Annotated in this window: 49 protein-coding genes and 1 tRNA gene (1 of these 50 cut by a window edge); 25 read left to right on the top strand and 25 right to left on the bottom strand. The window is 66.5% G+C overall.

Annotated features, from left to right (window positions below; all coding sequences use genetic code 11):
* Positions 1-1,340 precede the first annotated feature (1,340 nt).
* The 3 genes from VME70_08105 to VME70_08095 are packed head-to-tail and all read left to right on the top strand — an operon-like array spanning position 1,341 to position 4,843.
* The gene (locus VME70_08105) at positions 1,341-2,567 is read left to right on the top strand and encodes a hypothetical protein (protein HTW20156.1); all 1,227 of its coding nucleotides are present in this window, start codon (positions 1,341-1,343) and stop codon (positions 2,565-2,567) included.
* A 15-nt stretch (positions 2,568-2,582) separates the two neighbouring features.
* Positions 2,583-4,118, top strand: coding sequence for a polysaccharide biosynthesis C-terminal domain-containing protein (locus tag VME70_08100; GenBank protein ID HTW20155.1), 1,536 nt, complete (start codon positions 2,583-2,585; stop codon positions 4,116-4,118).
* Positions 4,085-4,843, top strand: a complete 759-nt coding sequence (locus tag VME70_08095; GenBank protein HTW20154.1) for a sulfotransferase family 2 domain-containing protein — start codon at positions 4,085-4,087, stop codon at positions 4,841-4,843. The genes VME70_08100 and VME70_08095 overlap by 34 nt, the downstream gene beginning before the upstream one ends.
* A gap of 102 nt (positions 4,844-4,945) precedes the next feature.
* On the opposite strand, the gene VME70_08090 is transcribed toward VME70_08095, so the two are convergent.
* On the bottom strand, positions 4,946-6,130 hold the full coding sequence (locus VME70_08090) for a cellulase family glycosylhydrolase (GenBank protein HTW20153.1): 1,185 nt from the start codon (positions 6,128-6,130) through the stop codon (positions 4,946-4,948).
* A 451-nt stretch (positions 6,131-6,581) separates the two neighbouring features.
* On the opposite strand from VME70_08090, the gene VME70_08085 reads away from it, so the two are divergent.
* The gene (locus VME70_08085; GenBank protein ID HTW20152.1) at positions 6,582-7,472 is read left to right on the top strand and encodes a glycosyltransferase; all 891 of its coding nucleotides are present in this window, start codon (positions 6,582-6,584) and stop codon (positions 7,470-7,472) included.
* 753 nt (positions 7,473-8,225) lie between these two features.
* Here the strand turns inward: VME70_08085 and rpmE are convergent.
* The 7 genes from rpmE to argS form a co-directional block, all read right to left on the bottom strand.
* Complete coding sequence (gene rpmE, locus VME70_08080; GenBank protein ID HTW20151.1) at positions 8,226-8,438, bottom strand: 50S ribosomal protein L31; 213 nt, start codon at positions 8,436-8,438, stop codon at positions 8,226-8,228.
* Between the two features lie 111 nt (positions 8,439-8,549).
* Entirely contained in the window at positions 8,550-10,301 is a 1,752-nt protein-coding gene (gene rho, locus VME70_08075) for a transcription termination factor Rho (protein HTW20150.1), read from the bottom strand.
* 431 nt (positions 10,302-10,732) lie between these two features.
* Positions 10,733-11,680 carry a homoserine kinase gene (thrB, locus tag VME70_08070; protein ID HTW20149.1) on the bottom strand — a complete coding sequence of 316 codons (948 nt, stop codon included), beginning with the start codon at positions 11,678-11,680 and terminating at the stop codon, positions 10,733-10,735.
* Between the two features lie 9 nt (positions 11,681-11,689).
* Positions 11,690-12,763, bottom strand: coding sequence for a threonine synthase (gene thrC, locus VME70_08065; protein ID HTW20148.1), 1,074 nt, complete (start codon positions 12,761-12,763; stop codon positions 11,690-11,692).
* The gene (locus VME70_08060; protein ID HTW20147.1) at positions 12,760-14,067 is read right to left on the bottom strand and encodes a homoserine dehydrogenase; all 1,308 of its coding nucleotides are present in this window, start codon (positions 14,065-14,067) and stop codon (positions 12,760-12,762) included. Before VME70_08060 ends, thrC begins: the two co-directional genes overlap by 4 nt.
* The gene (gene lysA, locus VME70_08055; protein HTW20146.1) at positions 14,064-15,428 is read right to left on the bottom strand and encodes a diaminopimelate decarboxylase; all 1,365 of its coding nucleotides are present in this window, start codon (positions 15,426-15,428) and stop codon (positions 14,064-14,066) included. Before lysA ends, VME70_08060 begins: the two co-directional genes overlap by 4 nt.
* A gap of 20 nt (positions 15,429-15,448) precedes the next feature.
* The gene (gene argS, locus VME70_08050) at positions 15,449-17,110 is read right to left on the bottom strand and encodes an arginine--tRNA ligase (GenBank protein ID HTW20145.1); all 1,662 of its coding nucleotides are present in this window, start codon (positions 17,108-17,110) and stop codon (positions 15,449-15,451) included.
* Between the two features lie 132 nt (positions 17,111-17,242).
* Between argS and VME70_08045 the strand changes: the two genes are divergently transcribed.
* A tRNA-Arg gene (locus VME70_08045) sits at positions 17,243-17,314 on the top strand.
* Between the two features lie 567 nt (positions 17,315-17,881).
* Here VME70_08045 and VME70_08040 read toward each other — a convergent pair.
* Together VME70_08040 and VME70_08035 are read right to left on the bottom strand one after the other, a co-directional pair.
* Positions 17,882-18,661, bottom strand: coding sequence for a maleylpyruvate isomerase family mycothiol-dependent enzyme (locus tag VME70_08040; protein HTW20144.1), 780 nt, complete (start codon positions 18,659-18,661; stop codon positions 17,882-17,884).
* 29 nt (positions 18,662-18,690) lie between these two features.
* On the bottom strand, positions 18,691-19,284 hold the full coding sequence (locus VME70_08035) for a TetR/AcrR family transcriptional regulator (protein HTW20143.1): 594 nt from the start codon (positions 19,282-19,284) through the stop codon (positions 18,691-18,693).
* A gap of 155 nt (positions 19,285-19,439) precedes the next feature.
* Between VME70_08035 and VME70_08030 the strand changes: the two genes are divergently transcribed.
* Positions 19,440-19,586, top strand: coding sequence for a hypothetical protein (locus VME70_08030; GenBank protein HTW20142.1), 147 nt, complete (start codon positions 19,440-19,442; stop codon positions 19,584-19,586).
* Positions 19,587-19,778: 192 nt separating this feature from the next.
* Here the strand turns inward: VME70_08030 and VME70_08025 are convergent, their stop codons facing one another.
* The 4 genes from VME70_08025 to VME70_08010 form a co-directional block, all read right to left on the bottom strand.
* Positions 19,779-20,276 carry an Hsp20/alpha crystallin family protein gene (locus VME70_08025; GenBank protein HTW20141.1) on the bottom strand — a complete coding sequence of 166 codons (498 nt, stop codon included), beginning with the start codon at positions 20,274-20,276 and terminating at the stop codon, positions 19,779-19,781.
* Positions 20,277-20,314: 38 nt separating this feature from the next.
* Positions 20,315-21,088 (bottom strand): TrkA C-terminal domain-containing protein, encoded by a 774-nt coding sequence (locus tag VME70_08020; protein ID HTW20140.1) that lies wholly within the window; start codon positions 21,086-21,088, stop codon positions 20,315-20,317.
* Between the two features lie 390 nt (positions 21,089-21,478).
* Positions 21,479-22,498 carry a cytochrome d ubiquinol oxidase subunit II gene (locus VME70_08015; protein ID HTW20139.1) on the bottom strand — a complete coding sequence of 340 codons (1,020 nt, stop codon included), beginning with the start codon at positions 22,496-22,498 and terminating at the stop codon, positions 21,479-21,481.
* A complete protein-coding gene (locus tag VME70_08010; protein HTW20138.1) occupies positions 22,495-23,835 on the bottom strand; it encodes a cytochrome ubiquinol oxidase subunit I in 1,341 nt (446 codons plus the stop codon). Before VME70_08010 ends, VME70_08015 begins: the two co-directional genes overlap by 4 nt.
* A 1,144-nt stretch (positions 23,836-24,979) precedes the next feature.
* Here VME70_08010 and VME70_08005 point away from each other — a divergent pair.
* From VME70_08005 to VME70_07995, 3 genes are all read left to right on the top strand, one after another.
* The gene (locus tag VME70_08005; GenBank protein ID HTW20137.1) at positions 24,980-25,678 is read left to right on the top strand and encodes a response regulator transcription factor; all 699 of its coding nucleotides are present in this window, start codon (positions 24,980-24,982) and stop codon (positions 25,676-25,678) included.
* A 136-nt stretch (positions 25,679-25,814) separates the two neighbouring features.
* A complete protein-coding gene (locus VME70_08000; protein ID HTW20136.1) occupies positions 25,815-28,115 on the top strand; it encodes a bifunctional diguanylate cyclase/phosphodiesterase in 2,301 nt (766 codons plus the stop codon).
* Between the two features lie 557 nt (positions 28,116-28,672).
* Positions 28,673-29,026, top strand: coding sequence for an STAS domain-containing protein (locus tag VME70_07995; GenBank protein ID HTW20135.1), 354 nt, complete (start codon positions 28,673-28,675; stop codon positions 29,024-29,026).
* Positions 29,027-29,480: 454 nt separating this feature from the next.
* Here the strand turns inward: VME70_07995 and VME70_07990 are convergent, their stop codons facing one another.
* A complete protein-coding gene (locus VME70_07990; GenBank protein ID HTW20134.1) occupies positions 29,481-30,242 on the bottom strand; it encodes a GAF and ANTAR domain-containing protein in 762 nt (253 codons plus the stop codon).
* Between the two features lie 561 nt (positions 30,243-30,803).
* On the opposite strand from VME70_07990, the gene VME70_07985 reads away from it, so the two are divergent.
* Positions 30,804-32,057 carry a GAF domain-containing protein gene (locus tag VME70_07985; protein ID HTW20133.1) on the top strand — a complete coding sequence of 418 codons (1,254 nt, stop codon included), beginning with the start codon at positions 30,804-30,806 and terminating at the stop codon, positions 32,055-32,057.
* Positions 32,054-32,689, top strand: coding sequence for a response regulator transcription factor (locus tag VME70_07980; protein HTW20132.1), 636 nt, complete (start codon positions 32,054-32,056; stop codon positions 32,687-32,689). The genes VME70_07985 and VME70_07980 overlap by 4 nt, the downstream gene beginning before the upstream one ends.
* 374 nt (positions 32,690-33,063) lie before the next feature.
* Here the strand turns inward: VME70_07980 and VME70_07975 are convergent, their stop codons facing one another.
* A complete protein-coding gene (locus tag VME70_07975) occupies positions 33,064-33,495 on the bottom strand; it encodes an HSP20 family small heat-shock protein (protein ID HTW20131.1) in 432 nt (143 codons plus the stop codon).
* 148 nt (positions 33,496-33,643) lie between these two features.
* Between VME70_07975 and VME70_07970 the strand changes: the two genes are divergently transcribed.
* Entirely contained in the window at positions 33,644-34,018 is a 375-nt protein-coding gene (locus VME70_07970) for a MerR family transcriptional regulator (protein ID HTW20130.1), read from the top strand.
* A 328-nt stretch (positions 34,019-34,346) separates the two neighbouring features.
* Here the strand turns inward: VME70_07970 and VME70_07965 are convergent, their stop codons facing one another.
* The 3 genes from VME70_07965 to VME70_07955 all read right to left on the bottom strand — a co-directional run bounded on the left by VME70_07965 (position 34,347) and on the right by VME70_07955 (position 36,778).
* Positions 34,347-35,336 carry a hypothetical protein gene (locus tag VME70_07965; GenBank protein HTW20129.1) on the bottom strand — a complete coding sequence of 330 codons (990 nt, stop codon included), beginning with the start codon at positions 35,334-35,336 and terminating at the stop codon, positions 34,347-34,349.
* Between the two features lie 133 nt (positions 35,337-35,469).
* On the bottom strand, positions 35,470-36,039 hold the full coding sequence (locus VME70_07960) for a CBS domain-containing protein (protein HTW20128.1): 570 nt from the start codon (positions 36,037-36,039) through the stop codon (positions 35,470-35,472).
* 133 nt (positions 36,040-36,172) lie between these two features.
* Positions 36,173-36,778 (bottom strand): TetR/AcrR family transcriptional regulator, encoded by a 606-nt coding sequence (locus tag VME70_07955; protein ID HTW20127.1) that lies wholly within the window; start codon positions 36,776-36,778, stop codon positions 36,173-36,175.
* A gap of 124 nt (positions 36,779-36,902) precedes the next feature.
* Between VME70_07955 and VME70_07950 the strand changes: the two genes are divergently transcribed.
* The 4 genes from VME70_07950 (at position 36,903) to VME70_07935 (ending at position 40,071) form a co-directional block, all read left to right on the top strand.
* Complete coding sequence (locus tag VME70_07950; GenBank protein HTW20126.1) at positions 36,903-37,223, top strand: DUF1330 domain-containing protein; 321 nt, start codon at positions 36,903-36,905, stop codon at positions 37,221-37,223.
* Entirely contained in the window at positions 37,220-38,140 is a 921-nt protein-coding gene (locus tag VME70_07945) for an SDR family NAD(P)-dependent oxidoreductase (protein ID HTW20125.1), read from the top strand. Before VME70_07950 ends, VME70_07945 begins: the two co-directional genes overlap by 4 nt.
* Before the next feature lie 604 nt (positions 38,141-38,744).
* Positions 38,745-39,356 (top strand): sulfite oxidase-like oxidoreductase, encoded by a 612-nt coding sequence (locus VME70_07940; protein HTW20124.1) that lies wholly within the window; start codon positions 38,745-38,747, stop codon positions 39,354-39,356.
* Positions 39,349-40,071, top strand: coding sequence for an FAD-binding oxidoreductase (locus tag VME70_07935; GenBank protein ID HTW20123.1), 723 nt, complete (start codon positions 39,349-39,351; stop codon positions 40,069-40,071). The genes VME70_07940 and VME70_07935 overlap by 8 nt, the downstream gene beginning before the upstream one ends.
* A 47-nt stretch (positions 40,072-40,118) precedes the next feature.
* Here the strand turns inward: VME70_07935 and VME70_07930 are convergent, their stop codons facing one another.
* A complete protein-coding gene (locus tag VME70_07930) occupies positions 40,119-40,550 on the bottom strand; it encodes an Hsp20 family protein (protein ID HTW20122.1) in 432 nt (143 codons plus the stop codon).
* 156 nt (positions 40,551-40,706) lie between these two features.
* On the opposite strand from VME70_07930, the gene VME70_07925 reads away from it, so the two are divergent.
* Positions 40,707-41,003: a MerR family transcriptional regulator gene (locus tag VME70_07925; GenBank protein ID HTW20121.1), complete on the top strand. Its 297-nt coding sequence runs from the start codon at positions 40,707-40,709 to the stop codon at positions 41,001-41,003.
* A 188-nt stretch (positions 41,004-41,191) separates the two neighbouring features.
* Here VME70_07925 and VME70_07920 read toward each other — a convergent pair whose 3' ends face one another.
* Positions 41,192-44,359, bottom strand: coding sequence for an AAA family ATPase (locus VME70_07920; protein HTW20120.1), 3,168 nt, complete (start codon positions 44,357-44,359; stop codon positions 41,192-41,194).
* A 220-nt stretch (positions 44,360-44,579) separates the two neighbouring features.
* Between VME70_07920 and VME70_07915 the strand changes: the two genes are divergently transcribed.
* The 3 genes from VME70_07915 to VME70_07905 are packed head-to-tail and all read left to right on the top strand — an operon-like array spanning position 44,580 to position 46,439.
* Positions 44,580-44,861, top strand: coding sequence for a hypothetical protein (locus VME70_07915; GenBank protein HTW20119.1), 282 nt, complete (start codon positions 44,580-44,582; stop codon positions 44,859-44,861).
* 10 nt (positions 44,862-44,871) lie between these two features.
* A complete protein-coding gene (locus VME70_07910) occupies positions 44,872-45,765 on the top strand; it encodes a histidine kinase (GenBank protein HTW20118.1) in 894 nt (297 codons plus the stop codon).
* Positions 45,766-45,782: 17 nt separating this feature from the next.
* Complete coding sequence (locus VME70_07905; GenBank protein ID HTW20117.1) at positions 45,783-46,439, top strand: response regulator transcription factor; 657 nt, start codon at positions 45,783-45,785, stop codon at positions 46,437-46,439.
* Between the two features lie 73 nt (positions 46,440-46,512).
* On the opposite strand, the gene VME70_07900 is transcribed toward VME70_07905, so the two are convergent.
* Complete coding sequence (locus VME70_07900) at positions 46,513-46,977, bottom strand: hypothetical protein (protein HTW20116.1); 465 nt, start codon at positions 46,975-46,977, stop codon at positions 46,513-46,515.
* Between the two features lie 195 nt (positions 46,978-47,172).
* Positions 47,173-47,409, bottom strand: a complete 237-nt coding sequence (locus tag VME70_07895; GenBank protein HTW20115.1) for a hypothetical protein — start codon at positions 47,407-47,409, stop codon at positions 47,173-47,175.
* 197 nt (positions 47,410-47,606) lie between these two features.
* On the opposite strand from VME70_07895, the gene VME70_07890 reads away from it, so the two are divergent.
* The 3 genes from VME70_07890 to VME70_07880 all read left to right on the top strand — a co-directional run bounded on the left by VME70_07890 (position 47,607) and on the right by VME70_07880 (position 51,796).
* Positions 47,607-47,843, top strand: a complete 237-nt coding sequence (locus VME70_07890) for a hypothetical protein (protein HTW20114.1) — start codon at positions 47,607-47,609, stop codon at positions 47,841-47,843.
* Positions 47,844-48,462: 619 nt separating this feature from the next.
* On the top strand, positions 48,463-48,900 hold the full coding sequence (locus tag VME70_07885; GenBank protein HTW20113.1) for a CBS domain-containing protein: 438 nt from the start codon (positions 48,463-48,465) through the stop codon (positions 48,898-48,900).
* A 568-nt stretch (positions 48,901-49,468) separates the two neighbouring features.
* A complete protein-coding gene (locus tag VME70_07880) occupies positions 49,469-51,796 on the top strand; it encodes an EAL domain-containing protein (GenBank protein ID HTW20112.1) in 2,328 nt (775 codons plus the stop codon).
* Between the two features lie 67 nt (positions 51,797-51,863).
* Here the strand turns inward: VME70_07880 and VME70_07875 are convergent, their stop codons facing one another.
* A complete protein-coding gene (locus VME70_07875) occupies positions 51,864-53,006 on the bottom strand; it encodes a glutathione-independent formaldehyde dehydrogenase (protein ID HTW20111.1) in 1,143 nt (380 codons plus the stop codon).
* A gap of 278 nt (positions 53,007-53,284) precedes the next feature.
* On the opposite strand from VME70_07875, the gene VME70_07870 reads away from it, so the two are divergent.
* On the top strand, positions 53,285-55,387 hold the full coding sequence (locus tag VME70_07870; protein ID HTW20110.1) for a catalase: 2,103 nt from the start codon (positions 53,285-53,287) through the stop codon (positions 55,385-55,387).
* 43 nt (positions 55,388-55,430) lie between these two features.
* Positions 55,431-55,976 (top strand): hemerythrin domain-containing protein, encoded by a 546-nt coding sequence (locus VME70_07865; protein ID HTW20109.1) that lies wholly within the window; start codon positions 55,431-55,433, stop codon positions 55,974-55,976.
* 84 nt (positions 55,977-56,060) lie between these two features.
* Here the strand turns inward: VME70_07865 and VME70_07860 are convergent, their stop codons facing one another.
* Positions 56,061-56,595 carry the 3' portion of a winged helix-turn-helix domain-containing protein gene (locus VME70_07860; GenBank protein HTW20108.1) on the bottom strand. Its footprint extends 521 nt past the window's final position, so 535 of the gene's 1,056 nt are visible here — the last part of the coding sequence; its start codon lies off the right edge, out of view — the gene reads right to left on this strand; the stop codon is at positions 56,061-56,063.

The raw sequence follows: 56,595 nt of genomic DNA, 5'->3' as shown, positions 1-56,595 counted from the left end.
CAGAGCGAGTCTCCTGGCGCTACTTTCGCTCCAGATGCTTCCACGTGAACCGACGCAAAGTTGAGACCTTTGAGTCGCTTGGCGATGCCGCCAGCCTAGAGGCGGAGCTCACATTCGTAGCGCGCCACCTCACCAAGGCATTGGTTAGGGAGGTACGGGCAGCGGTGCTCGGCGATGGCACCGCAGCCCTGAGGGCTGTAGCAATCGTCGCCGGCACGACGCTCGCTGGCTTAGGGAATCTGATTGGGCGCCTCGATGTCGCCCTCCAGTCGCGACGCAGCGTTCGTTCGGCTCAGGTGTAAGAGACGAGCGCGATGAGGGTAGACACAACGGACGCGACGAGTAACTCCGATGCGCTGGTAGGTCGGGCGGAGTTGGATGGCTCCCAGCATCGCGAACGACTACACCGCACAGGCGCTCACGCCGCCCCGCGCGCAAGCAGGTGGATCGGGCTCCACGCAGACCAACCTTCGTCAGCAACTGGGGACTCGCTTGGAAACGCAACATCTTTGGTCCTGCTTGTGTCGGCGGCGGTGGGAGAAATCGTCCGCTCCAGCGCCGCCACCCATACGAGCCTTCTGCTATACGCCATCTTCGGTGTCGGGTCCGCGGCGTCGTCTCTAACCTCTAGTCGACGCTCGTCGCTGACGATTGCCGCGCCGCTCGGAGTTGCGGCCTGTGCCCTCGTCGGCTTCGCCCTAGTTACCTTGCGCCTCTGGCGCTTTGGCACGCCGCTGTTTGCCTCATTGGTAGCGCTCACGGCCTGTCAGCACATCTACTTGTTAACAAGTCACCTAGCGCGGCGTGGCCAACCCGCCACGCGCTCGCCACGAATGCTCAGGTGGTCGCCCGCTGGCCTCAGAAGTGCGGTGTCCGCTCACGTCGGCGCGCTTGCGATTGGCATCGGCTCGGCAATCGGCCTATCCACTGTGGCCCTGTCAGCGTCGGCGCTCTACGACTTTGCCCCCGAGCGAGCCTCGGGGTTCTTTGGAGCAGTCTCTCCGGCCTGGTACGTGGGAGCCGCACTTCTAGTCTGCTGCGCGGTCTGGGCGATCAGAATGCGGACCATCCCCGGGGTGCCCGTCACTGCCGTCGCTCTAGTTATACCTCTCTCAACGGCCCTCGCTTACTCCGAGCCGCATACATCGTGGGCGGTTAAACATGTCGGCGTAACCCTCTACGTCATGCGGCACGGTTCAGTAGATCGCCACATAGACCTTTACCAGGCTTGGCCCGGCCTCTTCGCGGGCGTGGGCTGGGCGTGCCATGCAATCGGCGTCTCAAACATCATGGGGGTCGCGCGTTGGTGGCCGCCTGTCGCAGACGTAGGCACACTCTTTGTGCTCTACGAACTTGCGCGGCGAGTGCTGGGGAATAGGCAGCGGGCATGGGCGGCCGCTCTCTTATTTGTGGTCGGTAACACCATCGGGCAGGACTACTTCTCGCCTCAGTCTGCCGGCTATATCCTTGCGCTTGGAATCTTCGCGCTAAGTTATGGCGACCTAGAGGACCAACCGCGCCCTGGCGACTGGGTGCTAATCCTGGGATTGTCCCTTGGCGTCGCCGTCACACACCCGTTGAGCCCCTATTTGATCACGGCGGCGCTGGTTGCCCTCGCAGTCTTCGGGCTCATCCGCTCAAGGTTGATTCCATTGGCCACATTTGCCCCTGCTGCTGCGTGGGCTGCGGTGAACTGGAATGACATACGCCCGTACCTGAATGTCGCGCAGCTCGGTCGGATCTTCAGCAATGTGCTGCCGCAGGGCTATGCTTCGCCGGGTTTCCATAAGGACGAACTCATTCGGGTTAATTCGGCTGCCATGGGCGGCGATGCATTACTTCTCGGGCTACTCGCCTTAGTGTCGCTGATCCAGAATCGCGATCGAAAGACCCTTGCGATCGCCGTTTGTGCCGCAAGTGGTGTAGGCCTGCTTTTCGCGAATGGGTACGGGAATGAAGGAATATTCAGAGTCGTTCTCTTTGCATTACCGTGGCTTTGCATACTGGCGGCGGGTGCGACCCTCCGTCGGAGATGGTTCAGGGGAGCTCCAGCAGCAGCGCTTGCAGCCGCACTGTTCGCGCCATATGCGTTCGCTGAGCTAGGCCTGGACTACATGCGCACCGTTCGGCCGGGAGACGTGCAGGCCGTGCGCGCGTTTGATGCGACCGCCACATCTGGCTCCACGCTCTACGTCATCGGGTACAGCTTCGCGCCACTCATGGCCGGCGCAAACTACTCCGAGTTCACGTACAAATACTACGCAAGCGTCGCGGACGGTAGTCGCCCCAATCAGTTCAACGCAGCCGCTAGTTACCGCCGATTCTGGCCCCACTCCATGTCGCACCAAGCGACGAGCAAAGGCGATGCGGGCGTCTACGTGCTGGTCGCGACCGAGCCAGCGATTGCGATGGACCAAGTCGGACTGGCCACACTTGCGGAGTACTGGCGTTTCGCAGGCCAGATCGGCGCATCTGGGCAGTGGCGCCTAGTCAGCAAGACCAACAGTGCAGAACTCTTTCGTCTTTGCGGCGGGGCCTCATGCGGCGCGTCTACGCCACATGACTAGCGCGGGCCGACGCGGATGATGGTCAACGAAGTACCGTCTAGCGCAGCAGACGTCGAGATCAGCGAAACAGTTAGTGCACTGTTCGGCCGCGGGTCTCTCTATGTTGCTGTCTGGGCGTTTCAGCCGGCTGCGGCTGTCTTGAGCACGCCTGTCGTTACTCGACTTCTGGGCGCACGGAGTTTCGGAACGGCGGCGGCCTCGATCGTGCTGATGCCGGTCCTGGCAGCGGTTGTCACATTCGGGTTGGACTTCGCGACTCAACGTTTCTACGTTGAGGATGGAGGCCCGGACGCGGCGCGCGAACTCCTTGCGGTCGCCTTATTGCTCGTGACTTCCGCCGCGTTGATATTGATTGCTACGGCCAGCGCGTGGTCAGGTCTCCTTGGCTTCAGCGCGGGAATGCTGAGGCTGACCATAGCTTGGGCGGGCCTAGCGGCATTCAACCGCGTGCAATTGGCACTCCTACGGGCGCAGGACAGGCTCGGTCCCTTCGCAGCAACCAGCTGCATCCAGGCTCTCGGTACGCAACTGTGCGGTGTTGCGATGGTCCTCGCCCAAGGGGCCACGGCGCGTTCGTACGTATTAGGCCTCGCGATCGGGCAAGCAGCAGCTGTCTGCGTGGGACTAGCGTTCGTCACCCCTCGACTGCGCGGAGTTCGACGCCTGCGCAGGTCGACCGCAGCCCTTCGGTACGGGGTGCCCCTCGTTCCGCACACGCTCGCCGCATTCTTATTGAACGCGAGCGGGCGGCTCATAATCTTCAACGACCTAGGGCAGAGCGCCATGGCCCGTTACCAGGTTACGTACAACGCCGCCTGCATGTTGGTTATGTTGCTTGGCGCAGTGGACCTCTCATGGGAGCCGCGACTGTTCGCGATCCGCGACGACCAGGTCCGCTGGCGCGTTCTAGCGCATCTGCGAGATGGGGTCTTCCGTCTACTTCTCCCGTTGTGCCTCGCGATGACGCTTGCAGCTCCGGTGGTTCTTCGCTTCTACGTTCCCGTCAGCTATCGCGCGTACAAGCTGACCGACGTTGTGGCGATCATCGCGCTTGCGGCAGTTCCGTTCGCCGGATACTGCGCGAACATGCGAGTTCTCTTGTGGTTCAAGCAAACGTCAGCCCTAGCGGCCGCCTCCGCATCGGCCGCGCTGGCGTGTCTCCTTCTGAACCTCGTACTGGTGCCATCAATCGGCATCACGGGTTCCGCCCTGGCGACGCTGGTGGCTTACGGAGTGTTGTGGTGGGGCTCCGCCCGCGTGGCGCGCAAGCGGACACAACTGCCGGGCCCCGACAGCGCAACGGCAATCACGATTCTGTTCACGGCGTTAGGTGCTGCCGGCGCAGTAGCCGTGCCCACATTCGGACTGTGGCTCGCGCTGAGAGCAGCCCTTGGCGCAGGCTTCGGCGTCTGGGGGGCGGTGCGGCTCTTGCGCCTTCGGCGAGGCGGTGTTCTGTCCGCCGAGTCAGCGACGCCAACCGAGAACACGAGAATGCCGGGTGACGAGGCACCCATCCGATGGTCGAGCGGGCTCGCCCGGAGGACATCATGATCGTTTCACACGAAAACCGCTTCATCTTTGTGCACGTGCCGAAAACGGCCGGCGACGCGATCGTGCGCGCGATCGCGCCCTTCGTCGGAGTGAAGGACGTGTTGGTAGAGAACGACTTCCAGGGATGGCGGCGCATGCTCATAACGTCTGGCGACAGACAACTCTACCAACTGGGCAAGCACGCTACGGCGTCTGAGATCAAAGCCGCCATGACCGCAGCTCGCTGGTCTACATATGCCAAGGTTGGATTCGTTCGACACCCCTACAGTCGTGCGTATTCGGTCTACTCATATATCGCACGCATGTCGAGGGAGCGCCAACACCCTGGGATACGAGCCGTCTGGTACTGGAGCCCGATTGGGCGTCGAGGCGGCGATCCCAGACTTTGGCCCGCCATGCGCGCCTACCAGCAGGCCCAAGCGTTCTCTGACTTCATCCGTCATCCCCTCGCCCTTGAAGACATGGCGATGTGGCCTCAGGCCAAGTATCTCGCTGATGAGTCAGGCCGTCTCGAAGTCGACTACGTCGGTCGCTTCGAGCAACTGAACACCGATGTAGAGGCACTGCTCAAGACCCTCCACATCACTGGCGCTACGCTCGCAATGCGAAACGCCTCCAAAGGGTCGACCGACTCGCCAGAGATCGCGCTGAGTGATCGTGTGTATCTTGCGAAGGTCTACGAATGCGACTTCGAGTTGTTCGGGTACGCACTGAACGGCGCGTAGGACGATCGGCTCGCGCCTAAGCGGTCTCGGCCGCGCGTGTGCTGGTCCACGGAGCGGGTTAGGCCGACTGGGCGCACGCAGGCTCTTGCCCGGTGCGCGAGGCTAGTGCCTGGCATGTCGAGCTAGTTCCAGAAGATGCCGCCGAATAGCAGCCCCCGCGGACGGCGTCCTGTTGGGCGATCCGTCCCAATTCGAGAGCAAGGCGAGATTGTTGTCGCTGCAACGCGCCGATCGCGAGAGTGGCTGCCAGGACCATGCAAGGTAGGAGATCTCATGCGCATCGGCCCATGTCATGAACTTGGCATCAAAAGTGCTACCGCAGTTTCGCTCGCCGAACTCGCTCGTGACGACTGGCACTCGCCGGGCCGCTGGCAGCACGCTCGCCCTCCAACATGATGGTGTCGTGCACGCCCCCCAGTTGTAGGTGTGCAGACTGACAGCAAGCTGGCTGAGCGGATCGGTCGGCGCGTATCGAAGCCACATACAGCGCCCGCCATTGCCATCGTTGTCTTTGATACCGCACGGATCCTGGGCCCAGTTCAAACCGCCCACGAGCACAGGCTGCCGCGCGCCAACGGCTCGCACCGCCAGTAGGAGCTGCTGCATTCCGGCCGCCCGGTACCGAACCGCCCTGCACTTCGGGATTCCGGGGGTTGTCGTGCACACGTCGAAGCGTTTCGTGCAGCCGTCCCTCCAACACTGCCAGTCGCGAGTTGTGGGCCGGCTCTTGCCTACATAGGGTTCGTTGAAGAGATCGAACAGCACTCCGGGGGTTGAGGCGAACATGGTCGCCACGCTCGTCCAAAAGCGAATCGAGTGGCCGAAATCTGGCATGGGCCACTGCTGGGTGGCCCTGAACCTGCCCGGCGCCGACCAATGAAGATCGAGAATCGCGAGGAGGCCGGCAGCATTGAGGTTGTGTACCCAACGCTTCACCGATGCTCTGTAGTAGGCGGCCGTGTAGTCGTCGGGGGCGCGGTTGATCCCGAGCCAGCAGTCCTCGTTGAGCGGCACGCGGACTGCGTTCGCTCCCCAAGAAGCGATATGGCCTGCCTCCGCGCTGTTGTCGCGCCCCCACGACACAGTACGGCTATTCAGCACACACGCATCTTCGGTGCCCGTCGCATCAACGCCCAGGAGTCGAACGGGACGCCCAGCTGAATCCACGAGCTCATTTCCGCGCACGCGCACGGCAATCGCGCTGGTGTTCGATCGCCCATGTGTGGCAGGCGAGCCCGCAGCGCCAGGAAGAATCCCAGAAATAGCGCCCAAAAGCGCTACGAACATCAGCGAGTACAGACGCGGCGATGGCCTATAGCGCGCGATGCCGCTTCGTGACGCAAACAGGGCGCCTGCTGCCGATCCTCGTGCACCGCCCCTCGATACCCGGTTCAGGTCTCCCTGTGCGCGATTGGTTACGCCCATACGTAGGCCCTCGGCCCACGACGGCCGCGATCACTAGGCCATTCGAGTGACGTGGTTGTGCCCGCGGACGAGCGAGGTGACGTAGGACCCGCCGCGGTGGTCGGCCTCACCGCCTCACAGGAACGGCGCAATCTAGTTGAGGCCTCGCTTTCCGGGGCAATCTGGCGAAACGCCCACCAAGGCATGCATCGGTGATGGATACTTTCATTCGCACACGGGGAGTGACGATCCGCCGGGCGAGATGGTCGCCTAGGTTCGGCGGGGAGCAGAGGCGAAACCGGCCCCTCCGCGCTACCGCACCAGAGAGGGCCTTATGGGGACTCCCCCCGACCGAACGCTGGCTTGCCTCGAAGAGAGCTACCTGACACCCACAGTGAGCGTCGTCGTTCCAGCATTGAACGAGGGCAGAAACCTCCAGCAAGTCTTCGGCGCAATCCCAGCGTGGGTTCTCGAGGTCATCCTCGTCGATGGCCATTCGGTGGACGACACCGTCGAGGTCGCCCGACGCTGCAGACCAGACGTCCGAGTGATACTGCAGAATCGGCGGGGCAAGGGAAACGCCCTCGCATGCGGCTTCGCGGCGGCCCGCGGTGACATCGTGGTAATGCTCGATTGCGATGGGTCGACTGACCCTGCCGAAATCCCAGACTTCGTATCCGCGCTGAGGAACGGCGCGGATTTCGCCAAGGGCAGTCGATTCGTCGCTGGGGGCTACTCGCACGACATTACGAGAGTCCGCAGGATGGGGAACAGCTTCCTGAACGCGCTGGTGAAGACGCTCTTTGCGATCCGCTTCACCGACTTGTGCTACGGATACAACGCCTTCTGGCGCGATCTCGTACCAGCCATCGGCGTGCCCGTCGGCGAGGCTGGTGAGCCTGTGTGGGGCGATGGGTTTGAAATCGAAACCCTCATGAACATTCGCGTCGCGCGAACGGGTGCGCGGATAGTCGAGGTGCCAAGCATCGAATACAAGCGCCTGTCCGGAGCCAGCAATCTCAGGGCCTGGCGCGACGGGCTACGGGTGCTCCGCACAATCGTGCGGGAGCGCCGTCGTTCGGCCGTCGACTTCATCTACGTCCGCGAGGCCGCAATTCCGAGACAGGGATCGCGCCCAGTCGTGCTGCCCGACGTCGGCTCGGGTCACGATCCCCGCTCTCTTGGCCGGGCCGAGAGCGTCGTTGCCAACGCAGACGGGGCGTGAACTCCTCAGACGGTTGCAGGCCTCGCACAACATTGGCCGCAACTCGGCCATCTCAGGCCACGATCCGCTGTCGCTTGCAATGACTAGCGCTGTGCAAAGGCTGATAAAAGTAGCCAGTCGTGGTTGAAGCGTGTCCGATCGGCCCCTCGACCGCGCGGCAACGCGGGCCTCGATGGAGACGGATTGCCGGCGGGCTGACTGCCACGATGCCTTGACATCCCGACACACGTCGTTAGGACAAGACCTACTAGCGCCTCCCTCCATAGGCCGCGTGAAGACTCTCGCTGAAGCCGGCCGTGAAACCGGTCGATGGAACTTGGAAATGGTGAGCGACCGAACACCAGCCTGGAGGGCTTATCTAGATCGGGCGCGGCGGCGCCGAACATTGCCAGCACCACGCTGCACCTCTCGTCTCTTGGAGCAACTCCCGCTAGGTAGCCCATCGCGGCCAGGCCTATCAGCCCGTCAACTACCGCGTAGCGGAGGAATTTACCGGAGTCGGCGTCGACGCCCCAATGTGGCACGGCATCTAGCACGTAGTGGCTGACCACGCCAAGCCCGAATGTCGCGAATGGGTGTTGGGGCGCGGCCGCTCCCACAATCGCGCCAAGCAACACATGGTTGGTGACGAACACCACCCCAACCTAGCCCCCGGCGCGCTCGCCCGGAATCAACCGCTTCGCAAAGCGGATCCACGCGCAGTACGGCGTAATTCGCCACCTTCGTTTGCAGCCGCGTTGGTCGAGCGAAGCGCTACTTGGACTTCTTCGCGTACCTCTGCTCGAAGCGGGCGACGCGGCCGCCGGTGTCGAGGATCTTCTGCTTGCCGGTGTAGAAGGGGTGGCAGGCCGAGCACACGTCGGCGTGGATCACGCCGTTCTTCGCGGTGCTGCGGGTGGTAAAGGTGTTGCCGCAGGTGCACGTCACGGTGGTCTCGACGTACTGCGGGTGGATATCGGGTTTCACTTCTGCTCCTGTCGCCTTTGGCCGCCGGGTCGCCCGCTTGTCGCGGACGGGAACCGGAACCGGCAGTTCAGTGTGCCAGACGCGTCAACGCGGCCTGGCCTCGGTGCATTCCTAGTCGCTGGTCGTCTTCTGGACCTGCAGGAGGAACTCGTAGTTGCTCGAGGTCTCCTTGATCTTCGACAGCAGCAACTCCATCGCCTGCTGCGACTCGAGCGCGTGCAGCACCCGGCGCAGCTTCCAGACGATCTGCAGCTCCTCCGGCGCGAGGAGGATCTCCTCCTTGCGGGTGCCGGACGGGTCGATGTCGACCGCCGGGAAGATCCGCTTGTCCGCGAGCTTGCGGTCGAGCTTGAGCTCCATGTTGCCGGTGCCCTTGAACTCCTCGAAGATCACCGTGTCCATCGTGGACCCGGTCTCGACCAGCGCGGTCGCGAGGATGGTCAGCGAGCCGCCGTCCTCGATGTTGCGGGCCGCGCCGAGGAAGCGCTTCGGCGGATAGAGCGCGGTCGAGTCGACACCACCGGACAGGATCCGGCCGCTGGCGGGAGCCGCCAGGTTGTAGGCGCGGCCGAGCCGGGTGATCGAGTCGAGCAGTACGACGACGTCGTGGCCGAGCTCGACCAGGCGCTTCGCGCGTTCGATCGACAGCTCGGCGACCGTCGTGTGGTCCGTCGGCGGCCGGTCGAAGGTCGAGGCGATGACCTCACCCTTCACCGAACGCTGCATGTCGGTGACCTCCTCAGGCCGCTCGTCGACGAGCACGACCATGAGGTGGACCTCAGGGTTGTTGGTGGTGATCGCGTTCGCGATCGCCTGCAGCACCATCGTCTTGCCGGCCTTCGGCGGCGAGACGATCAGGCCACGCTGGCCCTTGCCGATTGGCGCGACCAGATCGATGACCCGGGTCGTGACAACGTTCGGCTCGGTCTCGAGGCGCAGCCGCTCCTGCGGGTACAACGGCACCAGCTTCGAGAACTCGGGGCGCTTCTTCGCCTCCTCGGGGTCGACGCCGTTGACGGTGTCGAGCCGGACGAGCGCGTTGAACTTCTCCCGCCGCTCGCCCTCGCGAGGCTGGCGGACCGCGCCGGTGACCGCGTCACCCTTGCGCAGGCCGTTGCGGCGTACCTGGGACAGCGACACGTAGACGTCGTCGGGCCCGGAGAGATAACCACCGGTACGGACGAACGCGTAGTTGTCGAGGATGTCGATGATGCCGGCGACCGGGACGAGTACGTCGTCCTCGGCAATGACCGGCTCGGCGTCACTCTGGCCGAAGCGGTCACGGCCGCCACGACCGCGGTTGCGCTCGCGGAATCGGCCACGCCGGCCGCGGCCGCCGCCGTAGTCCTCGTCGTCGCGATGGTCGCGCGGGCCGTTGCCTTGGTTCTGGTTGCGGTTGCCCTGGTTGCCCTGGTTGCCCTGCGACTGGCCGCTGCGCTGGCGGTCGCCGCGGTCGCGCTGGGAGTTGTCGCGGCCCTGGTTGTCGCGACCTGAGTTGTCGCGGCTCTGGTTGTCACGGCCGTCGCGGCCCTGGTTGTCACGGCCGGAGCTCTCGCGACCGGAGTTGTCCCGGCTGCGGTCCTCGCGGCCCTGACGCTCGCCGCGCCCGCCGTCCTCGGCGGCCTCGCCACCGGAGTCGCCGGCGCCATCGGCGGCCGGCCGGTTGTTGTGCGTCCGGCTCTTCTCGGGAGCGCGCGTGCCCGCGTGACCGTTGGCCGAGGCGGCGCCGGTCGACGGCGCACCGGCGCCGGACTGGGCGGCCTGGATGGCCTCGATCAGCTGGTTCTTGCGCAGCTTCGCCGTACCGGAGATTCCGAGGTCACCCGCGAGCTGCTGCAGCTCGGGCAGCAGCTTGGCGGACAGGCCGGCGGACCGGCGGCGGGCGCCGCTCGAGCCGTTGGCCGACTCGGAAGTGCTGGGGGTCGAGCCCTCGGCAGCGGTCAAAGTGCCCGCGCCGGACTCGTCGTGAGATTCGCTCACCAATGATCCTTCCTTACGGTGCGGTGCGGCCGTCCGATCTCGGCCCGGCGGCACCGGGGTCCGCCTGTGCGGCGGACGTATGTGGAGCCACTTCCCGGGAGGGGTTCACTCGCAGGGCACCCGCGGATCCAGCCTGCGGGGTCGCAACACGATCAGATAACAACTGCCTCACGTGAGGACGTCATCTGGATCGGTGCGCTGATCGCGAGGACCGCGCCCCCGTTGGGGCGGCTTGTCGCTGTACATAGCGTAGTAGGAAGCGGCTGTTCGTGCCAACAAATCGCTGAACTGGTTTGTTCCCGCGTGTCGGCGGTCTACACCCGCGGTGACGACCCTCCCGCCTGGGTTGCGGCCTGAGCGCCCTCGAGGCTGACGTCGAGGGCGAGCGCGCTCCAGCCCCGCCGGGCGAACTCCATTGCCCCCGCACGGGTTTCGGCGGTTGTCAGCGCAAGAACGGTGGGCCCGGCACCGGACACCACGGCCGGGATTCCCGCGGCCCGAAGCTCGCCGACCAGCGCGGCGGTGCGCGGCATGACCGGCGCCCGGTAGCGCTGGTGCAGGGCGTCCTCGGTGGCCGCCATCAGCAGCTCGGGCCGCGACCGCATCGCCTCGACCAGCAGCGCCGCGCGACCGGCGTTGCTGGCGGCGTCGGCGTGCGGTACGGCGTCCGGGAGCATCCGCCGGGCCGCCTTCGTCGGCGAGCTCGACCCGGGCACGAACGCAACCGGCGCGATCGAGCGGTCGACCGGCACCGACACCGCCTCTGCACGGTCGCCCTCGGTCCAGGCGATCGTCAGGCCGCCGCACAGGCAGGCCGCGACGTTGTCGGGATGTCCTTCGAGTGACGCGGCCAGCGCCAGTGCTTCGTCGTCGTCGAGCCGGTCCTTGCCGCCGACCACGAGGGAGCGGGCCGCGACCACGCCGGCGACGATCGCCGCAGCCGAGGAACCCAGGCCGCGCCCGTGCGGGATGCGGTTGGCGCACACCACTTCCAGTCCGGGCGGAGCACCGCCGAGCCGCTTGAAGGTCGCTCGCATGGACCATACGACGAGATGCCGCGCGTTGCGGGGCACGCTGGCCGCACCCATGCCGGCGACGTCGACCGACAGTCCCGGCTCGTCCGTGACGTGCACGACGACGTCGTCGTACAACGCGAGGGCGAGGCCGAGCGCGTCGAAGCCCGGGCCGAGGTTCGCGGCAGTGGCGGGGACGCGGACGCGGATCGGAGCCGCGCGGAACGCCGGACCGCTGCGACGGGCCAACGACCGGCCCTACAGCTCGAGCGCGGCGGCGGCCGCGGCGACGTCGGCGGGGATCGTGACCGGCACCGGCGCGCCGGCGATCGCCCACTCGGGGTCCTTCAAGCCGTTGCCGGTCACCGTGCAGACGATGCAGAGACCGGCCGCGAGCGAGCCGTTGTCGCGCGACTGCAGCAACCCGGCGACGCTCGCCGCGCTCGCCGGCTCGACGAAGACACCTTCTTCCTTGGCGAGCAGGCGGTAGGCGGCGAGGATCTGCCGGTCGGTCACCGACTCGATCGCCCCACCGGACTCGTCGCGCGCGGCGAGCGCCTGCTGCCATGACGCGGGGTTGCCGATCCGGATCGCGGTCGCGATCGTCGACGGGCTTGCCACCGGCGCACCGCGGACGATCGGCGCCGAGCCGGCCGCCTGGAAGCCGCGCATCACCGGCCGCCGCGAGCTGCTGCCGTCGGCGGCGTACTCCTGGTAGCCCTTCCAGTACGCCGTGATGTTGCCCGCGTTGCCGACCGGGAGGCAGTGCACGTCCGGCGCGTCGCCGAGGGTGTCGCAGATCTCGAACGCCGCGGTCTTCTGCCCCTCGATCCGGTAGGCGTTGACGGAGTTGACCAGCGAGACCGGGTGGTGGTCGGCGAGGTCGCGGGCGAGGTTGAGGCAGTCGTCGAAGTTGCCGTCGACCTGCAGCAGCCGCGCACCGTGCACGAGGGCCTGCGCGAGCTTGCCCATCGCGATCTTGCCGCTCGGCACGAGCACGGCGCAGAGCATGCCGGCGCGGACCGCATAGGCGGCGGCGCTCGCGGAGGTGTTGCCGGTCGATGCGCAGATGACCGCCTTCGAGCCCTCCTCGGCGGCCTTGCTGATCGCGACCGTCATGCCGCGGTCCTTGAACGAGCCGGTGGGGTTCAGGCCCTCGACCTTCAGCCACACGTCGCAGCCGGTCATCGCGGACAGCCGCGGCGCGGGCAGCAGCGGCGTACCGCCTTCGAGCAGGGTGACGACCGGTGTCGCGTCGCTCACCGGCAGGCGGTCGCGGAACTCCTCGATCACCCCGCGCCAGGGCGAGGTGCGCGACATGGTCGCGGTCATCCGACCCCTCCTTCGACCCGCATGACGCTCGCGACGGCGCGGACCGCGTCGAGCCGGCGTACCTCGTCGACGGTCGCGGTCAACGCAGCATCGGTCGCGGTGTGCGTCACGATGACGAGCGTCGCGTCGTCGCCGTGGCCCTCCTGGTGCACGGTCTGGATCGACACGTCGTGCACGGCGAACGCCTGCGCGACGGCGGCGAGCACACCGGCCTTGTCGGCGACGTCGAGGCTGACGTGGTAGCGGGTGACGGTCTCCCCCATCGGGCGGATCCGCAGCTGCGCGTACGACGAGTCGCCCGCGCCGCGCGCGTCGGTGAGCCGGTTGCGGCAGACCGCGACCAGGTCGCCGAGCACGGCGCTCGCGGTCGGCGCGCCACCGGCGCCGCGGCCGTAGAACATCAGCTGGCCGGCGGCGTCGGCCTCGACGAAGACCGCGTTGTAGGCGTCTCGTACGCCGGCGAGCGGGTGCCCGCGGTCCAGGATCGCCGGGTGCACGCGGACGCCGATCGAGTCGCGGCCGGAGTGGTCCGGGCCGCGCTCGGCGATCGCGAGCAGCTTGACCACACCGTTCATGTTGCGCGCGGACTCGACGTCGCCGGCGGTGACGTCGGCGATGCCCTCGCGGTAGACGTCGGCGGAGGTCACGCGGGTGTGGAACGCCAGGCTGGCGAGGATCGCGGCCTTGGCGGCGGCGTCGAAGCCGTCGATGTCGGCGGTCGGGTCGGCTTCGGCGTACCCGAGGGCCTGCGCCTCCTCGAGCGCCTCCGCGAACCCGGCTCCGGTCGAGTCCATCCGCGTGAGCACGTAGTTGGTGGTGCCGTTGACGATCCCCATGACGCGGGTCACGCGGTCGCCGGCGAGCGACTCGCGCAACGGCCGCAGCAACGGGATCGCGCCGGCGACGCTCGCCTCGCAGTAGAGATCGGCGTTGCCGCGCCGGGCCGCTTCGTAGAGGGTCGCGCCGTCCTCCGCGAGCAGCGCCTTGTTGGCGGTGACGACCGACGCGCCGCGCTCGAGCGCAGTGACGAGCAGCGACCGGGCCGGCTCGATCCCGCCGATGACCTCGACGACGACGTCGACGTCATCGCGCGCGACGAGTGACTCGGCGTCGGCGGTGAACAGCGCCGGGTCGATGGCAAGCTCGCGCTGGCGCTGCGGTCGTCGTACCGCGATGCCGGCCAGCTCGAGCGGCGCACCGATCCGCTGCGCGAGGTCGTCGTGCTGCAGCTCGAGCAGGCGGATGACCTCGCTGCCGACCACCCCGCAGCCGAGCAACGCGACTCGCATCGGCTTGACGGTCATCCCTGGTCCAGCCCGAGCAGGTCAGCGACGGTCTCGCGGCGTACCAGCACGCTGCTGTTCCCGTCGCGTACGGCGATCACCGGCGGGCGGGGTACGGCGTTGTAGTTGCTGGCCATCGAGCGGCAGTACGCGCCGGTCGCGGCCACCGCGAGCAGGTCGCCGGGCGCGAGGTCGGAGGGCAGCCAGACGTCGCGGACCACGATGTCGCCCGCCTCGCAGTGTTTTCCGACCACACGGGCAAGCATCGGCTCGGCGTCGCTGCGGCGTGAGGCGAGCACGCAGGTGTAATCCGCGTCATACAACGCAGTGCGGATGTTGTCGCTCATCCCGCCGTCGACGCTGACGTAGGTGCGGATGCCGTCGACGTCCTTGATCGTGCCGACCTCGTAGAGGGTCACGCCGGCCGGGCCGATGATCGCGCGGCCGGGCTCGAAGGCCAGCCGCGGCACGGGCAGCGCCAGCGTGGCGCACTCGCGCTCGACGATCGCGCGCAACTGCTTGGCGATCTCGACGATGTCGGCCGGGTCGTCGGCGGCCGTGTAGGCGATGCCGAACCCGCCACCGAGGTCGAGCTCGGGAAGCGTGATGCCGAGCGCGTCGCGCACCACAGCCGCGAAGCCGATGACGCGGTGCGCGGCGACCTCGAACCCCGCAGTGTCGAAGATCTGCGAGCCGATGTGGCTGTGCAGGCCGACCAGCTCGAGGGACGGCAGCATGTGGACCCGGCGCACCGCTTCCAGCGCGGCGCCGCTGGCGAGCGAGAAGCCGAACTTCTGGTCCTCGTGCGCGGTCGCGATGAACTCGTGCGTGTGCGCCTCGACGCCGACCGTGACGCGGACCAGGACCCGCTGCCGCACGCCCGCCTTGTCGGCAATGTGCGCGAGCCGGGCGATCTCCAGGTCGCTGTCGAGCACGATCCTGCTCACGCCGGCAGCGACCGCGGCCTCGAGCTCGGCGCTCGACTTGTTGTTGCCGTGCAACAGGATTCGGTCCGCCGGAACGCCGGCAGCGAGCGCCAGCTCGAGCTCGCCGCCGGTGGCGACGTCGAACGAGAGGTCCTCGCTGAGGATCCAGCGGGCGACCTCCTTCGACAGGAACGCCTTCGCGGCGTAATAGATATCGGTGTCCTCGCCAAACGCGTCGCGGTAGGCGCGGCATCGGGCGCGGACGTCCTGCTCGACGACGACGTACATCGGGCTGCCGTGCTCGGTGGCCAGGTCGCGGACGTCGCAGCCGGCGAGGGTCAGGACGCCGCCGTCGGCTCGGCCGGTGCCGATCGGCCAGACCGCAGGGTCGAGCACGGCAAGGTCGTCGGGGGGTGGGCCGAGCGGGTGCGGCGGTGCCGCGGTGTCACCGTGCAGCGCGCCGGCCGGGTGGGCTCTCACATCCGCTCCGGAGCGCTCACGCCGAGCAGGCCGAGGCCGTTCGACAGCACGATCCGGGTGGCTTCGACCAGCCAGAGCCGCGCGCGGGTGAGGTCGGTGGCGGGGTCGTCACCCATCGGCAGGACGCGGCAGGCGTCGTAGAAGCGGTGGTAGGTCGCGGCCAGCTCCTCGAGGTAGCGCGCGATCCGGTGCGGCTCGCGCAGCTCGGCCGCGCCGGCGACGATGCGCGGGAACTCCCCCAGCGCGCCGAGCAACGCAGCCTCGTGCGGGTCGGCGAGCAGGCCGGGCTGGAACTTGGCCGCATCCCCGCGATCGATGCCGAGGCTCGTCGCGTTGCGCAGCAGCGAGGCGATCCGGGCGTGCGCGTACTGCACGTAGAACACCGGGTTGTCGTTGGTCTGCCGAGCCCACAGGTCGAGGTCGATGTCGATCGGCGAGTCGCTGCTGTAGCGGGCGAGTGCGTACCGCGCGGCGTCGACGCCGATCGCGTCGATCAAGGTGTCGAGCAGTACGACGTTGCCCGCCCGCTTGCTCATCCGGACCGGCTCACCGTCCTTGATCAGGTTGACCAGCTGCCCGATCAGGACTTCGACGGTCTGGTTCGGGTCGTCGCCGAAGCAGGCGGCGACCGCACGGAGCCGGCCGACGTACCCGTGGTGATCCGCACCGAGCATGTAGATCAGCCGATCGAAGCCGCGCTCGCGCTTGTCGAGGTAGTAGGCGCAGTCGGCGGCGAAGTAGGTCCACTCGCCGTCGCTCTTGCGGATGACGCGGTTCTTGTCGTCGCCGAAGTCCATCGTGCGCAGCCAGAGGGCGCCGTCCTCCTCGAACACGCGGCCCTGTTCGGTGAGTCGGGCCAGCGCGGCGTCGAGCTCCCCCTTGTCGTGCAACGACTTCTCGTTGAAGTACACGTCGAAGACGACGCCGAAGTCCGCGAGCGACTCCTTGATCTCGGCGAACATCAGCTCCACGCCGTCGGAGCGGAACGCCTCGAGCGCCTCGTCCTCGGGCAGCTGAAGGACGTCCGGCCGGCTGGCGACGATCGCGGCGGCGATGTCGTCGATGTAGTCGCCGACGTACCCGTCCTCGGGGATCGGCTGGTGGCGGGCGGCGGCGAGCAGGGAGCGGGCGAAGCGCTCGATCTGCGAGCCGGCGTCGTTGAAGTAGTACTCGCGGGTGACGTCGGCGCCGGCTGCGGTCAGCACCCGGCCGAGGGCGTCACCGACCGCGGCCCAGCGGACCGCGCCGAGGTGCACGGGACCGGTGGGGTTGGCCGAGACGAACTCGAGGTTGATCCGCTCCTTGGCGAGCAGATCGCTCGTGCCGTAGTCGGTGCCGCTCTGGACGATCGTGCGCGCGAGCTCGCCCTGGGCGTCGGCGGACAGCGTGATGTTGAGGAAGCCAGGGCCGGCGACGTCGACCCGCTCGACCCCCGCGACGCGCCGGAGCCGATCGGCGATGATCCCGGCGACCTCGCGCGGCGGCCGCCCGGCCGGCTTGGCGAGCTGGAGCGCGGCGTTGGTCGCGTAGTCCCCGTGCTCGCGGTTCTTTGGGTGCTCGACGACGACCGATTCCGGCACCTGGACGGCAAGCTCTCCGTCGTCGACCGCAGCCTGAATCGCGGAGACGACGGCACCGGCCAGATCGGCGGGAGTCACCCTCCGAGGCTATCGGTTGCGTGATCAATCAGCCCGCGACTAACCACCCGCCACCGACCCGTCGTACGGGGTTCACGACCGCTCGCCAACGGGCGCGGGCCGCGCAGCCGCTGGTAGCCTCGCTAGGTCCCCGCCCCCGTAGCTCAGGGGATAGAGCACCGCCCTCCGGAGGCGGGAGCGCAGGTTCGAATCCTGCCGGGGGCACTCAGCGAAATCCCAGGTCAGGGCCGGTTCTCGGCTCCAGTTGTTGGTCTGCAGAATCGCGATCTTGACCACGGCGTGACCACAGCCGAGCGTGCAGTGCACAACTCGCGCATCTGTCGCTTAGAGGGGGGCGCGCAGGTTGAGTGCGCCGTATTGCCGACGAGTGGGGTACGTGGGTATCGCCGATGTCATGCCCGCGGTAGAACTCGCTCTCACCGTGCACGTCGGACTCCACAGCGGCGAGATCGACCGGGCCTGTGGATCGCTCGCCACCTACGTCATCGACCACGCCCTCGCGGTCGATGGACCGATCCGTGAGTACTACCTCGTAGGGACCAGTGGCGCACGGAGATCGGATGGCCGATCTTCCACACCGCCGGACCGACCGACACGTAACGCTCACGTCCGGCCTCACCTGAGCGACGACAGACCACTCGTTCTGGGTCTGGCTCGGACGGCCAAGCGATCGCTAGTGACGGTTGGGTCCGCCAAGACATCTGATCGGGCCGCCAGGCCTTAGGCAGCCGGTAGGCGAATGCCCGAAGGTCCTTTTGGTATGCCCGCCGGTCAGAAGGGGACGTGGGTGGCGAGCAGACCCTCGCCCACGCCGCGTCCCGTCAGGAGCCTGCAGAACTCGACAGCGTCGAGTTCGAGCACAGGCGCATCAGACGCGGGGCCGGTCCCCCACTCGCCGCCGGCCGGGCTGGTGAGGGTGAGCCGGTAGGGGCGGCCGTGGCGTCCGGCCCACTCGCGCACGACGTCATCGACGATCCGTCCGTCATGGTCGGGGGTGAGGCGCATCGCCGTGCCGGTCGCGGCGGCAATGTCCGACCGGTGCATCCAGGTGTCGCGGGTGAGGATGACATCAACCAGGTAGCCGAGCGACCAGCTCTCGGTCTCCCGCCCGGCGGCGTCGGCGTGCGACTCGATGCCAACGAGGCGACGCAGCGGGGCGGGAGTACGGCGCCGGCCGCGCGCCGCCCGCGGCCCGACCTCGGCCATGGTGGCGATCAGCTCGTCCGGGGACTGATGGGCATGCTTGGCGACCTGCAATGCGGCGAGGGCGTCGATAAACAGACCCCCCTGCCGCTTCGCGGCGCGCATCTGGCGCATCTGCTCGACGGGCGAGGCGGCGAACTCCGCCATGCCGACGGTGTGGCACACCATCTTGCGCACGTCCCAGCCGGCGCAGCACGTCGGCGCTTCCCACTGCTCTGGCGTCAGGTCCCGCAGGTGCGAGGTGTAGCGAACGTATTCCTCGGCGGCGAGCCGCATAGCGGTGGCCCGGTCGAGCGCCGGGCGGCGCCGGCTCGGGGTCGGCGTGGTGGTGATGGCGGTGGTCGACACGAGCGGTTCCCTTCCATCGTGGGTCGCGGTCATCGCCGGGCGGCGGTGCCGTGGGTCCGGGTGAACATGGCGATCAGGTCGGGCAGCGCCGCGGTGAACTGGCCGGTGTCCACGTCGGAATCAGGCCCGTTGGCCAGCTGCTGACTGATGACACCCGAGATGAGGATGAGCCAGTCGCGCAGCACGATGTCGGGGTCAGCGCGGCGAGCGATCAGGCCGGCCCGTTGCAGGTCGGCGAACCAGTCGCGGGTGGCGGCGACGAGGGCGACCGCCGGCGCGTAAGCCTGCGGCGATGGTGTGAACCCCGGCACCGGCCGCCAGAACAGCAACTGCGCATAGATCGGATGGGCCAGACACCAGGCGGCGAGTTGGCGCGCGACCGGCAGCAGCATCGACTCCAGCGGCCGGTCCCCGACCGGCACCGCGTACGATACGGACGCCTCGTCCATGATCGCCCGCGCTCCCCGCTCGAACAGCGCGTCGTAGACCGCGTTCTTCGAGGGGAAATAGCCGTAGAGCGACGGGGGGCGCACTCCCATGCGGCGCGCGACCTCACCGAGAGACAGCCCCGCTACGCCCTGCTCGGCCATCACGGCCATCGACAGGTCCAGGATCTCCGCCATCGACTCCTGCCGGCGACGCTGCCGGCGATCCAACGGCTCCGGGTCAGCTGCCACGACCAGGAGTTTGTCCTAACGGTAGTAGGAGGTCAAGTATCAGTTCGTTCGGCGTCGGCGAATGCAGGTCTCGCGGGTCGCCGATCGCGCGTCGGATTAGCGTGACGCTCTCGCTGGCAGTCGCGGCTGGGGTCGAGGGTGAGGTCGCGGAGCAGTTCGCCGTCTTCGGTGATGGCGCCGGGGTGACGCCGACGCCGAGTTGGCAGCGGTACGGCAGGTCCGCGAGCGGCTACACCGGCTGTGGCTGAAGGTCGGCGAGGATGACGGCTCGACGAAGCCGTCGAGGTCATCAACGCGTTGTCGGTCGACTGCGACGATGCGCTACTCGAGCTGAGGAAGAACCACTGTCGTGGGTTCTGCAGCACATCCTGCCTGAACTGCACCAACGCCGCCGCCTACCGGGCCTGCCAGGCGCAGACCCGCTTCCTAGCGACGGTTGATCAGTGGATCTCGATCTGCCTGTGCTTGGTGCCCTGACTCTTCGGGACGCGCACATGAAGGACGCCGTCGCGCAGCGTGGCTTCCACATGCTCCGGATCGACGCGCTCAGGGAGGGAAACTTCATAGAAGAACTTTCCGCGCACGATCGAGCGATGGCGTAGCCGGCCCTTCGGCTCGGTGACCCGCCGCTCTCCGGTTACGGTCAGCCGTTGGTCCACCACCTCGACGTTGACGTCCTTCTTGTCGATGCCCGGAAGTTCGATGTCGATCTGGTACGCGTCGTCAGCCTCTTCGATATCCGACAGCGGCGTAAACGCTTCGCGGTCGATGATCGCGGAGATGTCCGGCCAGCGGCCGTCGAACAAGCCGGAGAACTGCTGGGTCAGCCGCATGAACTCGGTGGCGGGATCCGACCGGGTGACCTCGCCCTTCCTGCGCGTGGTGGCTGGAGCCGTCATCGCGTCACCGCTGTTTTGGTTGTGTGCACCCTGAGCCATGCGCCGATTGTGCGCAGTGGGAAACCGGTGCGCATCCCTCAACCTGACGGCATGTCTGATCGGTCCGGGACCACGCTGGGCCGCTTCGGGGACCTACTCAGCACCGCATGCGCGTGAGCCTCGTCTCCCACGGCCCCACGGCGTCGGTCGTCGAGCTCGGCGAGGCGGTCCGCGTGACCGTACAGCATTACGACGTCTCCCGGGGCCAACAGCGTGGCACCGTCGGGGATGCCGATGTATTCTCCCGACGCGCGGAGCACGCCCAGCACGCGCACTCCCTCTTCCGGCAGGCTGAGCTCACGCAACGGCGTCTCGGTCAGCCAGTCGTCGGGCTGTACGCGGAGCTGACCAACGGTGTATCCGTCTCGGACACCCAGCAGCGCCGCGTAGTCCCGGATCTCCAGATCAGTCCAGCGACGGAGCAGGCGCTGAGCGAATCGGCCGAACTGACGATCCAGGTAGCCGCTGTGCGCGAGCAGGCCGAGCGCCACCAGCGTGCCGACGATGATCGCGAGCCGTTCCGCCGCCTGCCCCTGGGTCGCATGCGTGAACGACAGAAGAAGGGAGGTGATCGTGGTCGCAATTCCGGCGTTGCCGAGGATCACCAGGGTCATGATCACGCGGCGGCGGCCGGGCTCGTTGACCACGAGCTCCGACTCCGACGTGGTGAAGCCGACGCCGTAGTAGGCAGACCGCGACTGAAAGCGGGCGACGTCATGAGACAGTCCGGTCATCGTCAGCGCGACCATCGCTAGTCGGGTGATGAGCATGCCCAGCGCGACGATCACGAGCAATGAGGCGACGGCGATCATCGGTCCACCTCCGCGGGTCGGCGAATCTGTCGTACCCGGCCACGCGCTCCCGGCACCTCACTCGAACGGGTGGGGCTACCAGAACAGACGGTGTCGGCGGCCGGGCTTGCGAATCACACTCGCTGGCGGACGCACGGCGTGGTGCGCACGGAGACGGAGGCGCCGCAGCGGTCGACCGCGGATGTCGACATCGTGGTGGCAAGCCTCAGTACCGGGAACGAGCAGCGTGACGCACGGCTGCTCTCGGCCGGCTTCCTTGATCACGATCGACCCCGCCCGCTGGCGGATTGGTCGCCGACCCGGCCACACCTACCGAGATTGCGCGTCAGATGAGCGAGTTTCGCCCGGGAGGCGTCGAGGACCGTTGTGCTTCGGACGTCGAGGTGGGGGCTACCGTTGCGCCTCGCCACTTTCGCCGAGTAAGCCTCGCTGGGCAAGGCTATAGAGCAGAATCAGGGACGGCCCGGCGAGGACCACGATGGCGCCGAAGACGACCATCTCGGTGACCAAACTCGCGGTTGGTGCGGCTGCGGCGTGCAAGCTGAACGCTCCTGGAAGCATGCGGGGATACTGGGCCACGGCCCATGCCCAGAGCATCGTGGCGAAGGCGGCCGCGCCGATAACCCGGACGCCACGACCCGCGCGGACGGCGAGGAGGGTGAGCGCACTCAGACCGAGAACGCCCGATACGACCAGAAGCGCTAACGGGCCTCCGCCGGCAAAGTGATGAAACGTGAGGGAAGCGTGGGCATGTAGCTCGGTGAGCGCGGCCGCGCCGAGCCCTCCCGTCAGAGCACCGGTGACAAGCCCCCGAAGCGCGAAGTACCGGACCAGCGGACCGTCACCGCGCCGGCGGGCGTCCGCGGCCAGGTAGACCGCGGCGAGGAAGGCGAAGGCGACTACCGACAGCGCTCCGATGAGCAGGCACGTTGGCGTGGTCCAGGAGGTCACCCGGTTCCCCTGGCCATCAGCGGGCACCCGCCCGGTGACGATGGCGCCAGCTGCGGCCCCCATGAAAAACGGCGTGACCAGCGAGGAGAGCGCGAAGGTGGCGCCGGTGAGTTGCTGGAGGAAGAGCCGACGCAGCGGTTTGCGGTAAGCGAAGCCGGCACCTCGGAACACCACACCGAGCGCGACCAGGCTGAGCGGAACGAACAGGGTGGACGTCACGGCAGCGAACGCAGGCGGAAACTCGGTCCAGAACAGTACGAGCGTGATGATGAGCCAGACGTGGTTGGCTTCCCAGACCGGCGTGATGCTCTCGTCGATGAGCCGACGGACGGGCTCACCTCGCTTTGCGCCGCCCGCAAGTAGGTCCCACACTCCGCCACCGAAGTCGGCCCCTCCGGTGATCGCATAAGCGGTGAGGGTGACCCACAGCAGCGCGGCGGCCACGTCGACGGCGATCACGACCGCTGCCCGACCCGGTCAGCTGGCTCGCCTGCAGACGGGCCATAAGGGACGTCCCTGTTGTCGACTGCTGCGGTTTGTCGCCACCGTCGCCGGAATGCCAGCAGGATCGCAACGGTAGCTATTCCCAGCACCGCGTAGAGGGCGATGATTGCGGTCAGCGTGCCGGTCAGCCCACTGGTGGTGGTTGCGGCCTGGCTGGTCAGCATGACCTTGTATACGATCCACGGCTGACGCCCGACTTCGGTGACCACCCAGCCGCATTCCATCGCGACTACCGCGGCCAGCCCACTCAGCGCCCCACCCCAAAGGAACAGCCGACTGCCGGGTAGGTCGCGCCGACGCCACCAGCTCACCGCCGACCAGGCACCCAGCACCAGAAGCCCGAAGCCGATCAGCACCATCAAGTCAAAGGAGAGGTGGATGAAGGAGACGAACGGCGCCCGGCCCGCAGCCGGGACGCTGTCCCATCCGACAACCTTTGTATTGGGGCTGAACCCGACCAGCAACGAGTCGAGGTCGGGCACTTTCAACGCTCCGGTGACGTGACCGTTGACGAAGACACCGCCGAGGTACTCGGAAACGTGCCGATGGGTACGGACCACGTACTCCATCGCCGCGAACTTCAGCGGCTGCTGATGCTCGACGGCGCGTGCCGCGGTATCCCCGACGAAGATCTGCAGGGGGGTGCACACCCCGGCAATCGTGAAGGGCACCAGGAAGCCGAGCCGGTGGTATCGGTCACGTCGACCTCTCAGCAGGCCGACCGCGTACACCGAGGCCACCAAAAACCCTGTGACCATGTAGGCGGCCAGGATCATGTGCGGGACCTCGTAGTAGGTCGCCGGATTGAAGAACACCGCGACCGGGTCCACGTGGGTCAGCCGGCCATGGGAGAGCTGGAATCCAGCCGGCTGGTTCATCCACGAATTCGCTGCTACCACCGACCAGGCACCGAGGCTACCGGCGACGGCGACCGGCACGCCGGTGCAGAAGTGCGGCCAGCCAGACAGCCGATCCCAGCCGTAAAGATAGATCGAGACGAACACCGCCTCGAGCAGGAAGAAGATCCCCTCGATGCTGAATGGGATCCCGATCGCCCCACCGAACCGACCCATCAGGCCGGGCCACAGCAAACCCATCTCGAAGGACAAAACTGTGCCGGTGATCGCGCCGACGGCCACCAGGACCGCCATCACCTGCGACCAGCGCCGAGCCAACAACAGCGCGGTCTCATCCCGTCGGCGCAGCCCCAGATAGTTCGCGACCAACACAACCGCCGGAAACGCCACGCCCAGGCAGGCCAGCACGATGTGGAACGCCAGCGTGAAACCCATCTGGCTCCGCGCCTGCATCACGTCGACGCCTACTGCAGCAATCACCCCGAAGGCCAGGGCGTGCGTGGCACCACGAACCAGGTGTTCCCACGCACCGCACCTAGCACGCCGCCCACCGCTGAAATTAGCTGAGAGAGCTGACCGACCATAGAACGGCCAAGAGCGACGCTCGACTCACGCCTCGCCGGCTGCCCCTTGATAACGCCGTTGCAGCTCGGGTCGCCGGCACGATTCCGCCAAACTTGGTCTGTCCGTCGGTGACTCCGTCGTCGACGTCGGCCTGGCGCATCCAACAACGCACCGACTCCGGTGAAATGTCGGGATCAGCCGCGACCTCGTTGACGGTCAGATCGCCGCGGCGAACGACCGTGACCACATCACGCTTGACCTCCGACGGGAACCTCTTCGACATAGCGACCTCCTTCCCGAGAGCCCGCTTCCCTCGTAAGAAATGTCAACCGAACGCGCAGCAGACCCCTCGGTCGGCGGTCAGGTCGTGGCGTTTGTCAGTGCTGGGCAGGGCCTATCTGCCCTTGAGTTGTCTGTGCCTGTCGACGAGTCTGTCAGGCGTGGCTCCTCACTTTCGCGCGACCGAAGCTTCGGACGGCAGCTGGGCATGTATGCAGGACACGGGGATCATTGATACTCACGCCAATTTCGATCTGGCGCTTGAGCATCTGTGTGGTCTGACCGACTGCGGCAGCTCAGCTCATCTGTTCATCTACCCGTACGAAGAGCAGGTCATCCCGCAGGTCCGCTCAGTCGCGCGAGAACCAGACTCCGTAGCGGGCTAGTAGTCCAAATTCTTCACCAGGTCTCCGACCGACCAGCCGACTTCCCCGTGTGCAACACATCCGAGCGCCGTGACCCTGCCAGCCGTCGCAGCACCCGGAGGGCCTCGCCGACACCTTCGAGGTCGTTGGAGACCGTGCCCTTCCGATGACACCGCCATGCCGATCGGTGACGATGACCTGCCGGACTCATGACACCGGTCACGGTCCGCGGCGGCTATCCGCTATGCGCCGAGCCGAACACTGGTACGGCGTCGTGCGCGATGCCGATGCCAAGGTTAGGGTCCAACGACCGACAACCGAGGACCAACGTCCCACCGCCGGAAAGCCAGCGCTGGTCGATGGAACCGGCTATGGCCACCACCCGAGTCCCGATCCAGCTCTGCGAGCCGGCCGCCGAGCCGATCAGCGTGTTCATTGTCGATCACCACGAGGTGTCCAGGCGCGGGTTGCGGCGGATCCTCGAAGGTGCCGAAGGTCTTCGGGTTGTTGGCGAGGCCGAGAGCACGGCTGACGCTCGCCGCAACGCGGCGCTGTCACGCGCGCAGGTGGTGATTCTCGAGCCGCAGAATCCGGACGGCGCGGGCATGAAGCTCTGTGACGACCTCCGATCGGTCGACGGTGGAGGCCCGGCCGTACTGGTCCTCACCGCCTCGATCAGCGACTCGACCGTAATGGATGCCATCCACGCAGGGGTGCGGGGATACTTGGTGAAAGACGCCACCAGTGCCGAGATCCTGCTCGCGGTCCGTGCGCTAGCCAGCGGCGGGTCGACGTTGAGCGGGCCGGCGACAATGCGCATGATGAGCCGCCTGCGGGAGCACGGAGAGACCCACTCCAGGCTTCAGTTGCTTTCGGTGCGGGAACGCGCGGTGCTGGACCTGCTCGCCGACGGCCTGAGCAACCGCGAGATCGCGACCCGGCTAGCCGTGGCGGAGAAGACCGCGAAGAACAACGTCTCGAACGTGTTCGCGAAGCTCGGGGTGCGGACCCGGACCAAGGCCGCGATGATCGGGCTGGAGGCCCGGCGCTCCACCATCGCCGGGATCTGAACCAGCCGAGCATTGCACCGCAGGCTGAGCTCGGGGTTCCGTTAGCCCGTTTGCCGCTGATCCTGCGACCAAAGGTCAGGGGCGCGGGACCAACGCCCTCTAGGCACCGGGACGTGCGCGGTCGACCATTCCACGCATGTCTGTTACCTGGGTGCAAACCTCCTCCTTCACCACGCGACGCCCTTCGCTGGGTCGCAGCGCCTGGGCGTGGTATCTGAGCGCGGGCGCTGTCGCGATCACCGGGTACTACTCGCTCGGCCGGGCCAGCGCGGGTCAGGCTGCGGTGATCAACGCGATCAACTTCACCTCGGCGATCTGTGCGGCGCTCGCCGCTTGGCGCAGCCGGGGTACCAACCGCACGGTCTGGATTGCGCTCGCGGTCGCGATGCTGCTCTCTTCCAGCGCCAACGTGCCCTACTACGCGTACCCGCTCGCGACCGGCCGATCGCTTCCCTTCCCCTCGGTGGTCGACCTGTGCTGGCTCGGTACCTACCCGTGCTTCGGCGCCGCGCTGTGGGCGCTGGCCCAACGGCGGCGCAAGTCCGACCGGTTAGGTGACGCGCTCGACGCAGCGATCCTCGCGGTCTCCGGGGCTGCGCTGACCTGGCAGTACCTGATCGCACCGATCGTGCGCACCTCGATGCCGCTGCCCGCGCACGTGGTCTCGGTCACCTACCCGGCGATGGACCTGATGGTGTTCGCGCTCCTCGCCCGTTTCGTCGTCGCCAGCGGATGGCGCAACGGTGCGCTCGGAATCCTGACCGCGAGCTTCATCTGCCTGCTGTTCGGCGACAGCGTCTACACCCTCCAGCTAGCCGCGGGCACCTACCACTTCGGCGGCGAGCCGGACGCGCTGTGGATGGGCTCCTACCTGCTCATCGGGGTCGCTGCACTGCACCCGCATGCCCGCACGGTCACCGATCACCGGCCGGTGCCGGGTACCCGCCTTTCCCGCGAGCGCGTCGTGTTCCTGTGCGCGGCGGTGCTCACCGGCCCGGCGATCCTGGTCCTGCAACCCTCGGTCAGGATCGTCGCGTCGCTGACCAGCGCCGTGTGTTTCCTGCTCGTGATGGCCCGACTCGCCGATCTGAACAAGCAGCTCGCCGAGGCCGGCGCGCAACTCAAACGGCGCGCGACCACCGACCCGCTCACCGGGCTGCGCAACCGGGCTGCTTTCTACGACCAGGCCGCACGCAGCATCAGGAACCTGGACGGTCTCGCCGCTGTGCTGTTCATCGACCTCGACGACTTCAAAGACGTGAACGACTCCCTCGGGCACGCCGCCGGCGACAATCTGCTCAGCGCCGTATCTGCCCGGCTGGAGTCGGTCATACGACCTAGTGACCTGATCGCACGCCTCGGCGGCGACGAGTTCGCGGTCCTGCTCACCGGGCTGGAAGGCGAACGTGCCGCGATCGCCGTCGGCGAACGAGTCGTCTCCGCGCTCGGCGCACCGGTCCAGCTCGACACCACCACCGTGCAGGTCGCCGCCAGCGTCGGTCTGACCTTCCGCTCCGCACCCGCGGACCTCGACGACGTGCTCCGCGAAGCCGACATCGCGATGTACCACGCGAAACGCAGCGGGAAAGGACGCGTCGAGCGTTACACCACCGACCTGGAAACCAACGCCGACGACGCCGCCCAACTCAGCCGCGACGTTCTCAACGCCGTCCGCCGGGACGAGCTCGTCCTCGACTACCAACCACTCGTCGACCTCACCACCGGCGCTCCCGTCGGGTTCGAAGCGCTCGTCCGCTGGCAACACCCCACCCGCGGGCTATTGCCCCCCGGGGCGTTCATCCCCGCTGCCGAGTCGACGGGAGCGATCGTCGACATCGGCGAGGCGGTACTCCGAAACGCCGGCCGCCAACTCCGAACCTGGCAGCAAACCCACCACCGCCCCGATCTCTACCTGTCAGTGAACGCCTCCGCATGCCAAGTCGAACGACCCGACTTCGTCACAAGAATCCGCCGGGCGCTCGACGACGCCGACCTCGCACCCACCGCGCTCGTCATAGAGGTCACCGAATCCGTCCTGATCAACCCGAACGGGATCGCCGCCGAGAACCTCCTCGACCTACAAAGCATCGGCGTCAGAGTCGCAGTCGACGACTTCGGCACCGGATACTCAAGCCTCGGCTACCTCGACCGACTCCCCGTCGACATCCTCAAGATCGACCGCACGTTCGTCTCCGGAACCGGCGGCGGCGCGCCCAACCTCACTATCCTCGACGGGATCGTCACCCTCGGAAAACGCCTCCGACTCGAAGTGATCCCCGAAGGCATCGAAGACCCCGGCCAGCTCCGCTTCCTTCGAACCCTCGGCTGCCACGTCGGGCAAGGATTCCTCCTCGGCCGACCAATGCGCGCCACAGAAGCCGACGAGGTACTCCAGACCACGTTCAGCCCACACGAAAGGGATCTGGCGACAGCCTGACTCACCGGGAAGACGATCCCTCGGATGCGCTGGCCAAGGCCATCATGGGCCACTAAGGTCAGAGCGATCCCGCCGACTCGACCGACCCGTCAAGCCGGTGGACAAACAACTCAGCCGGTTGAGCATCCGCCGCCAACAATCGGAGATGCCGAACCGCGGCATCAAGTGTCGAGTGGCCGTCGAACTCGATCAGCCCACGGCGACAACGCCAACTACCATCCGCCTGCTCCATCGCCCGGAAGAACCACCCCACCCGCACACCTTGTCCCACAATCGGCGGACCAGCAAAGGTCAACGGACCCCACCAGACAAAGGAGAAAGACCCGGACCGGAAGGGACTTTCGGCACCCTCACACTGCCCGCCTCACCCGCGGGCGGCGTTCCTAGCGGCCCAGACCCCGCCGCTGGGAACAGCCACCCGGAAATCGAGCGGCCGGAGCGTGCGGCCTCGCCCCGGGGCCGGTTCCCGAGCATTGCCGTCGAGGCGCGCCTTGACGGAGCCGCAATCGGGGGGTGAGTGTCACCCCCATCGCGGCCTAGGCGATAGTCGACTAGTCATGGCCGCCGACGCTGCGTCCTCGCCGTTCACGCTCAGCGTGGACACCAGCCGGTCGCCCGAACATCTCGTGCGACTGACCGGGGACCTGGACCTCTCCACCGCCCCTGAGCTCCGCACCCACTTATTGAACGCGCTAGGAACTCAGCAACTGGTCGCCGTCGACCTGGACGGTCTGGACTTCATCGACAGCACCGGCGTCGGCGTGCTCGTCGCGGCACTCAAACACGCACGTGCGCAGGACCGCGAACTCGCGCTGATCTGCTCGGCGGCCCGGGTATTGAGGACCTTCCAGATCCTCGGGCTTACCTCCGTGTTCCCGATCTACAACAAGGTCGACGACCTGCCCGGCTAGCGCGGGCCGCTCCGACGCGCTGGTGTTGCGTTCGTGATCTTGGGTAATGGCTCCTCATGACCGCCGAGCAACCCACCCCTACCGCCCTTTTCTGCCTCCTCGCGAAGACCTACCCCGATGTCCCAGCCGCGCAGCTGGCCGTGTGCGTGATCGAGGCTGATCGGGCCGCCGCTTGGTTCGGCCTGAACGGGCCGGCCAGGACGCGGATGGTCGAGCGGCTCGTCCAGTGCGACCTCCGCGGCAGAAACGGAGGGAGACAGTCACGCACCCCACGGTTGATACCGGCGCACCACGAACGGCGACCGACCACGCCTCGCCGGTCAGGACCCTCCTACGGGGCGGCCGGCTTCCATCACTAGTCCGGGTGCCGGATGCTGGCCGTTCCGGTCAACGCGCAGGTCGTGGTCGGCGATTCTTTCTCCACCGGCTCAGGTCGCAGCACCAAGTGACCGGACTATCTGGCCGGGGCAGGTGGTGGATCCAGCGTCCTGGCGATCACTTGCGCTGCGATCTCGTTTAGCTTGACGTTGTGACTGCGCGCGTGATGCCGCAGCGCCTCGAACGCAGCGTCCATGCTCAGCTGTCGGCGCTCGGCGAGCATGCCTTTTGCCTGCTCGATGACCACCCGACTGTTCAGTGCGTGCTGGAGCTGCTCGGCGAGCTCGACCACGCGGCGGTTTATGCGTTGGTGCAGGATCCCAATCGCCGCCGCCTCGGCTAGGAACGCAGCTTCTCGTTGAAGGGGCACTGTGGTCGCGGGCGCGATGTCGTAGAGGATTTCCAGCACGCCGATCACTTCCTCGCGTAGGCGTAGCGGTACGGCCAGAGCAGCCTGGAAGCCGCTGTCGCGAGCGGCTACGAGGTATTGCGCCCAAAGCGCTTGGTCAGCGCTGAAGTCGTCGAGGCTTACCGTGCGGCCGGATCGCATGCACTGCAGAGCTGGACCGTGGCCCTGCTCAAGTTCCGTGACTGCGAGTCTCCGGATCTTCTCGCTCGTGCTGGCCATGACGGCGAGCCTGCCCTGTTGGTCATCGAGCAGCACCACCGCGGCGGCTCCGCCGACCAGCCGTGTGGCCGCGCCTGCGAGCAGGTCGAGCTGGCCGACGAGGCCGTAGTCGTCGGTCAGGGTGTCGGTCAAGCGCAACACAGTGGCAACGATGGTGTCATCACCGCTATCGCCGTCCGCAGCCTTTGTGCCTTCCTGCTCTTGGCTCATTCGTCAGACCTCTTGTTGGGACCGGGTTCCACGTGCGTGGGGCCCGGTCGGTGCAGCAACGCAGTCTCTGCGTCGGCCAACCACCTCAGTGGGACTCGCGAATCGGGTTCGATCCGGACTGCCCGAGCGCAGCGCGATCCGCCGAGCAGGGTTTGCAACAGGGAGGCCGCACCGCCGCACCGCGCCCGGCCTTTCGTCGCTAGCAGGCACGAGCCATCGCTCAGGTCCCCATCAGGGGCTTGTGGCGGGCCTGCGGGTATGGGATGCCGACTCATCGACGGCGCGGTGTTCAGCCGACGGTCTTGGCGGTTGACAGCTGCGGGGTGCATTCCAGGAGTGCGCCCGCTGTTGCCGATGTCGATGCGCATCAATGCACTCTCGCGACTCGAAAGGATGCCCGTCATCCTGAGAACAGGCGAAAGTCCCCCCGCCAACCGAGCGCGAATTGCACCTGTGTGGATCACCCGATCGGGCGGATCGCGGCACCTATCTGGGTGAGATGGGTCCGGCAGCATCGGATAGCATCGGAACCGTTAACCCCCGCTTGAGCGGAGGGGTCCGATGGTAGAACCGGACAACCTGCACACCAAGCTTGCCTCGTTGCACGAGATCTCCGTCGAGATCGCCGCATTGCGAAACCTGTCACAAGTCCATGAACGCGCTCTGAACTACTGTCGGGAGCTAACCGACTCCGAATTCGCCTTCAGCGGACTGCTCCGCGAGACGACCGTTGGCCGGGTAGCCAACGGGCGAATGGAGGTCGGCGACCGCGTGATGGATGTGGCTGCGATCAGCGGGTTCCAGCCGAGCCCGGAGTTCTACGCACAATTCCACGTGATGTCCCTGCGCTCGAGCGTGGTCGGCGTTGTCATTCGGGAGAACCGTTCGTACAACTCCAATGATGTCGCAGCCGACCCGCACAGCGTCGGGCAGCCCGAAGGGCACCCGCCCATTCGCAAGTTCCTCGGCGTGCCACTGCGCTTGAGCGAGGACGCCATCGGCATGATTGGCGTGGCCAACAAGCCCAACGGATACGACGGCAACGACGAACAGCTGCTGTCGACCTTCGCGAATCAAGTGGCGGTGGCGGTGGACAATGCTCGTCTGTACGAGCGGCAGCGGCAGACAATCGCCGAGCTTGAGATGCTGCGTGACCGGCTAACGGAAGCAGAACGCATCCAGCTGCTCGGGAGAGAGCGAACCCGTATCGCTGGCGCGCTGCACGACCGAATCGAACAACAGATCTTCACGATCGGGGTTCGCCTAAACGGACTGCTGGAGGTCGAGCACATCGAGCGAGATGTCAGAGAACAGCTCGCCGAGACTCGCCGCATCGCCATCCAGACTGCTGACGAGGTGCGACGCGCGATCTTCACCCTCGCGGATGCCGACCACGGCGACGTGGAGCTTGCAGACGACGTGCGGACGATGCTTCGCGATGTCGAACGAACGACGGGCCTGCAAGCGCATTTGTCCGTGAGCGGCCGGCCGACCGAAGCCGTCGACCAAGTCCGCGACCTCGTTGGGCAGATCGTCAATGAGGCGCTGGCCAACATCGAAAAGCACGCCCGAGCCGAGAGGATTCTGGTGAGGCTCCGCTATCAACAGGATCGTGTTGACCTCGTCATCCAGGACGACGGGGTCGGGGCGTCTGAGCTCGTCCTGAAGACCTTTCCCGAGAGTCATCTGCACTTCGGGCTCCGCCACATCCGCGAACTGGTGATCGAGCGGGGCGGTGTGTTCGAGGCGGCAAACGGCGAGGAAGCCGGATTCGTTATCAGAACCAGTATCCCCTTCGATCGGGACGAACCGTGATCCGGGTAGCGCTCATTGATGACCACGAGATGGTCCGGGAAGGCCTGAAGGCCATCCTCGCATCCGACCCGGACTTCGACGTCGTCGCCGAAAGCGGCACCGCAGAGCGCCTCGGTGCTTTGGTCGACAGAACCCGCCCTGACGTTGTCCTGCTCGACGCTCGCCTGCCAGGGATCAGCGGTGCGGAAGCGTGCCGCCGACTCGGCGTGTCGCACCCTGGCGTCGCGGTCCTCATCGTGTCCACGTACTCCGATGACCAACTTGTCCACGAGTGCATACAGGCGGGCGCCCGAGGCTACGTCGTCAAGGACATCGAAAGGTTCGCGCTCAAACAAAGCATATGGGCCGTGCATCGCGGCGACGGAGCGGTTTCCCCGAAGATCGCGGGCAAAGTGCTTCAACGGATGCGCACTCCCGAGAATCCTCCGCGCAAGGCTCCGAGGATGCTCAGCGCGACCCAAGTCGAGATCCTTCGACTGATCGCGGACGGCTTTTCCAACCGCGAGATCGCCAAGAGGGTGCACTTGAGTGAGAACACGATCAAGTCCCACGTCCAAGAGCTCTTTCGGAAGCTCGGCGTCGGCAATCGAGTCGAAGCCGCAGTTCGTGCAAGCCGCGAAGGCTGGCTGTAACGGGCGCGCTCGTATCCTGCACAACCACGAATGTTCACAGCGAAATCTCCGGCCGAACGGTCACCGCGCCCGGCGGCGAGTTGGCCGCGCGGGGGTGAGCGTTGCCTGGCTGATTGGTCGAACGGGTGCGCTGGGCTGCCCCGTCTCACTGGTTTCACCGTCCGATCAGGTGTGACCTGACGCGGCGGCGGGACTGTGATCCACCGCGGTCCGGAGGTAGGCGGTAGCCGGCCGGGCCACGCGGCGGCGATGATCGCGTCGAACTCGGCCTCGAGCAGGTCTTGATCGTTCAGGACCAGATCAATGAACTGCTCGTCGCCTCGTGTTGTGCCACCGCAGCTTCCCATCGTGGTGCTCATGACCGTGCCGCGGGCTCAGACGTTGATTGCCTGTCGCGTGTCGGCCTTGCTTGCGATGGAGATCTTGCGCGGCTTTGCCTGTTCAGCGACCGGGATCTGCAGGGTCAGCACTCCATCGTCATAGCTGGCGGCGATCTTCTCGGTGTCGAGGTTGTCACCGAGGATGAGCTGCCGGCTGAAGATCCCGCGGGGTCGTTCGGCGGCGATCAGCTCCGCGTCGCTGGCCCGGGCGGGACGTTCGGCCTTGACCGTCACGACGTTGCGTTCGACATCGAGGTCGATCGAGTCCGGGTTGACGCCCGGTAGGTCGAACTCAACGTGAAAAGTGTCGCCGTCACGCCACGCGTCCATTGGCATGACCGACGGGCGGGCGAGGGTGCCGTTGGTGCCGAAGACCTGTTGGGTGAGCCGGTCCAGTTCGCGGAACGGGTCGGTGCGCATCAGCATCGTGTCCACCTCCGTCTTCTCCTTTCCTGATGCTCCTGAGGGCCACAGATGTTCGACTGATATGTGGCGTGCGCTATAGATTTCTTGTAACACACGTGGCACCATGATGCAAGAGTCAGATCAGAAAATTTCCGAGTAGGGGGACCGCATGGTGGGAGTACCCGCACCCGATGCCTCTCGCGGCGTGTACGGAATCTCCGTCGCAGCGGAGCTGGTCGGGATGGGGGTACAGAACCTCCGGCTGTACGAGGCGCGCGGCCTGCTCGCTCCCGACCGCACCGCCGGCGGGACCCGCCGTTACAGCGCCCACGACCTCAACCGGCTCCGTCACATCGGGGACCTGCTCGATGCCGGGCTCAATCTCGCCGGCATCGCTATGGTCCTCGACCTCGAAGAAGAGAACAGCGCACTACGAGCGGCAAAAGAGGACCACCAATGGCTCACGACCGCATCGATCCAGGCGACCAGATCCCAGAAGCGGACCTCCTCGAACAACACGCCCCGCTCAGGTCCCCAGAGCTAGCTCCGACGAGTCCACACTCGCTGACCCACCACTTCGTGTCGAGGGTCGATGAGGCCGCCGATCCAATCTGGACGAACTTGCCGCATCAGCGCATGGCGACAGCCAAGTCGACGCGTGAGCGAAGGCGAATGTAACTGCCGAGGACTGGTCCGGGCCCCACCGGGGCACTGCCGGGGGCACCGTGTGAAACCGCGGCTCAGAGCCCATACTCGTGTCCCCCCGAGGGCGGGGGGGTGGCCTCCTCCTGATCGCCTGCGGCGAGACGCAGCCTGATCTTCCGCCGTAGATAACCCGCCAGGCTTCGCGATCGACGGAAGCGTGGCCCCGTCTAGTGCTCTATCACCCTGAGCACGTCGCGCACCGGGCGCCGCGGGGTAGTAGCTGCAACATGCGCGTAGCCAAGCCGGAGGAGAACCTGCGGATAGCCCGCGGTCCCTAGTTCGCGTCGTAACTCAGCGCGCGCCGCTGGTATTTCACATACCTGCGAGTGCAGGGCGGCGAACACCCAGTGCCGAGCCGAATCGACCAGGACATGTTCAAGGGCGGATCCTGCGCGTAACCAGGAACGCTCATCGTCGCCATCGGTGACGAGCACGGCAAGCAGGCCGGGTGACGAACCGGCTTCCTCTGCGGTCCCCAGCCCTCGGCCCAAGTCGAAGTCCCGCGCCGCGAACTCAGTGGCCTGCGCCCTCGGCCGCGCCGGATAGGCCTCCGGAGGTACCCCGTCTCGGCGTCCGCTGCCGGGGGCGGGGGTCCAGTCCGCAAGTGCGGCCAGGGCGCGCTCATTCGCATCGATCGCCCCCGCTGCCTCACGGGTCAGCTGCAACACCTTGTGCCGTCTCCCCGGATCGCAGAGGTAGACGAGACATGCTTGCTCGGCCTCCGCCACACGGTGCAATTCCACCTGCAACTGCGTAGGCAAGGTCCGATCATCGAACCCTCCGCGATGAGTGTGCCGGCGCACGAGCGCGGCGAGCCGCTGCCGTTCCGCCTTGCTCGCAGGCTCCCCTCGCGCCACCACCACGCGAGCCAGCCACCGGGGCTGTCCGGGATCTGGTAACAGCAGCTCCGACCCGACGAGCCCTCGCTGACGCAGCGCCACCCGCAGGTTGAACAACGCGGCACCGCAACTGATCACCAGCTCCCGGCCATTGGGATCACCAACCGTCAGTCCGCGAGAAGTGTCAGCGAACAGGTTGAAGCCGGTGCCGTCCCAGACGAACCGCCATGGCTGCGTGTTATGGATCGACGGCGCCCGGCACGCCTGCTCGACTAGCCAGCTCACATCAGAGTCGACCAGCAGTGGAGGTGTTGCCATGTCCCATCACCGTCCCCAGCGAGCCCAGCCCTTGGACGCTCCCGGCAAGCGAGCCAGGTGTTTCCGCCCCGAGGGTGGGCAGAAGCTCCGGCCTGGTACCAGAGGCAAACGCCCCCGATGCTCCAGCCGAAGGTCACTGCATCAGGTCACGCCGGTCCAGGCGTGCAGGCAGGGACAAGTCGAGCACATTGCCAGATGACCTGCCCTCGGCGCCACGGTGTTCAAGCGGCGCGGCCGGCTCGCCAACGTTAGGCAGCCGACCCGCACGGATGAGGTTCCGGACGGTCTCCAGGTCGATCCGCTCGAGCGCCCGCAGTGCTTCGAGGCGGCTGATGATTCCCACGACCCGGCCGGCGCCAAGCACCGGAATGCTCCGGCCGCCGTCGGCGACCATGAGGGCCAGACAATAGGACATATCATCGGTAGGACGCACCGACGTTCTCGGTGCGGTAGCGATATCCGCCACCCGACGTGGCATCGAACCGGGATCGAGTTGCGCGGTCGGGCTCAGGCCGATACCTAGGCGCAGGGCGAGCGCACGCAGAACGTCGGTCTCGGTCAACATTGCGACCAGCCGGCCCTCACGATCCGTCACCGGGAGCGTGTTGACATGGTTGTCGGCCAGCAGTCGAACGGCCTCCTCGATCGGTGCGCTCGCGCGCACGGTGATCGCGGGGGCCGCCATCACCTCGGAGACCTTCACGGCGACCCTCCTACCTCGCCAGTTTCAGCCTGTATCTCGGTGGAGGTGGCGTCCAGTGACGTACGTCCCGGCGTACCGCGGCCCTAGGTCCAATCTCGTTCGGCCAGCACGCGCCGTTGCGCCCCGACCGGGCTTAGGTCGGGACGGCAAGCGCGAGGAGCGTATTGATCGCAGCTTCGAAGGGTTGAGTGCTCCGTTGTACTTGGGCGAGCAGCAGTCCCCCTTCGAGGGTGGCGAGCAGAGTGGTGGCGAGGTCGTCCGGGTCGATGCCGGGCGCGAGCTTCCCTTCGGCATTAAGCAACTTGAGTTCCTCGCCTATGGCGGTTGACCAGCGCTCGAAGCCGGCAGCGATCAGGGCCCGGGCCTCGGGGTCGCTCTCGGCGAGTTGACCACCGAGCGAACCAAGTTGGCAGCCACCTCTTGCTTGGGTGCGCCTCGCGGAAGTGATGACCATCTTCCGCCACGCTTCGAGGCCCTTCACGCTGCCGAGCACCCGCCGCTGGCGACTGACGATGGCGTTGGCCTGATAGTCGATGACCGCCTGCACCAGATCGTTCTTGTCGGGAAAATAGTGGTAAAGCTGCGAACCGCTGACCTCCGCTGCCATCTTGACGTCTTCCAAGGTGGTACCCGCGACCCCACGCTCGTGGATCAAGTCGGCAGCGGCTTCCACGATTCGTGCCCGGACCCGTTCCCCCTTGGGGGTGAGCCGCCGCCGATCACTCGTCTCGTTGACCATGCACCCACTCTAGCGATTCTGGGTTTGACAACCCAGTCTGTACTGGACCAGACTGAGTCGCTCAACCCACTCTTAGCAGTGAAGGCCAAGCACCCAGATCCCCTACTAGGAACTGAGGACCCGCGTGAGCGCATACGTACTTGTGGAGTTCACCGTCAGAGATCCGGATGTCTATCGGGAGAGGTACGCCCCCATCGCTGGGCAGACGGCCACAGAGCATGGCGGGGAGGTAATCGCCGCTGGTGACTGGGAAGTTTTGCACGGCGACGGCTCGCTCAGTTCCGGAGCCCTCGTACGGTTCACCGACAGGGATACGGCCCTCAGCTGGTACAACTCGCCCGCGTATCAGCAGCTGATCGACATCCGAAGCGTCGCGATGGACGCCCGCTTCCGCTTGCTCCAGGGCCTGCCCACGCCCACGGACGACGAGAGACGATCCGAGTGAGCGCGGTGCCGGGAAATACGGCGCTCATCACTGGCGCCAACGCCGGGCTCGGCAAGGAGGTGGCCCGGCAACTGGCCCGACGTCCCGAGTTCGCGGGGATCTACCTGGCATGCCGGAACCGATATCGAGCGAACGCGGCAAAGGCCGAGCTCGAGGCCGCGACCGGCCGAAAGATTTTCGACACCGTGCTCATGGACGTTGCCGATCAGAGCTCCGTTCGCGCTGGCCTGGCATCCTTCGACGGATCGATCGACGCGCTGGTCATGAACGCTGGTGTCATCGGCCCGCAGACGCTGAGCCTAACTGCCGACGGCGTCACCATCGTGTTCGCGACGAATGTCCTTGGTCACGTTGTCCTCCTCGAAGAACTCCTGGCCGAGGGCCGGCTTAGCCAGGTTGCGGTGTTTGTCGGAAGTGAAGCAGTCGCCGGAGTTCCGAAGTTGGGAATGAAGCGGCCATCGTTCGACTCAACCTCCGCCGACGAGCTCGCAACAGTCATCGATGGCAGCTTCTTCGCCAACCGAAAGCCTGACTTCAACCTGGCCTTCGCACAGGCCAAATACATCGGTGCCCTATGGATGGGCTTCCTCGCCCGCCAGCACCCCGACCGCCGATTCGTTACCGTGAGCCCCGGGAACACCACCGGGACCGGAGCTGCCAGCGGCCTTCCCTTACCGATGCGGGTAGCCGCCAAGTACGTCATGCCCGCCTTTGGTCTCTCCCACAAGCTCGACGTGGGCGCGAAGCGGCTCGTCGACGGCGTCACCGACCCGGCCCTGTCCAGCGGCGTGTTCTACGCCAGCCCGGAGAACAAGTTGATAGGTCCCCTGGTCAACCAAGCCGACTTCTTGCCCGATCTGGCGAACACCGCGTTACAGGACCACGCCAACGAGGCCATCCACCGTTTCATCTCATGACGGCCGCTCGACCGGGGGACAGGCTGGCGACGGCCAGCGAACCGTCTCCCGATCGGCTCGGCCCACTACACGCAGTAAGCACGAGCGCGGTTACCACGGCGAGGACCCCCAACCCACCTGATCGTCGGACAGCCATACCGACTCAACGCGCAACAGGCCTGCGCGTACTACACGCTCTCCGCCGGCGCCAGTCCGACCCGCATGAAGGGGCTATCGGCGTGAGCGGGATCGGAGGGCACGCAAGGCTATAACTGGCCCCTCGACCAGCAGGTCGCGGTTCGTATTGTGGGAACTGACGGACGCGAGACTGGACTCGAACCGACGGCACGCCGGTCAACCCATCGGATCTCGACCAGCGGCCAGCCTCTACCAGCCGGCGCGCGCCGCACTTTCGCGTGCGACGCGAGCCGAACGGCCTGCGCATCGTTATCCCCGTCGCACCAGGCCGATCAGGGCGGCGTACCTTTGAGGCCTCAGCGCAGGTCAACGCCAGAGCTCAATCGCAGGAACCTGCGGAGGACTGGTCCGGGTCCCACCGGGGGCACGTTTGTGAATCCGCAGGGCGGCCGACTACACCGTCGGCAATCTGGGGGGAAGAATCGTCGTGACGGAACCGACACGTGGCTTTCTGGGCCGTACGCATCGTCAGCGTGATCCTCGGTTGCCACCTGGCCAGTACGACGCCGGGCAGGACTGGCCGGTGTTAACGGCAGAGGTGACCCCACGGCTCGACACCTCGACGTGGACCATGACGGTCGACGGGCTGGTCCGCGAGTCACGCTCCTGGTCCTGGGAAGAAATGCATCAGCTGCCGGGCTCGGAGTTCGCCGGCGACATCCACTGCGTCACGACCTGGTCGAAGCTCGGCACGCGCTTTGGTGGCGTAAGCGTTGATGAGCTCCTGCGCCTCACTGGCCCGATGCCGCACGCAACCCATGCCCTGGCTACGTCGACCACCGGATACACCACGAACTTTCCGCTGGACCATCTCACCGGCGGCAAGGCGTGGATCGCGTGGACGTACGAAGGTGAACCACTCCCCCGCGAACACGGCGGTCCGGTGCGCTTGCTGGTGCCACACCTGTACTTCTGGAAGAGCGCGAAGTGGATCACCCGGCTGACGTTGCTCGACCACGATCAGCCAGGATTCTGGGAACAGAACGGTTACCACGACCTCGGCGACCCGTGGCTCGAGCAGCGGTACCAAGGTGACTGATCCGCTCGGGGTTCAGCCGGCGCCGACCGGCGGGTGGCGACGCGCGACCGTCCGTGAGGTTGCCCACCCGACCCCACACGCGGTCCTGCTCCGCCTCGAGGTGCCGGATCGCATTGACCACCTTCCCGGCCAGCACTATGTGATCCGGCTGACCGCTCCTGATGGCTACGTCGCCCAACGTTCGTACTCGGTGGCATCCGCCCCGTCGGACCCACTGATCGAGCTGTTCGTCGAGCGCCTCGACGACGGAGAGGTCTCGACGTACCTCGCCGACGTCGCCGCACCCGGCGACGTTCTCGATGTCCGGGGCCCAATCGGCGGCTGGTTCGTCTGGCGAGGCGACGCGCCCGCGGCCGGAGTTGGCGGTGGATCCGGCGTCGTTCCGTTGGTCGCGATGCTCCGTCACAGCCGGCACCTTGGCCGAGGAGAACTGCTACGGCTCGCCGTGTCATCTCGGACCCTCGCCGAGCTCCCGTACGCCGACGAACTCGCCGCTCATGGCACCGTCATCGCGCTTACTCGCGAGGACAGCGCGAGCGGCCGCCCGCGCGGTCGGCTCAATGCCGCGGATCTCCGACCCGTATTCGATCGTGCTGATGACTCGTACTACATCTGTGGCTCAGCCGGGTTTGCCGAAGCCATCAGCGACCTGCTCCTCGACATTGGAGTTGCCGGCCAAAAGATCCGGGTGGAACGCTTCGGGCCCAGTGGCTGAGACCGTCCGAGCGCGTCGCGCATGATCGTCGTCATGGGCGGTCGGGGTCAGACGTCGATGGCCTGCCTGCGCTCACCGTTGTTCGTGATCGAGATCTTGCGCGGCTTGGCCTGTTCGGCGACTGGGATCTGCAGCCCGAGAACACCTGCGTCATAACTGGCCTGGATGCGCTCGGTGTCGAGGTTGTCACCGAGGATCAGCTGCCGGCTGAAAATGCCGCGCGGACGCTCAGCCGCGATCAGTTCAGCATCAGTCGCGCGCGGCGGACGTTCCGCCTTGATCGTCACCACGTTGCGTTCGACATCGAGATCGATCGAGTCCGGGTTCACTCCGGGCAGATCGAACTCGACGTGGAAGGTGTCTCCATCCCGCCAAGCGTCCATCGGCATCACCGAGGGGCGCGCGAGGGTCCCGTTGGAACCGAAGACTTGCTGGGTGAGCCGGTCCAGCTCACGGAACGGGTCGGTGCGCATCAGCATCGTGTCCACCTCCATTGCTCCTCTTCTCTCGGATGCTCGTCGCCAAGTGGCCCGAGAGTCGGACCTATGGCATGCGCTATAGATTTGATATAGCATGTGTATGATGGCAGCGCAAGCGGCTACAGCGAAGAATTCGGCCGGCGAGAGAGTGGCAGCGTGACAGGCACCGACCCTGACCGCGCGCGTGGCGTGTACGGCATCTCCGTAGCCGCTGAGCTGGTTGGCACCGGGGTGCAGAACCTTCGCGCCTACGAGGCGCGCGGACTGCTCGAGCCGGAGCGCACCGTGGGAGGCACCCGCCGGTACAGCGCTAACGACCTTGATCGATTGCGCCGTATCGGCGACCTGCTCGACGCTGGTCTCAATCTGGCCGGCATCGCCATGGTCATGGAGCTGCAAGACGAGAACAGCAGGCTGCGAGCCACGAACGCGCGACGCCGAACCGCTCAATAGCCTGCGGGCATCGAGCGTCGGTGATGTATGCGAGGGCCGCGACTGCCCGTGACGGTGCTATCGCGTCGGTGGGCGTCTTGCCGGACCAATTGCCGTGTGTCGCGACCGAATCGGAAGCAGAGTCAGCTCGGCGCTGGCGAGTGCCGAGTATCGAGTGTCGGTGTGCCTGCCGGTGGCGAGAGAACAGTTCATGCGTCGACCGCAAATACTCGACGGGGTCCAGGGAGGCCTTTGAATTCGCGGTCGCCGGCGTCGATGAACCGGACGCCGGAGCCCGCCAACAGGTCCCGCACGGTTCCCGACGTAAGTATCTGACCGCCCTCGGCCGAAGCGGCGATTCGAGCAGCAACGTGTACGGCGATGCCGGTTAGCTTGTCGCCGGATTGCTGACACTCACCTGAGTGCAAACCGATCCGTACTTCCAGGCCCAGGCGACTCACCGAAGCACGACAGGCACTCGCACAGCGAACCGCCTGCGCCGGGCTCGCGAATGCGGCGAGGAAGCCGTCACCTGCGGTATCGATCTCTCGGCCGTCGAATCGCGCCAGTTCACGGCGGACGGCTGCATGGTGTCGGTCGAGAAGCTCTCTCCAGCCTCGGTCGCCGAGCGTGGCGGCCTTTTCGGTGGAGCCGATGATGTCGGTGACCATGACGGTTGCAAGAATCGCCGGAGCCGCCGTTCGCTCGATTGCGACGGACGCCAGCCGCTGAAGCCGTACGGCGCCTACCCGCGTTGCGATCTCGTGGGCGGAACGTGCCGCCCGCTCGCTGGCGTCCCCGGTGTCCATTGTCCACTCGAGGTCGGCCAAGCCGAGCCAGGCTTCGGTCTCTCGCGCCGGGCACGGCATCGCGTTGTACCGCCTGATTGCATCAGCGAACAGCTCGCGGGCGCTCTCGTTCCTTCCCGCTGCGACAGCTTGGTGGGCCTCGCACAGCCGCCACGCCGCGACATTGTGGGGGTTCCGGTCATTCCCGGTTAGCCGATCAATCTGCGTCAACCACTCTCGGACCTCCTCTTCCAGGCCAGCGGCAGCGAGCGCCGCGGCGCACTCGGGGGAGAACATCCAGTGACTGCCGACCCGCTTGTCGGGGTACGTGGTGGTCTCAAGGACTTGTAGGAAGACCGGGAGCGCAGCCTCGATGCCGTCGGCGTGCAGGAGTTCGCGCGCGCGGGACGCGAGCGCGGGCGCGATGCGTTGGTTCTCGGAGGTGCCGGAGGCCAGTTCGCCGAGCTCCGCGGCAATCGCAGCACTCATGGGATCGGCAGTTCGGTCGGCAACCTCGTACAGCGCAGTTAGTGCGACCACCCGTGACGGCACATCACTGGTGCCTCGAGTCTGCTCACCCAAGGCCCGTGCACGGTCGTAGTCCCCGATCAAAGCGAGCAGCCAGGCGTAACCCGCACCCACATACCGTTCGATCGGTGCGTAACGCTCACCGAGTTCGTGGGCTCGTGCGAAAGCCTCTCGAGAGCGGTACAGCTCGCCGCCCCACAACATCGAGTAGCCCGCATTTGTGGTGGCGTTTCGCTCCGCTTCGACGTCGTTTGCGGCCAGAGCTGCAGCGAGGGAAGCGGAGTAGGCGGCGTCAAAGTCAGGCCCGAGCGGGGTGGTCAACATCCGAGTGCCATGCAGCCCGGATAGGGCACTGGAATTGCTGGAGTCGTGAGCCAGCGATATGCCCCGTTCAACTAGCTCGGTCGCCTCGTCGCCGCGATCCATCAGGGTGAGACGACGCGTGAGGTTTCGCAGCGCGGTTGCCTCTGCATAGTCGTCGCGACCACGAACCAGGTCGTAAGCCTGCTGGCACATAACCAGCGCTCCTGCACCATCACCGCTGAGATAGCGCTCATTTTCCAGGACATGGACGGCACGAGCTTCACGGATCGGGTCATTCGCGGAATGGGCCCTGCGCCTGGCTTCGGTCGCGAACGCTATTGCAAGCCGGCGATCCGCCGCGTCCACAACGCCCTCAGCGGCTTCGAGCAGCAAGTCGAGCCGCTGCGGGGCGTCCGGACCGAGAAAGCCCAACGCTCGGTCCCACTGCCTACCCGCCTCATCCGTCGCGAACGTCGCTGATGCAGTTCGGGCGGCCAGTATTCCGTACTCAATAGCTTTGCCCACCTCACCTGCCGCCGTGAAGTGGTCGGCGAGGACTGACGCACGGGCAGGGAGCTCATCCGCGCGCGCCGCAACCACCGCATTCGCGATCGCTGCCCGCGCTCGCTGGCGATCAGGACCGACCAGCTCCTCAGCGAGAGCCTCACGAGTGAGCGCATGACGAAAGACATAGGTGGTCAACGCGCCCTCGTTCGCCTCCGACAGGATCTGGAGCCGCAGGCCCGCCCGGATCGCTGCCTCCACTGCCTCGATCGTCTGCTTCGTGGCAGCGGCGAGGACATCCACTTCAAGCACTTCGCCGGCGACGGCTGCGAACTTCAAGATCTCAAGCTCATCGTCGCTGAGAGTCCTGGTTCTGTGGAGTAGCGCATCGCGGACGGTCAGTGGCATGTGGATGGACGACAGGTCGACGCGCCTCCAGTCCCCGGCTGCGCGGTAACCCTCGCCTGAACCGATCAGTCCGGTCATCAGCTCCTCTATGAAGAACGGATTTCCGCCGGTGCGGTCAAATACCGCGCGCGCAAAATCCTCTCCGACCACCGTGCCGTCGAAGATCGCCGCGAGCATCTCTGCTACCTCACGGCTGGACAGCGGTGCGAGTCTTATCTGCTCAAGGCGGCGCTCCCGACCCAACTCGGTCAACAACACTTGGAGGGGATGGCGACGGTGCATCTCATCCGGCCGATAAGTGCCGACGATCAGCACGGGTAGGTCGTCGATCTCGCGAACGAGGCTGCTGAGCATCCGGAGGCTGTCGGTATCGGCCCAGTGCAGATCCTCGAGCAGAAGAACCGCGCCGTCCGGACGGCTTACGCGACGCAGTAGTTGCCAGACGGCGGCCGCAAGATCATCCGGAGTCGGCGTCGACGTCCCGATATCAAGGCTCCGCGCAATCTCGGGCACCAGCACCGCAGCCAAGGTCGCGGGTGGCGCGAAGAGCTCGCCGATCGTTGCCTGGTCGAGCACGCGAACCCACCGCCGCAGTGCAACCGCGAAAGGCTGGTACGCCGTCGCACCGTCGCCCGCGCAACCGCCCACCATCCGACGGAGACCACGCGCCTTGGCCAGGTCCAGAGCCTCGGCCGCCAGCCGTGACTTACCCATCCCTGCTTCCGCTGCTATCAGCAGCAGCGCGCCACGTCCGCTGGACTCAAGCCGTGACAGAGACCTGGCGATCGCCGCCATATCGGCTTCCCGCCCGACCCGCACCGGGCAGAGACCGGAGTCCGCGACCACGGGACAAGTTTCGCCTATCACGGCCAGTCGGACACGCTGATCGCGCCGCAGGCGCGAACCTCGTCATCGGCCAGCGAGTGAGCAACCCAGCCCGGGTCGTGCTGGTCGTGCTAGCCGTACCCCCGATTCGGGTGTCTGCACGACAGACGTCTCCCCCGTTCGTTGCGAACCTGGAACAGGCGACCACGACGGTTGCTAGCGAGGATCAAAGGAGGCAGTCATGTACGACGAACGCGAGCACCAACGATCGACCGGGCGGATGGCTCCGTCCGCCGCCAGGGGCAGCTTCACGGCGTTCGGGGCGCGGCACGTGAAGGGCGTGGCGATCAGCCGCTGGGTGGCCGCGATCTGTTTCGTGATTGCCGGGGCAGTACTCATGGCGCTCGGCTACTGGCTGGGCGCGCTGTTCTTGCTGCCCGCGGTCGCGAACGGCTCGCTCGCCTACCTGGTCCCGCGCTGGAACCTCCGGGACGCGACGAACAACGCCCACCTCTCGGCGTAGCGTCTCGACAATGACCGGCGCAGGCCCTTCGGAGGCCAGAGGCACCTTCACGGCGTTCGGGGCCAAGCACGTGAAGGGCGTGGCGATCAGCCGCTGGGTGGGGGCGGTCGGCTTTGTGATCGCCGCGGCAGTCCTCATGGCCTTCGGCTACTGGCTGGGCGCGCTGTTCTTGCTGCCGGCTGCACTGAACGGCGCGCTCGCCTACCTCGTCCCACGGTGGAATCTGCTCCGGGATGCCCCGAAGAACCTCGAGCGCGTCCACGAGCTACAACGGTCTCGCGCCCTCGTAGTAGACGATGCGGCCGCCCGGCTGCGCCGGATCGAACAGGACCTGCACGACGGGGCGCAGGCCCAGATGGTCGCCGTGGTCATGAAGCTGGGGCTTGCTCGCGACCGGCTCAGCGCCTCGGCCGCCAGATCCGAGGGGACCGATCTCGATCGAGCGCTGGAGCTGGTGGACGCCGCCCGCCACGGAGCCATGGAGGCGATCGCGGAGCTTCGTGACCTCGCGCGGGGCATCCACCCGCCCGCCCTGGATGAAGGCCTCGATGCGGCCCTCGCCGCCCTCGCACAACGAAGCGACCTGCCGGTTGAGCTGGTCGTCGACCTTCCTGATCGTCCGTCCCCTGCCATCGAGACGATCGCGTACTTCTGCGCCGCGGAGCTGCTGACGAACGCGGCGAAGCACAGCGGTGCCCGGCGCGCCACGGTGCAGGTGCAGCACCAGCCCGGCCTCGTGACAATGCGCGTCAGCGACGACGGCGCAGGCGGCGCCCGGCTCGTCCCAGGCGGGGGCCTGGCCGGCCTCGCCGAGCGGGTCAACACCGTCGATGGCAGGCTGCAGGTCGAAAGCCCGGCCGGCGGCCCGACCGTGGTCACCGTCGTACTGCCTTCCCGAGTCTGACCCGAAGGGGACGTCGAATGCGGGTCGTCATCGCCGAAGACTCCGCCGTTATCCGCGCCGGGCTCGTCGAGATCCTGGCCGACCGGGGACACGAGACGGTGGCCGCGGTCGGCGATGCAGAGGCGCTACGAGCAGCCGTCGACGAGCACGAGCCGGACGCTGCCATCGTGGACGTGCGCATGCCTCCCGACTACACCGACGAAGGGGTCCGGGCAGCAATCGCCATCCGCCGCGACCACCCCGGCACCGGAGTGCTCGTCTTCTCCCAGTACATCGAGACCCGCCACGCCGCCGAGCTCCTCACTGCGCCGTCCGGCCGCGGTGCCGCCGGGATCGGATACCTCCTCAAGGACCGCGTCGGCGATGTCGGCGAGTTTGTCGACGCGCTGGCCCGGGTGGCAGCCGGCGGCACCGCTCTCGACCCCGAGGTCGTCACACAGGTGCTCGGCGCCACCCGGCGTACCGACGACCTTCAGACGCTCACGCCCAGAGAACGCGATGTCCTCGCCCTGATGGCCGAAGGCAGGTCGAACGCTGCCATCGCCAGCAGCCTCGTGATCTCCGAGCGAGCGGTCGAGAAGAACGTCGCCAACATCTTCACCAAACTCGACCTGCCGCCCTCGGACGCCGACCACCGGCGCGTGCTCGCCGTCCTCCGCTACCTGGGGTCGTAAGCCTGGCCTCAAATCCGTCGTCGCATGCGAGGCTCGTGATGCGCCGCGGCATCCTCCCCCTCGAAACTTGCGCTCAATGCGGCTCAAGGTGCGGACGTCGGCCGGTCGGAAGTACGGTCCTGCCGTAGCTCGACTCGACTTCGAATGCGAGCGCCGCATAAAGCGCGACAGCGAACAAGACCAGCCCGCACACGCCTGCCGCCAAGCGCCAACCCTCTGTGCCCGCAATCTCGTATGCGCCCGTCAAGTCGAAGCGCAACGACGCCAGACCCATCACTGTCGCCGCCACGCCCTTTGTCAGTGAGCCGACCGCCGCTGGGACCAGCAGCCCGCCGGCCGCACCGATAAGCAGCAGACCAAGCCCGGGACTCAACTGGCCGGGTACGCCGGTGAACATGGCTGCACCCAGCGCCAGCCAGGTAGCCGCCAAGACACCCATCCCGGTCGCTGCGACAGCATCCCGCGCCACGAAGCCCATCACCGCACCGATCGCCTGCAACGGCACGGGAAAGACCATGAGAATCAGGCCGACCGTCATCCAGTCGGCTCCCGACGATGGGATCCAGTGCAACTGGAGCCCGGACGCGGTGAGCGTGGCACCGGCGAGGCCGATGAACCCGAGCGGCAACGGACTCGGGAGCGGCCGTGGCACGACCTGGACCGAAAACGACCGATCGGGTGGGCGCCCCTGATCGGACTGTGCGGACCACACGGTCACCGAAGGGTGCCCTTTCTAGGACTTCCGAGCGGTGGCCTTGCCGCCCTTACGGCCGGCGTCCTTCTTCTGGGCGGTGGTTCCACCCTGCTTCGCCGTTGATCGTCTACTGCCGGAGCTACCGCTCGAACGCCCGCCGCGACCAGAGGCGCCCTCGGAGTTCGCGATCCGAGCAGCCCGCTGCTTGGACATTCCCTTGTCCTTGAGCGCCTCGTACTGCTTCTCGTTCTTCACGTTGGCTGACTTGCTGGGCACCGAATACCTCCTTTTGGCGTGACAACGACGACATAGCCGCTTCCTGCCCCAGCAAACGCGTGGCCGTTCGTGCGACGCGTTCCGCGCGCGAGGTATGGCGGTCGTATGATCGGGTACTTCAGTAGCACGCGGTTGACCTATCAATATGGTCGGCTTCTGGGGGGGACGGCCGACCGGACGTACAGCTCGGGGTGCACATGGCCTCATCACAGTTAACCCATCGGACAGCCCTTGCGCAGGTCAGCAGAGCACTGCTCGCAGCGGTCGACACACTTCTCGCTGAGTTCCCTGAGGTGCCGTCAGCGATCGTCTACGAGAAGATCGGCGAAGCGCGAGGCACCGCCGCCGGACATCTGCCGGATCTCGCTGCCTATCAGCACGCGATCGAGACCGAGGCCCGCCGCCGGCTCCAGTACAAGTCGAAGGCCTCGTAGCACCTAAAGGCGTGCCGGGTCATCCGACGAGGAACGAGGGCTGGATGCCGCCGGTATGGCTGACCGCGCTCGCGTGGGCGGCGCTCATCATGGTGTTTGTCTGCGCAGGCCGCCTAGGGGCATGCCCGGTCCCGAAGAAGATCATGTAGCCCCAACGCCGCCAACACCTCGCCGATCTCCGCAGGGCCGCTGCCTTTGCGGGCCATGAACTCGCACACAGTGATCGCAGCGCGGTGGCGTATATCGAAGGACAGGGCCATGACTTCGAAATCCACAATGCGCTGATCTATCTCGGCGTAACCAGGTGGACGGGCGCGCATCGCGAGTCTCCTCTCTCCTTCCTGGCTGTCGTATCCAGCCTGGGCCGGCGTACTCGTCGCTCTGCGCATGTGCACGCGCCAACGCCATCGCAGGACATGTTTACGAGCGCCGTACGAGGCGACACACTCGTCGTGCAAGCACAGCGCCGGATCAATATCGCGAACGCCGTGCAACCCTTGCTGCGATGGACTTTCGCCAACCAGCGGTGCCAGGCTCTCGGCCGTAGCCTCCCCGGTCGGGCCCGGAACCCACCCCATCGACGACGCGATCAGCTGCCTCGCCAAAGTGAGACCCGGCCGTGAGTTCGGCACGACCGAGATACGTCAGCGAGGTCGCGACCGCCGCGGCGGTCAGCCTGTCGGCATTCGCGTCGCTCGCCGATGCGGCAGAGAAAATGGCCGCGGCCGGCGTCGCCGACGTCATCGTCTACGATGCCGACACGGTCCGTGGAGTCGTCACCGACTGGGACATCATCGTCCGTGCGATTGTGGAGCGCCGCAATCCGACCAAGACACGCCTTGGCGAGATCTGCCCGCGGCACCAGTTAACGATCGATTGCAGCGCGACCGTTACGGAGGCTATCGCCCTGTTGCACGCGCGATCGACGCGTCGGGCCCCCGTGATCGAGAACGGCAGGCCTACCGGAATCGTGACTGCTGCCGCGCTCGCCCACGCCAGATCGATTCCCGCCGATGGCGAGGACAGCAGCGTAAGAGCGCCGACTGCCCTCCCGTAAGACGGTCGGAGCCTCCTGTATCCGTACTGGGAGAGAAGGGCCTCGACCTCCATCAGTGGCGCTTACACCGCTCTTGCCGCTTCCTCCGGTGCTTGGCGGAATGTCCGCAATGGCGCTGGGTGCGCCGGGAGGCAGCGCTGGGAGACGCGATTGGCGCTCCCGGCGGCGTGCTCGCCACAGCGTCACAGTCGGTTTTTGGGGCGCGATCGCAACTCGCCGATGCACGCGGGGAGGCAGACGCACCGTTCGTGTCGACGCCGTTCCCATTGCCACTGTGAGCGCCGCATCCAGCCACCGTCGCGAGGCTGATGAGCAGGAGCGCGCAGCGCCGAGTGTGCATACAAAAGGGATTACCCGTACGAAGCGACGCAACACCGTCAGTGCACGTTCTCGAGCCGAGGCATCCCGCTGGACGCCAGCGTTGGGAGGCGCAACGGCGCGCGAGCTGTCCGCCTCAGGCCGGAAGCGAGACGAGGGTACCAATGCATTGACGCGGCCGATGGGCTGTTCGGGCTAGTCAGTCGGAGGTTCACATCGCCCGATAGGGCTCTAAGAGGTGATGGCCGGCGTGGCTGCTAGACGATGGTCGTCTAAAGGGTTCGATGTCGGTGTCTTCCTCGCCGGCTCAACCCTCGGCTTGTTCTGCGTACTGCACTGGGCACTCGCCGGCACGGATCGAAGCCTCCAGGCCGTCGCCGCCATCCCGCTGGTCGCCGTACTGTCGCGTTATCCGCTGGTGCTCCGTCCCAAGGAGGACACCGGCGACGTCGTGATCGGCTTCGAGGCCAGCGCACTCGTCTTCCTGGTGTTGACGGTGCCGGTGACCCAAGCGCTCGCCTTCTGGTCGATCGGCGAGCTCGCCGCACAGGCACTCACCCGAACCAGCATGCAGACGCGGCTGTTCAACATCGGCGTAACCATCCTCGGCGGCGGCGCAGCGGCGTGGGTAGCGACGCTTCGCCCGCAGCTCACGGTGTTGTCGCCGATGCGCCTCGGGCTCCTGATGCTCGGATGCTCCTGCTACTTCCTCTTCGACCTCCTCACGACCAGCGTGTCGTTGGCGATCGAGCACAGAACCTCGCTTCGCAGCGCAGCGCCATGGCGGTCGATGTGGCTCGGCCTGGCCTGCTTCGTCGGCGTCGACACCCTCGGCTACCTCGCCGCTCTGCTCGACCACGACGAGTCGACATGGACGTTGGCGCTGCTGCTCGTTCCCATCGGCACGATCCTCGTCGCGGTCCGTTCGGTCAGCCAGTCACACCTGGCCCAACTTCAACTGTCCGGCCTGTTCGAAGCGGCCACCGAAGCTCCGGACTGGTTGGATACCGATCAGGTCGAGCGGGTCCTGACCACCACGGCCCAACGGATCTTGCGTCGAACGAGAGTGACGTTCCGAGCCGAGTCGCCGCCCCTGCCGGCGATCGGTGCACTGGTGTCCTCGCCAGGAGCGCCCGACCGCTACCTGGTGGCCGAGCACACCCGCTCCCCCTACCGCTTCGACAACGGCGACCGCCAGACACTCACGGCGCTGGCCGCGCTGGGCCAGGCTGCGCTGCATCGTCAGCGCATGACCGAGGAGATGACCTACCTCGCTCGTCACGATGTGCTCACCGGACTGGCGAATCGAGTCCTGCTCGCCGAGCGGCTCGACCACGCGCTGTCCCACCGCCGTACGACGGTCGCCTTGCTGTACTGCGACCTAGACGGGTTCAAGGCGATCAACGACCGGTACGGGCACACTGTCGGCGATCGGCTTCTCGTGACCGTCGCGCAACGACTGAAGGACCTGTTGCGAGCGGGAGACACGGCCGCCCGGATCGGCGGAGATGAGTTCGCCATCCTCGTCGACGACGCGGGAACCACCGCGCACGCCGAACAGATCGCGGATCGAATCCTCGAATCTCTGCGGCGACCCTTCCACATCGACGGCGCGACGTTGCGGATCGGAGTGAGCATCGGGATCGCCGTATCGTCAGGTGCCGAGACCGGCGAGGAGCTGCTTCGCGACGCCGACACCGCGATGTACTACGTCAAGTCGCGGCATCGCGGCGGGCTCTACCTGTTCCACACCGACCTGCGCAGCGAGACCCTGCGCCGCCTGGAACTCCAGGACGACCTTCGCCAGGCCATCGACGAGGACCGGATCGAGGTCCACTACCAGCCGGTCGTCCAACTTGCCACCGGACGAGTGGAAGGCTTCGAAGCTCTCGCCCGCTGGACTCATCCCAGGCTGGGCGCGATCAACCCGGAGGTGTTCATCCCGCTGGCCGAGCAGATGGGACTCATCTCCCGGCTCGGGCATCAGGTGCTCCGCAAGTCGGTCGAGACCGCGCGCGAGATGGCGATGCAGGCCGAGCGTGCCTTCAGCATCGCCGTCAACGTCTCGCCCCTCCAGCTCGAAGACGCCGACCTGGTTCCTGAGGTCGCCAACCTCGCGCGCGCGTACCCGCTCGTCAGCCTCGTTCTCGAGCTCACCGAATCCACCATGATCGGCGACAGTGTCGCGCTCGACGCGTTGACCGCGCTACGCGACGCGGGCGCCGTCCTCGCGGTCGATGACTTCGGTGTCGGCTACAGCTCGGTGTCCTACTTGCACCGGCTGCCGGTGGACATGATCAAGGTGGACCGCTCCTTCGTCAGCGGCATGAGCGACCCTCGCACCGTCGTTCTGGTCGAGGGAATCATCGCCATGGCCACCGCGATGAACCTCGGTGTCATTGCCGAGGGCATCGAGGACACCGCCGCGGTCGGAACGTTGGCCATCATGGGATGCCAGCTGGGTCAGGGCTTCTTGTTCGGGCGACCGCTGCCTCGCGACGAAGCAATCAGCATGGCCAGGCAGGGCCTGCTCAGCCCACTCCGCGACCTGCAGATGGCGGTCGCCGAACCCGCGTGACGCCGCAGCCGGGCTCGGACATCACGTTGTCACCAGCGTTGCCCGTGCCCGCCCGGCTGCGTGGACGTTACGCGGCGCGCGGGTGGAGCAGCACCTTCGTGTAGCCGTCCTCACGCTTGTCGAACCGCGCGTACGCGTCGGTGGCCTCGTCGAGGCTGACCTCGTGGGAGACGATCACGGACGGACGGGCCTGATCGCGGATGATCAGGTCCCGCAGGTAGCGGTTGTACCGCTTCACCGGGCACTGACCCGTGCCGATGCTGATCCCCTTCGTGAAGGTCGTGCCGAAGTCGAAGTCGTAGCGGCCTTGCTTCGCGTGCTTGTTCGATGCGCCCGGGTCCTCGGGCTCGTAGACGCCGACCACGCCGATGCTTCCGGTCGCATGGACGCAAGCGACCAAGCTGTCCAGGACCATCGACGGGTGCTCCTTGCCGGCCGGGTCATGTGCCTGGTACCCGACCGCCTCGACGCCGCAGTCCACTCCGAACCCGTCGGTGGCGTCCATGATCGTCTCCACCGCATCGACATCGTCGAGATTGACCGCAGTCGCACCGATCTGTTCGGCCAGCGCCAGCCGGTCGGGCTGGAAGTCGACGACAAAGGTTTGCGAGGCGCCGCGAATGTTCGCGCTCATCGCCGCCAACAGCCCAACCGGGCCAGCGCCGAAGATCGCGACTGTCTTGCCCGGCGTGACCTTCGCGAGCTCGGTTCCGTGGTAGCCGGTCGGGAAGATGTCCGAGAGCAGGGTGAAGTCGTTCTCCCACTGGCCACCGGGCGGGAGCTCGAGCAGGTTGAAGTCGGCCCACGGGACCCGGAGCAGCTCTGCCTGGCCACCCCAATACGGGCCCATCATCGGGTATCCGTAGCCTGCACCGGGCTGTCCGGACGGGTTCGCTCGCAGGCAGGCAGAGGTCCAGCCGTCGTTGCAGTTGCGGCAGGTGCCGCAGGCGAGGTTGAACGGGACCGATACGCGATCTCCGACCTTGATCCGTCCTACCGCCGAGCCGACCTCCACGACGATGCCCATGTTCTCGTGGCCGAGCACCATCCCGGCGTCCATCTCGACCCTGCCTTCGTAGGGATGCAGGTCCGACCCGCAGATGTTGGCGGTCGTGATCTTGATGATCGCGTCCGTCGCATCCTGGATCGTCGGGTCATCGACCTCTTCGACGGCCACCTCGAACGGTGCCTTGTAGACAACAGCCTTCATGGGCGTCCTTCCTCTGCTGCTGGGACGAGACTTGGCGGCTCAGATCCGCGCCGGTGCTCTGCTCGCGTCGAGTGGGTGCCTGCTCACCCAGGTGAGCGTCCCTACCCACCGCCGGGGTCAACACACCAGGTGCGACGGACTGCGTTCGTGTCCTCAGGGTTTGCTCGGCATGACAGTTGATCTTTGTTGATTCGCAAGGGTTTCTTGCCCGAGCTACGCCGTTTATGGACACCGGCGCTGGGCAGCCTCGATAGACACATCGTGGTCGAGGAGGCCTCATGCCGCCAAAGCGTCATCGCAGCCAGTCCGCCCCTGCGCCAACGAGCGAAACCGGGCAAGCGGCGAGCGGGCCATTGACCGGAGACGACCCTCGAGCGCAGACCGGGGACTACCTGACGACCTCGCAAGGTGTCCGTCTACCGGACACCGACCATTCACTCAAGGCCGGCGAACGCGGCCCGACCCTGATGGACGACTTCCACCTTCGGGAGAAGATCACCCACTTCGACCACGAGCGGATCCCGGAGCGAGTGGTGCACGCGCGCGGCGCGGCCGCGCACGGTTTGTTCACCGCGTACGGCGATGCGGCGGCGTTGACCAAGGCAGACTTCCTTCAAGAGGGTCGCGAGACGCCGGTCTTCGTCAGGTTCTCGACGGTGCTCGGCTCACGCGGGTCCGCTGACACGGTGCGCGACGTCCGCGGGTTCGCGACGAAGTTCTACACGCAGCAAGGAAACTTCGACCTGGTCGGCAACAACATTCCGGTCTTCTTCATCCAGGACGGGATCAAGTTTCCCGATGTGATCCATGCCGGCAAGCCGCACCCGGATCGCGAGATCCCCCAAGCGCAGACCGCGCACGACACCTTCTGGGACTTCGTCGGGCTGCACACCGAGGCGACCCACATGGTGATGTGGGCAATGTCGGACCGCGGGATCCCGCGGTCCTACCGCACGATGGAAGGCTTCGGCGTCCACACGTTCCGACTGATCAACGCACGCGGGAAGACCTCGCTGGTCAAGTTCCACTGGAAGCCGATCGCCGGCGTGCATTCGCTGGTATGGGAAGAGGCACAACTCGCCGCAGGCATGGATCCGGACTTCCACCGCCGCGACATGTACGACGCGATCGGCGCCGGCGTTCCACTGGAATGGGAGCTCGGCGTCCAGGTCATGCCGGACAACGCCGAGCAGGTCTTCAAGGGTATCGACCTTCTCGATCCGACGAAGATCGTGCCGGAGGAGCTCTGCCCGGTCCGGCTCATCGGCAAGCTCACCCTCGACCGCAACCCGACCAACTTCTTCGCGGAGGTCGAGCAGGTGGCCTTCCACACCGGCAATCTGGTCCCGGGCATCGAGGTCACCGACGATCCGCTGATGCAGGCGCGGCTGTTCTCCTACCTCGACACCCAGCTGATCCGGCTCGGCGGTCCGAACTTCTCGCAGCTCCCGATCAACCGTCCGCAGTGCCCGGTGAACGACATGCTCCGCGACGGCTACCACCAGTCCGCCGTACACAAGGGGGTGGCGCCCTACCGGCCGAACAGCCTCGACGACGGCCTTCCACTCGAGGCGGACTCGAAGCACGACGGGTTCGTGCAGACCCCACGGCAGGTGGCCGGCGCCAAGGTACGGGAGAGCCCGACCTCGTTCGACGATCACTTCTCCCAGGCGACGCTGTTCTGGGCCTCGATGAGCGAGGTCGAGCGAGATCACATCGTCGAGGCATTCACGTTCGAGCTCAGCAAGTGCATGTTCGACCAGATCCGCGAGCGCTATGTCGGGGTGCTCGCCAACGTCGACGCCGAGCTCACCCAGCGGGTCGCCGCGGGTCTCGGCCTCGCGGTCCCCAGGGCGGCGACCGCGCCGGCGAAGGTGAAGCCGTCCCCCGCGCTGTCCATGGTGACCGACGTGCCCGGCCCGATCGCCGGCCGCGTCGTGGGTGTGGTGGCGACGACGGACACGGATCTGGGCGCCATCGCGCGCATGCGCAAGAAGCTCAACGCGGACGGCGCCGTCCTGCGGGTCATCGCCGACACGGGCGGAAGCCTCGGTGAGGGCCGCGCCGCGCAGCCGGTCGAGCGCACGCTCCTCACCACGCGGTCGATCGAGTTCGACGCCGTCGTCATCGGCAACGGCATCGGTGCTCCGCTCGATCACCGCCTCGCGGTCCTGATCGCGGAGATGTACCGGCACTACAAGTGCGTGGGTGCCTGGGGCGACGGAGCGGAGGTTCTGGAAGCCGCAGGTGTCGACCTTGCGGCGCCCGGTGTCGTCACCGCGAAGCGGGGCGGCGACGACCTCGCCACGATGCTCACGGAAGCCCTCGGCAAGCACCGCGCATGGGACCGCACGCCGCACACGACTACGACATCTGCGTGACCGCCAGACAGACGTGACCGCCAGACAGAATGGAGGACCCGACATGACTCAGGACGGAATCGACTTCCTGCTCGACCAGCACCAGCAGGTCGAGAAGCTCCTCGACCAGGTCAAGAACAGCGTCGGCGAAGCCCGGCAGGCCAGCTTCGATGAGCTGCGTCAGCTACTCGCGACCCACGAGGCAGCCGAGGAGCTGATCCTGCGCCCCGTCACCCGGCGCAGCGTCGAAGGCGGGGATGAGATCGCCGACGCCCGGATCGCCGAAGAGAACCAAGCGAAAGATGTGCTCTCTCAGCTGGAGAAGCTCGATGTGGCTTCGGTGGAGTTCACCACCACCTTCGAGACCTTCGCGGCCGACGTGCAGAAGCACGCGCACAACGAAGAGACCTACGAGTTCCCGAGCATTCGCGCGAGCCAGGACTCGGAGGACCTCGCAAGGCTCGAGACGGCGCTTGCGACCGCGGAGAAGGTCGCGCCGACCCACCCTCACCCGAGCGCACGCTCGACCACGGCGACCGCCGTACTCGGTCCGTTCGCCGCGCTGCTCGACAAGGCCCGCGACGCGATCGGGAAAGCGACCAGCGACTGAGCGTGGGCCGGTAACGGAGCTAGCCCGCTCCGTGGTGGCTGGCGTTGACGACCACCCAAGCCGCGAGCTCTTGCAGCCCTTCCTTCAGTTGACCTGACGTGCGGGCGGTCGATGCTTGCGAAGCACGGTCGATGGTGTGCCGTAGTGCGGAGTCTCGAGCCCGGTTTCGCCGCCGTCGGCGGCGATGAGGGAGTCGCCGAGCGGCGTACGCCAGTAGAGAACCGTGCGCCCCGATCGCTGCCGGGCCACGACTCCCGCCTGCAGGAGCACCGACAGGTGGTTGCCGACCGAGCCCAGGGATAGACCCTCCCGGCTCGCGAGATGCGTGGTGCTCGCCGGAGTGCTGAGATGCCTCAGCAGGGCGGCTCGGTTTGATCCGATCAGGGCGGCTAGTCCACCGGACCGCCCTGCGTCGGTGGCTGCAAGGCGCCCAGCGACCGGGTAGTAGATCGCGTACGCACTCCTGGTCCAGCCGACCGGGGTCGCGTTGGAGAGCATGGGAATGAAGTGCAACTCCGCGGCGGTCGGCAGATAGCGGGTCGGGCGGTTATAGCGGTTGATCCGCAGCTGCCCGTCGCCCACCCATTCCCGGTCGCGGCCGAGGTCGCGCATGACCGCG

Source organism: Mycobacteriales bacterium, from assembly GCA_035504215.1.
GTDB lineage: Bacteria > Actinomycetota > Actinomycetes > JAFAQI01 > JAFAQI01 > DATAUK01.
Note: the sequence above shows the minus strand (reverse complement) of the source record. Positions and strands in the feature narration are given on the sequence as shown.

What these genes read in the sequence shown, in the direction of transcription:
- VME70_08100 (HTW20155.1), top strand. Translation starts at nt 2,583, where the DNA reads ATGATGGTCAACGAAGTACCGTCTAGCGCAGCAGACGTCGAGATCAGC.
- VME70_08095 (HTW20154.1), top strand. Translation starts at nt 4,085, where the DNA reads ATGGTCGAGCGGGCTCGCCCGGAGGACATCATGATCGTTTCACACGAA.
- VME70_08090 (HTW20153.1), bottom strand. Translation starts at nt 6,130, where the DNA reads ATGTTCGTAGCGCTTTTGGGCGCTATTTCTGGGATTCTTCCTGGCGCT.
- VME70_08085 (HTW20152.1), top strand. Translation starts at nt 6,582, where the DNA reads ATGGGGACTCCCCCCGACCGAACGCTGGCTTGCCTCGAAGAGAGCTAC.
- thrC (HTW20148.1), bottom strand. Translation starts at nt 12,763, where the DNA reads ATGACCGCGACCATGTCGCGCACCTCGCCCTGGCGCGGGGTGATCGAG.
- VME70_08060 (HTW20147.1), bottom strand. Translation starts at nt 14,067, where the DNA reads ATGACCGTCAAGCCGATGCGAGTCGCGTTGCTCGGCTGCGGGGTGGTC.
- VME70_08035 (HTW20143.1), bottom strand. Translation starts at nt 19,284, where the DNA reads ATGGCGGAGATCCTGGACCTGTCGATGGCCGTGATGGCCGAGCAGGGC.
- VME70_08025 (HTW20141.1), bottom strand. Translation starts at nt 20,276, where the DNA reads ATGGCTCAGGGTGCACACAACCAAAACAGCGGTGACGCGATGACGGCT.
- VME70_08020 (HTW20140.1), bottom strand. Translation starts at nt 21,088, where the DNA reads ATGATCGCCGTCGCCTCATTGCTCGTGATCGTCGCGCTGGGCATGCTC.
- VME70_08010 (HTW20138.1), bottom strand. Translation starts at nt 23,835, where the DNA reads ATGGGTTTCACGCTGGCGTTCCACATCGTGCTGGCCTGCCTGGGCGTG.
- VME70_08005 (HTW20137.1), top strand. Translation starts at nt 24,980, where the DNA reads ATGGCCACCACCCGAGTCCCGATCCAGCTCTGCGAGCCGGCCGCCGAG.
- VME70_08000 (HTW20136.1), top strand. Translation starts at nt 25,815, where the DNA reads ATGTCTGTTACCTGGGTGCAAACCTCCTCCTTCACCACGCGACGCCCT.
- VME70_07995 (HTW20135.1), top strand. Translation starts at nt 28,673, where the DNA reads ATGGCCGCCGACGCTGCGTCCTCGCCGTTCACGCTCAGCGTGGACACC.
- VME70_07990 (HTW20134.1), bottom strand. Translation starts at nt 30,242, where the DNA reads ATGAGCCAAGAGCAGGAAGGCACAAAGGCTGCGGACGGCGATAGCGGT.
- VME70_07985 (HTW20133.1), top strand. Translation starts at nt 30,804, where the DNA reads ATGGTAGAACCGGACAACCTGCACACCAAGCTTGCCTCGTTGCACGAG.
- VME70_07975 (HTW20131.1), bottom strand. Translation starts at nt 33,495, where the DNA reads ATGCTGATGCGCACCGACCCGTTCCGCGAACTGGACCGGCTCACCCAA.
- VME70_07970 (HTW20130.1), top strand. Translation starts at nt 33,644, where the DNA reads ATGGTGGGAGTACCCGCACCCGATGCCTCTCGCGGCGTGTACGGAATC.
- VME70_07965 (HTW20129.1), bottom strand. Translation starts at nt 35,336, where the DNA reads ATGGCAACACCTCCACTGCTGGTCGACTCTGATGTGAGCTGGCTAGTC.
- VME70_07955 (HTW20127.1), bottom strand. Translation starts at nt 36,778, where the DNA reads ATGGTCAACGAGACGAGTGATCGGCGGCGGCTCACCCCCAAGGGGGAA.
- VME70_07930 (HTW20122.1), bottom strand. Translation starts at nt 40,550, where the DNA reads ATGCTGATGCGCACCGACCCGTTCCGTGAGCTGGACCGGCTCACCCAG.
- VME70_07915 (HTW20119.1), top strand. Translation starts at nt 44,580, where the DNA reads ATGTACGACGAACGCGAGCACCAACGATCGACCGGGCGGATGGCTCCG.
- VME70_07910 (HTW20118.1), top strand. Translation starts at nt 44,872, where the DNA reads ATGACCGGCGCAGGCCCTTCGGAGGCCAGAGGCACCTTCACGGCGTTC.
- VME70_07905 (HTW20117.1), top strand. Translation starts at nt 45,783, where the DNA reads ATGCGGGTCGTCATCGCCGAAGACTCCGCCGTTATCCGCGCCGGGCTC.
- VME70_07900 (HTW20116.1), bottom strand. Translation starts at nt 46,977, where the DNA reads ATGACGGTCGGCCTGATTCTCATGGTCTTTCCCGTGCCGTTGCAGGCG.
- VME70_07890 (HTW20114.1), top strand. Translation starts at nt 47,607, where the DNA reads ATGGCCTCATCACAGTTAACCCATCGGACAGCCCTTGCGCAGGTCAGC.
- VME70_07875 (HTW20111.1), bottom strand. Translation starts at nt 53,006, where the DNA reads ATGAAGGCTGTTGTCTACAAGGCACCGTTCGAGGTGGCCGTCGAAGAG.
- VME70_07870 (HTW20110.1), top strand. Translation starts at nt 53,285, where the DNA reads ATGCCGCCAAAGCGTCATCGCAGCCAGTCCGCCCCTGCGCCAACGAGC.
- VME70_07865 (HTW20109.1), top strand. Translation starts at nt 55,431, where the DNA reads ATGACTCAGGACGGAATCGACTTCCTGCTCGACCAGCACCAGCAGGTC.